This window comes from Tsukamurella sp. USMM236, from assembly GCF_037148755.1.
Classification (GTDB): Bacteria; Actinomycetota; Actinomycetes; order Mycobacteriales; family Mycobacteriaceae; genus Tsukamurella.
The window spans coordinates 168,266-225,936 of record NZ_JBBCSS010000001.1 but is presented as its reverse complement, the minus strand read 5'-3'; the positions used below and the strand labels follow the sequence as shown (position 1 = coordinate 225,936).

48 protein-coding genes (2 of these 48 running past the window's edge) are annotated in these 57,671 nt (G+C 71.6%); 14 read left to right on the top strand and 34 right to left on the bottom strand.

The features are described from left to right. Positions 1-392, bottom strand: the 5' portion of a protein-coding gene (locus tag WFK95_RS01025) for a D-isomer specific 2-hydroxyacid dehydrogenase family protein (RefSeq protein ID WP_224648038.1). Its footprint begins 529 nt before the window's first position; 392 of the gene's 921 nt are visible here — the first part of the coding sequence; the start codon lies at positions 390-392; its stop codon lies off the left edge, out of view. Positions 393-507: 115 nt separating this feature from the next. Here WFK95_RS01025 and WFK95_RS01020 point away from each other — a divergent pair, with 115 nt between their 5' ends. Beyond that, a complete protein-coding gene (locus tag WFK95_RS01020; RefSeq protein WP_224648037.1) occupies positions 508-1,119 on the top strand; it encodes a hypothetical protein in 612 nt (203 codons plus the stop codon). A 63-nt stretch (positions 1,120-1,182) separates the two neighbouring features. Here WFK95_RS01020 and WFK95_RS01015 read toward each other — a convergent pair whose 3' ends face one another. The 4 genes from WFK95_RS01015 to WFK95_RS01000 form a co-directional block, all read right to left on the bottom strand. Continuing rightward, the gene (locus WFK95_RS01015; protein WP_068523395.1) at positions 1,183-1,440 is read right to left on the bottom strand and encodes an HPr family phosphocarrier protein; all 258 of its coding nucleotides are present in this window, start codon (positions 1,438-1,440) and stop codon (positions 1,183-1,185) included. Positions 1,441-1,507: 67 nt separating this feature from the next. Continuing rightward, complete coding sequence (locus tag WFK95_RS01010; RefSeq protein ID WP_224648036.1) at positions 1,508-3,556, bottom strand: PTS fructose transporter subunit IIABC; 2,049 nt, start codon at positions 3,554-3,556, stop codon at positions 1,508-1,510. A 46-nt stretch (positions 3,557-3,602) separates the two neighbouring features. Further along, on the bottom strand, positions 3,603-4,562 hold the full coding sequence (locus tag WFK95_RS01005; protein ID WP_224648035.1) for a 1-phosphofructokinase family hexose kinase: 960 nt from the start codon (positions 4,560-4,562) through the stop codon (positions 3,603-3,605). Next, complete coding sequence (locus WFK95_RS01000; protein ID WP_224648034.1) at positions 4,559-5,332, bottom strand: DeoR/GlpR family DNA-binding transcription regulator; 774 nt, start codon at positions 5,330-5,332, stop codon at positions 4,559-4,561. Before WFK95_RS01000 ends, WFK95_RS01005 begins: the two co-directional genes overlap by 4 nt. Before the next feature lie 102 nt (positions 5,333-5,434). Here WFK95_RS01000 and WFK95_RS00995 point away from each other — a divergent pair, with 102 nt between their 5' ends. From WFK95_RS00995 to WFK95_RS00985, 3 genes are all read left to right on the top strand, one after another. Continuing rightward, positions 5,435-7,117 (top strand): phosphoenolpyruvate--protein phosphotransferase, encoded by a 1,683-nt coding sequence (locus WFK95_RS00995; RefSeq protein ID WP_224648033.1) that lies wholly within the window; start codon positions 5,435-5,437, stop codon positions 7,115-7,117. A gap of 76 nt (positions 7,118-7,193) precedes the next feature. Then, entirely contained in the window at positions 7,194-7,562 is a 369-nt protein-coding gene (locus WFK95_RS00990) for a VOC family protein (RefSeq protein ID WP_224648032.1), read from the top strand. A gap of 113 nt (positions 7,563-7,675) precedes the next feature. After that, a complete protein-coding gene (locus WFK95_RS00985) occupies positions 7,676-8,212 on the top strand; it encodes a YceI family protein (protein ID WP_224648031.1) in 537 nt (178 codons plus the stop codon). Between the two features lie 60 nt (positions 8,213-8,272). Here WFK95_RS00985 and WFK95_RS00980 read toward each other — a convergent pair whose 3' ends face one another. The 3 genes from WFK95_RS00980 to WFK95_RS00970 all read right to left on the bottom strand — a co-directional run bounded on the left by WFK95_RS00980 (position 8,273) and on the right by WFK95_RS00970 (position 11,554). Continuing rightward, positions 8,273-9,202, bottom strand: a complete 930-nt coding sequence (locus WFK95_RS00980; RefSeq protein ID WP_224648030.1) for an HpcH/HpaI aldolase/citrate lyase family protein — start codon at positions 9,200-9,202, stop codon at positions 8,273-8,275. 112 nt (positions 9,203-9,314) lie between these two features. Continuing rightward, positions 9,315-10,277 carry an alpha/beta hydrolase gene (locus WFK95_RS00975; RefSeq protein ID WP_336669622.1) on the bottom strand — a complete coding sequence of 321 codons (963 nt, stop codon included), beginning with the start codon at positions 10,275-10,277 and terminating at the stop codon, positions 9,315-9,317. A 299-nt stretch (positions 10,278-10,576) separates the two neighbouring features. Further along, positions 10,577-11,554, bottom strand: a complete 978-nt coding sequence (locus WFK95_RS00970; protein WP_336669621.1) for an alpha/beta hydrolase — start codon at positions 11,552-11,554, stop codon at positions 10,577-10,579. A gap of 363 nt (positions 11,555-11,917) precedes the next feature. Between WFK95_RS00970 and WFK95_RS00965 the strand changes: the two genes are divergently transcribed. Continuing rightward, complete coding sequence (locus WFK95_RS00965; RefSeq protein WP_336669620.1) at positions 11,918-12,403, top strand: GAF domain-containing protein; 486 nt, start codon at positions 11,918-11,920, stop codon at positions 12,401-12,403. A gap of 123 nt (positions 12,404-12,526) precedes the next feature. Here WFK95_RS00965 and WFK95_RS00960 read toward each other — a convergent pair whose 3' ends face one another. The 5 genes from WFK95_RS00960 to WFK95_RS00940 all read right to left on the bottom strand — a co-directional run bounded on the left by WFK95_RS00960 (position 12,527) and on the right by WFK95_RS00940 (position 23,784). Further along, the gene (locus tag WFK95_RS00960) at positions 12,527-13,876 is read right to left on the bottom strand and encodes an FAD-binding oxidoreductase (protein ID WP_336669619.1); all 1,350 of its coding nucleotides are present in this window, start codon (positions 13,874-13,876) and stop codon (positions 12,527-12,529) included. Continuing rightward, on the bottom strand, positions 13,877-15,451 hold the full coding sequence (locus tag WFK95_RS00955) for an acyl-CoA carboxylase subunit beta (RefSeq protein ID WP_336669618.1): 1,575 nt from the start codon (positions 15,449-15,451) through the stop codon (positions 13,877-13,879). A gap of 19 nt (positions 15,452-15,470) precedes the next feature. Continuing rightward, positions 15,471-20,585: a polyketide synthase Pks13 gene (gene pks13, locus WFK95_RS00950; protein ID WP_336669617.1), complete on the bottom strand. Its 5,115-nt coding sequence runs from the start codon at positions 20,583-20,585 to the stop codon at positions 15,471-15,473. Between the two features lie 81 nt (positions 20,586-20,666). Continuing rightward, positions 20,667-22,577 carry a long-chain-fatty-acid--AMP ligase FadD32 gene (fadD32, locus tag WFK95_RS00945; protein ID WP_224648023.1) on the bottom strand — a complete coding sequence of 637 codons (1,911 nt, stop codon included), beginning with the start codon at positions 22,575-22,577 and terminating at the stop codon, positions 20,667-20,669. 226 nt (positions 22,578-22,803) lie between these two features. Continuing rightward, the gene (locus WFK95_RS00940; protein WP_336669616.1) at positions 22,804-23,784 is read right to left on the bottom strand and encodes a TIGR03621 family F420-dependent LLM class oxidoreductase; all 981 of its coding nucleotides are present in this window, start codon (positions 23,782-23,784) and stop codon (positions 22,804-22,806) included. Positions 23,785-24,281: 497 nt separating this feature from the next. On the opposite strand from WFK95_RS00940, the gene WFK95_RS00935 reads away from it, so the two are divergent. After that, entirely contained in the window at positions 24,282-25,400 is a 1,119-nt protein-coding gene (locus WFK95_RS00935) for an agmatine deiminase family protein (protein WP_336669615.1), read from the top strand. Between the two features lie 42 nt (positions 25,401-25,442). Here WFK95_RS00935 and WFK95_RS00930 read toward each other — a convergent pair whose 3' ends face one another. The 9 genes from WFK95_RS00930 to WFK95_RS00890 form a co-directional block, all read right to left on the bottom strand. Continuing rightward, on the bottom strand, positions 25,443-26,396 hold the full coding sequence (locus tag WFK95_RS00930; protein ID WP_336669614.1) for a cutinase family protein: 954 nt from the start codon (positions 26,394-26,396) through the stop codon (positions 25,443-25,445). A gap of 19 nt (positions 26,397-26,415) precedes the next feature. Next, a complete protein-coding gene (locus tag WFK95_RS00925) occupies positions 26,416-27,426 on the bottom strand; it encodes a cutinase family protein (protein WP_224648019.1) in 1,011 nt (336 codons plus the stop codon). A 4-nt stretch (positions 27,427-27,430) separates the two neighbouring features. After that, positions 27,431-27,871 (bottom strand): DUF732 domain-containing protein, encoded by a 441-nt coding sequence (locus WFK95_RS00920; RefSeq protein ID WP_336669613.1) that lies wholly within the window; start codon positions 27,869-27,871, stop codon positions 27,431-27,433. Between the two features lie 80 nt (positions 27,872-27,951). Further along, positions 27,952-29,583 carry an alpha/beta hydrolase-fold protein gene (locus WFK95_RS00915; protein WP_336669612.1) on the bottom strand — a complete coding sequence of 544 codons (1,632 nt, stop codon included), beginning with the start codon at positions 29,581-29,583 and terminating at the stop codon, positions 27,952-27,954. 21 nt (positions 29,584-29,604) lie between these two features. After that, positions 29,605-30,615: an alcohol dehydrogenase catalytic domain-containing protein gene (locus WFK95_RS00910; RefSeq protein ID WP_336669611.1), complete on the bottom strand. Its 1,011-nt coding sequence runs from the start codon at positions 30,613-30,615 to the stop codon at positions 29,605-29,607. Beyond that, positions 30,616-31,665: a hypothetical protein gene (locus tag WFK95_RS00905; protein WP_336669610.1), complete on the bottom strand. Its 1,050-nt coding sequence runs from the start codon at positions 31,663-31,665 to the stop codon at positions 30,616-30,618. Then, positions 31,662-32,150 carry a GNAT family N-acetyltransferase gene (locus WFK95_RS00900; RefSeq protein WP_336669609.1) on the bottom strand — a complete coding sequence of 163 codons (489 nt, stop codon included), beginning with the start codon at positions 32,148-32,150 and terminating at the stop codon, positions 31,662-31,664. The genes WFK95_RS00905 and WFK95_RS00900 overlap by 4 nt, the downstream gene beginning before the upstream one ends. Next, on the bottom strand, positions 32,147-33,382 hold the full coding sequence (hemA, locus tag WFK95_RS00895) for a 5-aminolevulinate synthase (protein ID WP_336669608.1): 1,236 nt from the start codon (positions 33,380-33,382) through the stop codon (positions 32,147-32,149). The genes WFK95_RS00900 and hemA overlap by 4 nt, the downstream gene beginning before the upstream one ends. 70 nt (positions 33,383-33,452) lie before the next feature. Further along, entirely contained in the window at positions 33,453-34,622 is a 1,170-nt protein-coding gene (locus tag WFK95_RS00890; protein ID WP_336669607.1) for an MFS transporter, read from the bottom strand. Between the two features lie 184 nt (positions 34,623-34,806). Here WFK95_RS00890 and WFK95_RS00885 point away from each other — a divergent pair, with 184 nt between their 5' ends. Continuing rightward, positions 34,807-35,670 (top strand): alpha/beta fold hydrolase, encoded by an 864-nt coding sequence (locus WFK95_RS00885; RefSeq protein ID WP_336669606.1) that lies wholly within the window; start codon positions 34,807-34,809, stop codon positions 35,668-35,670. A gap of 37 nt (positions 35,671-35,707) precedes the next feature. On the opposite strand, the gene WFK95_RS00880 is transcribed toward WFK95_RS00885, so the two are convergent. The 10 genes from WFK95_RS00880 to WFK95_RS00835 form a co-directional block, all read right to left on the bottom strand. Further along, a complete protein-coding gene (locus tag WFK95_RS00880; protein ID WP_336669605.1) occupies positions 35,708-36,673 on the bottom strand; it encodes a GGDEF domain-containing protein in 966 nt (321 codons plus the stop codon). A gap of 100 nt (positions 36,674-36,773) precedes the next feature. Further along, positions 36,774-38,183: an FAD-binding oxidoreductase gene (locus WFK95_RS00875; protein WP_336669604.1), complete on the bottom strand. Its 1,410-nt coding sequence runs from the start codon at positions 38,181-38,183 to the stop codon at positions 36,774-36,776. After that, positions 38,183-40,189 (bottom strand): flagellar motor control protein ZomB, encoded by a 2,007-nt coding sequence (zomB, locus tag WFK95_RS00870; protein ID WP_336669603.1) that lies wholly within the window; start codon positions 40,187-40,189, stop codon positions 38,183-38,185. Before zomB ends, WFK95_RS00875 begins: the two co-directional genes overlap by 1 nt. Then, entirely contained in the window at positions 40,167-41,087 is a 921-nt protein-coding gene (locus WFK95_RS00865) for a decaprenyl-phosphate phosphoribosyltransferase (protein ID WP_224648007.1), read from the bottom strand. The genes zomB and WFK95_RS00865 overlap by 23 nt, the downstream gene beginning before the upstream one ends. Continuing rightward, positions 41,087-41,626 carry a phosphatase PAP2 family protein gene (locus WFK95_RS00860; protein WP_336670127.1) on the bottom strand — a complete coding sequence of 180 codons (540 nt, stop codon included), beginning with the start codon at positions 41,624-41,626 and terminating at the stop codon, positions 41,087-41,089. The genes WFK95_RS00865 and WFK95_RS00860 overlap by 1 nt, the downstream gene beginning before the upstream one ends. A 35-nt stretch (positions 41,627-41,661) precedes the next feature. Beyond that, positions 41,662-43,587, bottom strand: coding sequence for a glycosyltransferase (locus WFK95_RS00855; protein ID WP_336669602.1), 1,926 nt, complete (start codon positions 43,585-43,587; stop codon positions 41,662-41,664). Continuing rightward, positions 43,588-44,790 (bottom strand): UDP-galactopyranose mutase, encoded by a 1,203-nt coding sequence (gene glf / locus WFK95_RS00850; protein ID WP_224648005.1) that lies wholly within the window; start codon positions 44,788-44,790, stop codon positions 43,588-43,590. A 58-nt stretch (positions 44,791-44,848) separates the two neighbouring features. Next, entirely contained in the window at positions 44,849-46,963 is a 2,115-nt protein-coding gene (locus WFK95_RS00845; protein WP_336669601.1) for a SpoIID/LytB domain-containing protein, read from the bottom strand. A 303-nt stretch (positions 46,964-47,266) separates the two neighbouring features. Continuing rightward, positions 47,267-48,124, bottom strand: coding sequence for an HAD family hydrolase (locus tag WFK95_RS00840; protein ID WP_224652138.1), 858 nt, complete (start codon positions 48,122-48,124; stop codon positions 47,267-47,269). Beyond that, positions 48,117-48,881: a lysophospholipid acyltransferase family protein gene (locus tag WFK95_RS00835; protein WP_224652137.1), complete on the bottom strand. Its 765-nt coding sequence runs from the start codon at positions 48,879-48,881 to the stop codon at positions 48,117-48,119. The genes WFK95_RS00840 and WFK95_RS00835 overlap by 8 nt, the downstream gene beginning before the upstream one ends. Before the next feature lie 101 nt (positions 48,882-48,982). Here WFK95_RS00835 and WFK95_RS00830 point away from each other — a divergent pair, with 101 nt between their 5' ends. The 3 genes from WFK95_RS00830 (at position 48,983) to WFK95_RS00820 (ending at position 52,760) form a co-directional block, all read left to right on the top strand. Beyond that, entirely contained in the window at positions 48,983-50,572 is a 1,590-nt protein-coding gene (locus WFK95_RS00830) for a Rieske 2Fe-2S domain-containing protein (protein WP_224652134.1), read from the top strand. Further along, complete coding sequence (locus tag WFK95_RS00825; RefSeq protein WP_336669600.1) at positions 50,569-52,113, top strand: roadblock/LC7 domain-containing protein; 1,545 nt, start codon at positions 50,569-50,571, stop codon at positions 52,111-52,113. The genes WFK95_RS00830 and WFK95_RS00825 overlap by 4 nt, the downstream gene beginning before the upstream one ends. A 62-nt stretch (positions 52,114-52,175) precedes the next feature. Then, a complete protein-coding gene (locus tag WFK95_RS00820; protein ID WP_336669599.1) occupies positions 52,176-52,760 on the top strand; it encodes a hypothetical protein in 585 nt (194 codons plus the stop codon). 191 nt (positions 52,761-52,951) lie between these two features. On the opposite strand, the gene WFK95_RS00815 is transcribed toward WFK95_RS00820, so the two are convergent. Then, positions 52,952-53,812 carry an MBL fold metallo-hydrolase gene (locus tag WFK95_RS00815; protein ID WP_336669598.1) on the bottom strand — a complete coding sequence of 287 codons (861 nt, stop codon included), beginning with the start codon at positions 53,810-53,812 and terminating at the stop codon, positions 52,952-52,954. A gap of 156 nt (positions 53,813-53,968) precedes the next feature. Between WFK95_RS00815 and WFK95_RS00810 the strand changes: the two genes are divergently transcribed. Then, positions 53,969-54,367 (top strand): MerR family transcriptional regulator, encoded by a 399-nt coding sequence (locus WFK95_RS00810; RefSeq protein ID WP_224652128.1) that lies wholly within the window; start codon positions 53,969-53,971, stop codon positions 54,365-54,367. Here WFK95_RS00810 and serS read toward each other — a convergent pair. Next, positions 54,339-55,592: a serine--tRNA ligase gene (gene serS / locus WFK95_RS00805; RefSeq protein WP_224652130.1), complete on the bottom strand. Its 1,254-nt coding sequence runs from the start codon at positions 55,590-55,592 to the stop codon at positions 54,339-54,341. The genes WFK95_RS00810 and serS overlap by 29 nt on opposite strands. Positions 55,593-55,679: 87 nt before the next feature. On the opposite strand from serS, the gene WFK95_RS00800 reads away from it, so the two are divergent. The 3 genes in view from WFK95_RS00800 to deoD are tightly spaced (at most 37 nt apart) and all read left to right on the top strand, a layout consistent with a single transcriptional unit that may run on beyond the window. Further along, positions 55,680-56,687 (top strand): septum formation family protein, encoded by a 1,008-nt coding sequence (locus WFK95_RS00800; RefSeq protein ID WP_336669597.1) that lies wholly within the window; start codon positions 55,680-55,682, stop codon positions 56,685-56,687. A gap of 2 nt (positions 56,688-56,689) precedes the next feature. Beyond that, entirely contained in the window at positions 56,690-57,034 is a 345-nt protein-coding gene (locus WFK95_RS00795; protein ID WP_224651999.1) for a metallopeptidase family protein, read from the top strand. A 37-nt stretch (positions 57,035-57,071) separates the two neighbouring features. Further along, a protein-coding gene (gene deoD, locus WFK95_RS00790) for a purine-nucleoside phosphorylase (protein WP_336669596.1) crosses the window boundary here: on the top strand, positions 57,072-57,671 show its 5' portion. 108 nt of this gene lie beyond the right edge of the window; only the first 600 of its 708 coding nucleotides appear in the window; it begins with the start codon at positions 57,072-57,074; the stop codon falls past the right edge of the window.

Below are 57,671 nucleotides of genomic sequence, written 5' to 3'. Positions count from 1 at the left end.
GTCGTGCCGCCGAGCCGGCCCGTGCGGGCGCCGGCGCCGGCCGCGTCCCAGGACGTCTCTCGACGCCAGAGCCCGCGCACGCCGGCGAGCAGCAGCGCGATCGCCTGCTCGGCGACGGTGCCGGAGTAGGCGCCCGCGGCCGAGGTGAAGACGACCTTCGGGTTGCCCGCGATGACGCCGCTGTCGAGGAAGCCCTCGACACCCGCGAAGGGCAGCTGGACCCAGCGCACGCTCGGCGGGAGCTTCGGCAGGGGCGCGCGGGAATCGGTCCAGATGAGGCCGTCGGCGCGGGCCAGCGGGCCGGGTTCGCCGCCGCCCGCGGTGATCGCGGCGTCGAAATCGGGATCGGGCTTCGGACCCACGGCGATGACGGGCGCGTCGTCGAATGACATGTCGCAAAGCCTAATGAGCCCGCGTCGGTGCCGTGCCCAGCCGCGCCGATTCGATCTGTGAAAACTGAGACTTGTGTTACCTAGTGAGTCTCAAGTTAAGATTGAGACTATGTCGATGTCATTCCTCCACCCCGCGCAGCCGCGTCTCGCCGCGCTCCGGCGTCGCCTCGAGGCGACGCCGGTGGGCCGGCGGATCGACGAGGCGCGGCCGACCACCACCTGGAAGGTGGTCAGCTCGGTGGTCTACTCCGGCGTCATCGCCGCGCTCGTGATGGGGGCGGCGGTCCTGCTCCTGGGGGTCAAGCCGTCGAGCCCGGAGGTCGCGCCGGTGAGTTCGGTCGAGGTCGGCGACTGCGTCACCGTCTCCGGCGGCAACGCCACCCGCACCGGGTGCGACGGCGACGGCCTCAGCTTCGCCGTCGCCGAGAAGGCCGCCGCGAAGACCGCGTGCAGCCAGCCGAGCTACGCGCGCGTCGAGTCCGCGGGCGCCGTGTTGTGCGTCGTCCCCAAGCTCACACTGGGCAACTGCTACCAGGTCAAGCCCGATACGGCCGCCACCACCGACATCCGTTCCGTCGCCTGCCCGTCCGCGACGGGCAGCGCACCGTCGAACGTGATCCGGGTGATCGAGCGGGCGGCGGGCGCCCCGCTGACCTGCCGCGGCTCGTCCGCGCTGAACTACGCCGCGCCGCAGCGCGTGAGCTACTGCATCGCGCCGGTCACCTAGACCGGAACACGAAGGAGGGGCGGCCGGGCATTCCGGCCGCCCCTCCTTCGTGCGCGTGGCGCCTCAGGCGTCGAGATCCTGGGCGACGAGGGCGGCGATCGCGTCGACGGTGCCCTGATCGGCGGATTCGACGGTGACCTCCACGCCCTGCTCGGCGCCGAGGGTCATGATCATCAGCGCCGAACCGGCGTCGACCGGCTCGCCGCCGGCGACGGACAGGGTGACCTCGTGGCCCGACTCGTTGACGGCGTTGGCGATCACGGCGGCGGGGCGGGCGTGCAGGCCGACGGCCGATCCGACGGCGACGGTGGTGCTGGGCATGTCTCTCCTCGTGGGGTGTGTTCGTCTCCGCGCCGCCGGTCGGCCGCGCGAGTGGTCAGGACCAGTATTACGCGGCGACGGCCGCGGGCTGGGCGGATTCGGTCGCTGCATCGCCCGCGCGGCCGACGGACTTGGCCGCGACGACCGCCACGGCGCTCACCACGACGCCGGCGGCGAGGGCGATGAGGAACTTCCACCACGTGCCGTTCATGGCGAACAGGACGAAGACGCCGCCGTGCGGGGCGCGCAGTTGCGCGCCGAGCGCCATGGACAGGCCGCCGGTCACGGCACCGCCGAGCATCATCGACGGGATCACCCGCAGCGGGTCGGCCGCGGCGAAGGGGATGGCGCCCTCGGAGATGAACGACGCGCCGAGGAACCACGCGGCCTTGCCGTTCTCCCGCTCGGGCTCGGTGAACAGGCTCGGGCGCAGGACGGTGGAGGCCAGCGCCAGCGCCAACGGCGGCACCATGCCCGCGGCCATGACGGCGGCCATCATCTCCCACTGCGGCACGCCCGCGGTGGCGAGCCCGATCCCGGCGACGCCGAAGGCGTAGGCCGCCTTGTTGACCGGGCCGCCGAGGTCGAAGCACATCATGAGGCCGAGGACCACGCCGAGCGCGATCTTGCTGCTGCCGCTCATCCCGTTGAGGGCGTCCGTCATGGCCTCGTTCACCCAGCGAAGCGGGCCGGCGAGCACCATGTACATCAGGCCGCCCGTGATGAGCGTGGCGAACAGCGGGATGATCACCACCGGCATCAGGCCGCGGGCCCACTGGGGCAGCTGGAGCTTGCCGATCCACAGCGCGACCACGCCGGCGAGCAGGCCGCCGACGACGCCGCCGATGAAGCCGGCGTTGACGGTCACCGCGAGCACGCCCGCGACGAATCCCGGTGCGAGCCCCGGACGATCGGCGATCGCGTAGGCGATGTAGCCCGCGAGCACCGCGACCATGAGGCTCATCGCCGCCTGGCCCGTCGCGAAGCTGACCGACCCGAGGTACTGCAGCAGCCCGCCGTCGGGGAGGTTCCACAGGGAGTTGTGGAGGGCGATGTACGCGCCGTCGGACATCCCTTCGGACAGCGTCGAGTTGCCGAGCTGGTACCCGCCCAGCAGGAACCCCAGCGCGATGAGCAGGCCGCCCGCGGCGACGAACGGGATCATGTAGCTGACGCCGGTGAGCAGGGCGCGCTTGAGCTGCCCGCCGAGACCCGCCGGCGCGGAGGCGGTTTCGCCGCTCGCGGCGGCGGCACCGTCGACCCTGGTGGCATTCGGATCAGAGGCGGCGGCGACCGCCTCGGCGATCATCGCGTCCGGCTCGTTGATGCCGCGCTTGACGCCGGAAGTGATGACGGGCTTGCCCGCGAAGCGCTCGCGGCCCTTCACGCCCACGTCGGTGGCGAAGACGACGGCGCCCGCGTCGGCGATGGTCTGCGGCGAGAGCGGCGTGGAGCCGGAGGAGCCCTGGGTCTCGACGGTCAGCTCGACGCCGGCGCGCTCGGCGGCCAGCTTGAGGGCGTCCGCCGCCATGTAGGTGTGCGCGATCCCCGTGGGGCAGGCCGTGATCGCCACGAGCGAGGGCTTGCCCGACGGTGCCGTCTCCTCCGCGGGTGCAGCCGGGGCCGCCGGGACGGGAGCGGCGGGCTTCGGCTCCGCGGGCTTCGGGGTGATGACGTCCTCGACGAGGGCGACCACCTCCTCCGGCGTCGCGGCGGCGCGGAGCGACGCGGTGAACTCGGGCCGGACCAGGGCGCGGGCGAGCGCACTGAGCAGCTTCATGTGCTGCGAGCCGCCGGATTCCGGTGCGGCGATGAGGAAGACGAGGTCGGCGCCGCCGTCGGGGGCGCCGAAGTCGACCTTCGGGTCGAGGCGGGCGAAGCCCAGGCTCGCGGCGGTGACGGCCCCGGCGCGGCAGTGCGGGATGGCGATGCCGCCGGGCAGGCCGGTGGCGGACTGGGCCTCACGCGCGAGCGCCGCCTCGACGAGGCCGTCGACGGAGGTGGACCGGCCGGCGTCGGTGATCCGGGCGGCGAGGTAGGCGATCACCTCGTTCTTGTCGGTGCCGGCCGAGACGTCGAGCGCGACCAGCTCGGGCGCGATGATCGATTCGGTCATGGGGGTGTTCTCCGGTTCTGCTGGTGGATCGGGCGGATCGAGGGGGCTACACGGCGGTGACCCGCACGTCGGCGACGGCGAGCTCCTCCGGTCGGGGCGCCTGGGTGCCCGGCAGTGCGGCGGCCGCGGCGCCGTAGGCGACCGCGAGGGAAAGACGCTGCGGCGCATCGGCGCCGCGCGCATGAGCGATGAGGTAGCCGGCGAGGGAACTGTCGCCGGCGCCGACGGTGCTGCGCACCGAGATCGGCGGCGGGGTCGCGGCCCAGGCACCCTCGTGGGTGACCAGGAGCGCGCCGGCGGCGCCGAGCGTGGCGAGAACGGCGGCGCCCGTGTCGCGATGCAACTCCTCGGCGGCCGAGCGGACGGGTCCGAGATCGCCGGAGGCCGCGCGGCTCTCGAACTCCGCGCCGGCCTCGGGGCCGCGGCCCACCAGCTCGGCGAGCTCCTCGGCGTTGGGCTTGAGCAGCGCGACGCCGCGTACCGCCGAGGCCGCGAGCGCCGCGCCGGAGGTGTCGACGGCGATGCGCGGGCCGGCGGGGCCGGCGCCGAGGCGCGCGGCGAGACGGGCGTACCAGTCGTCCGGAAGGCCGGGTGGCAGCGAGCCGCAGAGCGCGAGCCAGGCGGCACCGTCGGCGGCGGAGACGATCGCGTCCTCGAAGGCCCGCACCGTCTCCGGCGCCAGCGGCGCCCCGGGCGCGTTGAGCTTGGTGGTGGTGCCGTCGGGCTCGGTGACGGTGATGTTGCTGCGGACCTCGTGGCCGACGGGCACCGGGATCGCGGGCACGCCGAGGCGGGAGAGCCCGACGAGCAGCGGGTCGCCCTGGTCGGCGGGGAGCACGGCGACGGTGCCCTCCCCCGCCGCGTGCACGACGCGGGAGACGTTGACGCCCTTGCCCCCGGGGTCGGCGGCGGCGCCCTCGGCGCGGTGCACGGCGCCGCGCCGCAGCGGCCCGCCGAGGACGACGAGCCGGTCCAGGCTGGGGTTGGCGGTGACGGTCACGATCATCGGGCGGCGACCTCGACGTCCACGCCGTGGTCGGCGAGCGCCGTCGCGAGTGCGCCGGTGGGCGCCGCATCGGTGACCAGCACGTCGACCGCGCCCAGGCCGGCGAAGGCGACCAGGCTCTCGCGCCCGAACTTGGAGGCGTCGGCGACGAGGACCACGAAGTCGGCGGCGCGGACCATCGCGGTCTTGACCGCGGCCTCGTCGGCGTCGGGCGTGGAGAGGCCGCGCTCGGCGCCGAGGCCGTTGGCGCCGAGGATCGCGACGTCGGCCCGCAGCCCCGCGATCTCGGCGACGGTGCCGGCGCCGACCGCGGCCTGGGTGAGGCCCCGGACGCGGCCGCCGAGCAGCCGCAGCTCGACGGCCTCGCGGGTCGACAGCGCGGCCGCGACGGGCACGGAGTTGGTGATCGCGGTGATGTGCAGGGTGGCCGGGACCTCGCGGGCCGCGGCGATGGTCGTGGTGCCGGCGTCGAAGAGGACGGATCCGCCCGCCGGGGGCAGGAAGCGCCGGGCCGCGGCACCGATCAGGCGCTTCGCCTCGGCGTTGGTGCCCTCGCGCTCCCCCAGGCCCGACTCGGCGCCGGCCAGGACGCCCGCGGCGACGACGCCGCCGTGCACCCGGCGCACGCCGCCGAGCCGCTCGAGCGCGTCCAGGTCGCGGCGCACCGTCTCCGGGGTCACGTCGAACCGCTCGGCCAGTTCCATGACCGACGCGCGGCCGCGGCCACCGACCAGTTCACTGATCGCGCGCTGTCGTTCCTCCGCGTACATGACCCCTCCGAGTTCGTGGGTTTCTGTGGTTATGATTTTGATTTTTCTGTTTTTACGCCTGTTTGTGTTGACAAGTCAAGAGGATTTCGTAATCTGTGTCACATGACTTCGCAGCAGTCGACCGCGTCCGGCCTCGCCACCCTCACCGGCACCCCCGTCGTGCCCGGAGTCGCCTACGCGCCCGTCATGTGGCCCGGCGCGCGCCCCGAGGTGCCGCCGCCCGTCGACCTGCCCGAGGACGACCGGGACGCCGAGGCCGCCCGGTTCTCCACCGCGGCGCAGGCCGTCGCCGACCGGCTGCGGGCCCGCGCCGCACAGGCCCAGGGCGCGGCGGCGGAGGTCCTCGGGGCGAACGCGGGCCTCGCCTCCGACAAGGCGTGGATCGGCACCACGGAGAAGCTGATCCGGGCCGGCACGCCCGCCGCGAACGCCGTAGCCGCCGCCACCGACCAGTTCGCGGACGTGTTCACCAAGCTCGGCGGCCTCATGGCCGAGCGCGTGACCGACCTGCGCGACGTGCGCGACCGCGTCGTCGCCGAGCTGCTCGGCGGCCCCGAGCCCGGCGTGCCGGTGCCGAACGCACCGTCGATCCTGCTGGCCGACGACCTCGCGCCGGCCGACACCGCGGGCCTCGATCCCGCGCTCATCGTGGGCATCGGCACCCGGCTCGGCGGCGCGACCAGCCACACCGCGATCATCGCCCGGCAACTCGGCATCCCCTGCATCGTCGGGCTGACGGGGGCCGGCACCGTCGACGCGGGCACGCCGGTACTGCTCGACGGCGGGGCGGGCACCGTCACCGTCGACCCGGACGAGGGCGAGGCCCGGACGCGGGTCGCGGAGGCGGCCCGGGAGGCGGCCGAGATCGCCCGGTGGCGCGGCCCCGGGCACACGTCCGACGGTGCCGCGGTCGCGATTCTCGCCAACGTGCAGGACGGGGTCACGGCGCGGGGCGCCGCCGAGCGACAGGTGGAGGGCGTCGGCCTGTTCCGGACCGAGCTGGCCTTCCTCGACCGGGCCGACGAGCCTTCGGTCGACGAGCAGGCCGCGCTGTACCGCGAGGTGATCGACGCCTTCCCCGGGCAGAAGGTCGTGATCCGCACGCTGGACGCCGGATCCGACAAGCCACTGAAGTTCGTCGACCACGGCGAGGAGGAAAACCCCGCGCTGGGCGTGCGCGGCATCCGCATCGCGGAGAACGATCCCGGCCTGCTGGACCGGCAGCTGGACGCGATCGCCGCCGCCGCCGAGGGCGCCGCCGCGCAGCCGTGGGTGATGGCGCCGATGATCGCCACCGCCGCGGAGGCCCGCGAGTTCGCCGCCAAGTGCCGGGAGCGCGGGCTGACGGCGGGCGTCATGGTGGAGGTCCCGGCCGTCGCGCTGTGCGCCGACGCCGTGCTGGCGGAGGTGGATTTCGTCTCGCTCGGCACCAACGACCTCACCCAGTACGCCATGGCGGCCGACCGGATGAGCACCGAGCTCGCGGCGCTCACCGACCCCTGGCAACCGGCGGTGCTGAGGCTGATCCAGCTCACCGCCCGCGCCGGCGCCGACGCGGACAAGCCGGTGGGCGTCTGCGGCGAGGCCGCGGCCGACCCGCTGCTGGCCTGCGTGCTCGTGGGCCTCGGCGTGACCTCCCTGTCGTGCGCGGCCGGCGCCGCCGCGGCCGTGGGCGCCCGGGTCGGCTCGGTGACGCTGCAGCAGTGCCGCTGGGCGGCCGAGGCGGCGGTCGCCGCGACGGACCCCCAGGCGGCCAGGGAGGCGGCGCGCGCCGCATTGGCCTGAAACCTGTCGGCCCCCGGTGCTAGACCTGAGGGCGTCACGGGTGCAGCGGGCGCCCGGCATCGGGCGAGGAGCCGTCATGATCGACCACTTCGGGATCAACTGTGCCGACCTGGACGCCGCGAAGCGGTTCTACGACGGGGTGCTGGCGGTGCTCGGTTCGCGCCGCCTCATGGACTTCGAGGTGGCCGTCGGCTACGGCGTCGAGCAGCCCGTCTTCTGGATCTCCGGCGCCGCCGAGGGCGCCTCGAACCGGGAGGCGCACATCGCCTTCGCCGCGCCCGACACCGCCACCGTGGACGAGTTCCACCGGGTCGCCCTCGAGTTGGGCGCGGAGTCGCTGCACGCGCCGCGCCTGTGGCCCGAGTACCACCCCGGCTACTACGGCGCCTTCGTCCGCGACGCGGACGGCAACAACGTGGAGGCCGTTTTCCACGGGGCCGCGTAGAACCGGAATTCCGGGGATGTTCAGGACGGATTCACCAGACCCGGAATACATCGGACCGCAGTCCGGTTATGCTCGATGAGTCTTGAGAGTTCAACCATCGAAGGAGCATCCCCATGAGCAACGTCCTCCCCGCCGGCACCTACGTCGTCGATCCCGTCCACTCGTCCGTCGAGTTCTCCGTGCGCCACCTGATGGTGAGCAAGGTCAAGGGCCGGTTCGACGAGTTCAGCGGCACGATCACGGTCGCCGAGGACGGCACCGCGTCGCTGTCCGCCGAGGTCGACGTGACCTCCGTGAACACCCGCAACGCGCAGCGCGATGCGCACATCCGCACCGCCGACTTCTTCGACGCCGAGAACCACCCGAAGGCCACGTTCCTGTCGACCGGCGTCGCGGCGAAGGGCTCGGACTACGTGCTCACCGGCGAGCTGACCCTGCGCGGCGTCACCAAGCCCGTCGAGTTCGAGCTCGAGTTCCTCGGCACCAACCCCGGCATGGGCCAGGGCGAGGTCGCGGCGTTCGAGGCCAAGACCGTCATCACCCGCCAGGACTTCGGCATCACCATCGACATGCCGCTCGAGACCGGCGGCAAGGTCATCGGCGACAAGATCACCCTGACCCTCGACATCGAGGCCCTGCGCCAGGCCTGATCCACAGCGCGACGAAGCCCCCGACCGCCGGAGCGCGGTGCGGGGGCTTCGTCGTCGGGCTCAGTAGTGGAAGGTGTCCGACGGTGCCGGGGCGTGCTCGCCGTCCAGGCCGTCGGCCACGACGATGCCGTAGGCCCGGGCCAGGTCGAGGATCTTCGTGGCCCGCGCGATGCGGGGCAGGTCCGAGCCGTTGCGGATCTCGCCGCCGTCGCGGTCGAACTCCGCGAAGAACTCTCGCGACCAGCGGATGTCCTCCGGCGAGGGGCTCAGGCCCTCGTTCACCGGGTGGCACTGGTCTGGCGTGAGGCAGATCTTGCCGGTCATGCCGAACTCGGCGGAGACCGCGGTCGCCTCCGTCAGCAGCAGGCCCTTGGAGCCGACGGTCGGCCCGTCGATCGCGCCCGGCAGGTGCGCGGCCTTGGCGGCGATGGTGAACCGCGAGCGGGCGTAGGCCAGCGTCGTCGGATCGCCGCCGAAGCCGGTGTCGCGGCGGAAGTCGCCGATACCGAAGGCCAGGCGGAAGGTGCCCTTCGCGGACGCGATCTCGCTGATCCGCTCCAGGCCGCGCGCGGTCTCCACCAGCGCGACGATGAGCGTGTCCGGCAGCCGCTTAGCGGTCTCGGTGACGTGGTCCATCGACTCGACCATCGCGAGCATGACGCCGCCGAGGTGCTTCGCCTCCCGCAGAGCCTCCAGGTCGTCGGCCCACCACTGCGTGCCGAAGCCGTTGACGCGGACCCACCCGTTGTTCGGCGTCCCGTCGACCTCGCGACTGAGCCAGTCGACCACGTTGTTCCGCGCGACCGTCTTGTCCTTGGGCGCGACGGCGTCCTCGATGTCCAGCACCACGATGTCCGCGCGGGAGCGGGCCGCCGCGTCGAAGCGCTCCGGCTGTGCGGCGTTGACGAGCAGCCAGCTGCGAGCGAGCACGGGATCGATGCGGAAGCCGACGGGCTCGTCGGTCTCGGTCGTGGGGGTGAGCGGGGCCATCGTCTGCAACCTCGGGTTTCTGCTGTGGGTTCGCTGACGAGGGTACCGATACGCGGGAAGGCCCCGGGCAGGTGCCCGGGGCCTTCCTCACGATCGTTCGATCAGCGCGTGATCAGTTGAACCAACCGGTGCGCTGCATCTGCCACACCTGGTCGCTCCAGTAGCCCCACGTGTGGGTGCCCACCGACGAGAAGTCGTAGTGAGCGCTCACGCCGGCCTTGTCAGCGGCGGCCTTGAAGGCCTCCGACTGCGACTTGGCGAGGATCTCGAGCGGCACGCCCTGAACGATGTCGGCGGGCGACGGGTTCGGGGTGTACTTGCCGGGCTCACCGGTCGAGGCGGTGATCCACAGCTTGGTGCCCTTCAGGCGACCGACCTGGACGGTCGGATCGTTCTTCGCCCAGTTGGCGTCGAACGGGCCGCCCCACATGTCGAGGACGTTGTAGCCGCCCGCGTCCAGCATCGCGACGCCCACGGCGACCGGCATGCCGGGGGCCGAGGTGTTCAGGAAGCCCGACAGCGCAGCGGCGCGCTTGTAGACGCCCGGGTTGTTCGCGGCGTTGATGAGGGCGGCGCCGCCACCCATCGAGATGCCGACGAGCGACAGGTTGCTCGAGAAGCCGCGCGACTTGATGTAGGCCGGCAGGCTCGAGGCCAGGAAGTTGCCCCAGGTGGCCTTGTAGGTGCCGTTGCCGTGCTTCGAGGTGTTCGCCCAGTTCGTGTAGAAGCTGGCGGTACCGCCGACGGGCATGACGACGTTGACGCCCTTCTGCGACAGGAAGGCGACGTTGGAGTCACGCTCCCAGCCGGAGACGTCCTGCGTGGCGCGCAGACCGTCGAGCAGAACGACGGTCGGGGCCTTCGCCGGATCGGTCGTGGTGGAGGCCCACGAACGCACCGTGACGGCCGGCATGCCGGCTCCGTCGACCTTCTCGGACTTGAAGCCCTTGGGCGGGTTCTTCGCCGTCCCCGGACCCCAGGCACCGGCGACGCCGGCACCCAGACCGGCGAGGGCGGGCACCATGGCCGCGGTGAGAACCGCTGCACCCGCTCGCTTACCCCAGGCTGCTCGCATTGCTGACCTCTCCTTTTTCACGCGGAGTCTCCGCGCAGTAGCTGGTGGACCGGACGGATGGTCGATGAGACCAGCCTTGTCACAGTCGTCACTCTAACATCGTTCGTCACACATGTCACACGTTTCACATGCGTCACATGGGCGACACTCTCCCTGGATCTCATCGAAATCACAGGGTAAGTCGTTACAGACACTCCCGGTTTCCTCAGGAAAGTCGTCCAGCTCACAATACGACAAGCGACCCCGTTCGTCCGAACGAGGCCGCCTGTCGTGTGATCTGTTCGTGGAATCGCGAAGGATTACTTCGAGAACCAGCCGGTGCGCTGCATCTGCCACACCTGGTCCTGCCAGTAGCCCCACGTGTGGGTGCCGGCCGGCGGGAAGTCGTAGTGCACCTTGTTCAGGCCGGCGCGCTGCGCCGCACCCTGGAAGGACCGCGACTGCGAGAGCGCGAGCCACTCGAGCGGCACGCCCTGGATGACGTCGGCCGGGCCCGGGTTCGGGGTGTACTTGCCGAAGACGCCGTTGCCGGCCGAGATCCACAGCGGGATGTTCTTCAGGCGGTTCACCTGCACGGTCGGGTCGTTCTTGGCCCAGCGCGAGTCGAACGGGCCGCCCCACATGTCGAGGCCGGCGTTGTAGCCGCCCGAATCGAGCGACGCGATGCCGACGGCGATCGGGACGCCCGGCGCCGAGATGTTGTTCAGGCCCGAGAGCGACGCGGCGCGCTTGTAGTAGCCGTTCGACTCGACGGTGTTGATGATCGCGGCGCTACCGGACATCGACAGGCCGACCAGCGAGACGTTGTCGCTGAAGCCGAGGCTGCGGATGTACTGGGGCAGGCTGTTCTTGAGGAACGACGCCCAGGTGTAGCGGTACGCCTGGCGGTTCGTCGACGACGGACCCTGCCAGTCGGTGTACCAGCTCGAGGTGCCGCCGACGGGCGTCACGACGTTGATGCCCTTCTGCGACAGGAAGGCGACGTTGGAGTCGCGCTCCCAGCCGGAGACGTCCCAGGTGGCACGCAGGCCGTCGAGCAGAACGACGGTCGGGGCCTTCTTGGGGTCGGTGGTGGTCGAGGCCCAGCTGCGGACCTTGACGTTCGGCATGCCGGCGCCGTTGACGAAGGCCTGCTTGAAGCCCTTCGGCGGGTTCTTGGCGCTGCCGGGGCCCCAAGCGTTCGCGGCGCCCGTGCCGGCGATCGTCAGGGCCGGAATGGCAGCCACGGTGACCGCGGCGGCGGTGGCCTTCTTGGCCCAGCCGTTACGCATACGCATACGAGACTCTCTTCCTCAGTGTTTCCGCCCGGTGGGCGCGTGCGAACCGCCTGCGCGGTGCCGGCGAGCCGGCCCCGTCAGTACCACAGGGAGGCCCCGTGACAGAGCAACGCGAGCGGTTCAGTGCTCGTCAGGCACTGTATGCGAGATCTCAGTTCCTGACAAACTCTTAGTCGGAGCGTCGCGTCACCCTGTTACAACTACCGGTGAAGATCGATGCGCTCGGGCAGGTCAGCGCAGTACATACGGTGTTTTTCGATCTCGATCACGCCGGGTTCGAACCCCTCGCACTCTCAGCTTCCGCCCAGACTCAGGCCGGATACGAGGGTGTCGGCGCACCGTCGGACCCCGTACCGTCAGGGCGTGTCGTTCTCCCTTCCCGACCTCTCCGAGTCCCCCGCCGAGCGCTACGCCGAGCTCGCGGATTACGCCCGCGCGCTCGTGGCCGGCGAGCCCGACCGGATCGCCAACGCCGCGAACCTCTCGGCCCTCGTCAAGGCGACGGTGCCCGACCTCAACTGGGTCGGCTTCTACTTCTACGACGGTGCCGAGCTCGTCGTCGGGCCCTTCCAGGGCCTGCCGGCCTGCATCCGCATCCCGCTCGACCGGGGCGTCTGCGGCGCCGCCGCCCGCACGCGCGCGACGCAGCGGGTCGACGACGTGCACGCCATCGCGGACCACATCGCCTGCGACGGCGCGACGAACTCCGAGCTCGTGGTGCCGCTGGTCCGCGACGGCGAGCTGATCGGCGTCTTCGACCTCGACAGCGAGCGGACGGCGCGGTTCACCGACGACGACCAGCGCGGCCTCGAAGCCGTCGCCGCGGTCTTCGTCGACTCACTGACGTAGCTCATCGCCTGAGGGCATTTCGGGTGCAGGAAGCCATCCGCACCCGAACCGCGCGAGCGCACCCGGTACGCCGGGTGCGACGGGGCGAAACGGGTGCGGGAGCGCAGTGATCGACAGCGACGGCTAGAAGCCGCGACCGGGGTTGAGGAGGTTCTTGGGGTCCCAGACGGCCTTGATGCCGCGGTGCAGCTCGAGGACGTCCTCGGACAGCTCCTCCCCCACCCAGCGTGCCTTCAACACGCCCACACCGTGCTCACCCGTGAGGGTGCCGCCGAGCGCGAGGGCGGCCTGGAAGACCTCGTCGGCGGCGTCCCAGATGGCCTGCGGCACCTCGCGCTGGTCCTTCGGGTAGATCAGCGTGGGGTGCAGGTTGCCGTCGCCCGCGTGCGCGCACGTGGGGATGTCGACGTCGTACTTCGCGGAGATGGCCTCGATGCGGGCGAACATCTCCGGTAGCTGCGAGCGGGGCACGCCCACGTCCTCGGAGAAGATGTTGCCGGCGTGCTCGTAGGCGTGGAAGGCGGCGCGGCGCACGGCCAGCAGCTCGGCCGCCTCGACGGGATCGTCGGAGACCACGGTGTAGTGCGCCCCGGCGGCCTCGAACTCGCGGGCCAGGACCTCGGCGTCGGCGGGCGTCGAGCCCTGGCCGATGAGCATCGCCCGGGTCTCCTCCTCGAGCCCGAAGGGCCGCAACGCCTCCACGCACTCGAGGGTGCGGCGGTCCATGAGCTCCATGAGCGCGGGCACCACGCCGGTGCCGACCACCGCGGCGACCGCGGCAGCCGCGCTCACCACGTCCGGGAAGGACGCGGCGACGGTCGTCGGCGGGATCACCGGCGCGGGACGGAGTTTGACGGTGACCTCGGTGACGATGCCGAGCGTGCCCTCGCTGCCGACCAGCAGCTGGGTCAGGTCGTAGCCGGTGACGCCCTTGACGGTGCGCCTGCCGGTCGTGATGATCCGCCCGTCGGGCAGCACGACGGTCAGCCCGAGCACGTACTCGCGCGTCACGCCGTACATGACGCAGCGCAGGCCGCCCGCGTTCGTCGCGACGTTGCCGCCGATGGAGCAGATCTCGAACGACGAGGGATCCGGCGGGTAGATCAGCCCGTGCTCGCGGACCGCGCGGTCGAGGTCGGCGTTGATCACGCCCGCCTCGGCGATCGCGTACTGATCCGCGACGCTGATCTCCTTGACCGCGTTCATCTTCGCGAGCGAGATGATCACGCAGCCCTCGATGGCGCTGGCGCCGCCGGCGAGGCCGCTGCCCGCGCCGCGCGGCACGATCACGACGTCGTTGGCGTAGCACCAGGCCGCGGCCGCGGCGACGTCCTCGGTGGTCTCGGCGAGCACCACCGCGAGCGGGACCGCGCCGTGCACCGGCGAGCAGTGGTCGACGGCGTAGGCCGCCATCACGTCCGGGTCGGTGAGAACCGACCCGGTGAGCTGCGGAAAGCCCTCCAGCGACGCCATTTACATCGGCATGAGGTAGGTGCGGCGCGGCACGCGCTGCAGCTCCTTGTCGCGCAGCTGCGCGATCGACTTGCGGATCAGGAGGCGGGTGTCCTTCGGCTCGATCACGCCGTCGATGTAGCCGCGCTCGGCCGCCAGCCACGGCGTCGCCATGAACTGGTTGTAGAAGTCGATGAAGGCCTGCCGGATCGCGGGGCCGTTCTCGCCCGCCTCCTCGATCTCGCGCCGCTTGATGATCGCGGCGGCGCCCTCGGCACCCATCACGGCCAGGCGCGCCGTCGGCCACGCGAAGACGAAGTCGGCACCCAGCTGCTTGGAGCCCATCACGGCCCACGCGCCGCCGTAGGACTTGCGCAGGATGATGGTGACCTTCGGGACGGCCGCCTCGACGTAGCTGAAGATGAACTTGCCCGACCGGCGAATGGTGCCGATCTTCTCCTCCTCGACGCCGGGCAGGATGCCGGGGACGTCCACGAGGAAGACGAGCGGGATGTTGAAGGAGTTGCACAGGCGCACGAACCGCGCCGCCTTCTCCGAGGCCTGCGTGTCGAGGGTGCCGGCCATGTGCATCGGCTGGTTCGCAACGACGCCGACGGACTGGCCGTCGACGCGGGCGAAGCCGGTCACGATGTTCGGCGCCCACAGCTCGGCGTACTCGAGGAAGTCGCCGTCGTCGAAGACGCGCAGGATCACGTCGTGGATGTCGTAACCGGCGGTGTCGGCGTCCGGCATGATCGACTCGAGCTCGAGGTCCGAGTCGGTGAGCTCGGGCTCCAGGCCCGGGTTGATCAGCGGCGGGCGCTGGTGCACCGAGTCCGGCATGAAGGACAGGTAGCGCTTGACCCAGTCGAAGGCCGCCTGCTCGTCGACCGCGATGTGGTGCAGGTTGCCCCACTGGGCCTGCTTGATCGCGCCGCCGAGGTCCTCCGCGGAGGTGGTCTCGCCCGTGGTCGGGCGGATCACCTCGGGGCCGGTGACGAACATGTAGGTGTTGTCCTGCACGCCGACGAGCACGTCGGTGTTGGCGGGCGCGTAGACGGCGCCGCCGACGCAGGTGCCGAGGATCATCGAGATCTGCGGGACCTGGCCGCACAGGCCGTCCTGGTGCCGGCCGAGCTCGGCGTACCAGGCGATCGACGTGGCCGCGTCCTGGATCCGGGCGCCGCCCGAGTCGTTGATGCCGACCACCGGCAGGCCTGCGGAGGCCGCGAAGTCGTAGAGCTTGACCATCTTCCGGCCGAACATCTCGCCGACGGTGCCCGCGCCCACGGTCTGGTCGTGGCTGAAGGCCGCGACCTTGCGGCCGTTGACCAGGCCGTAGCCGATGACGACGCCGTCCTTGATGCGGTCGTCGCCGGGCGACTTCGCGAGCTGGTCCAGCTCGACGAAGGTGCCCTCGTCGAACAGCATCCGCATGCGCGCACGCGCGCTGGGCAGGCCCTTCGCGTCGCGCCGCTCCCGCGCCCGCGGGCTGCCCGGGTCCTTCGCCTCTTCGAGGCGGCGGTACAGATCCTCGAGCTTGCCCGCGGTGGTGCCGAGGTCGACCTGGTCCGATACGTCCGTCACGTCTGTCACCCTATCCCCTGCCCGGAGCTCAGTTGGCGCCGTCGGCCCGGTTGAGCTCGTCCGTCATGTGCGTCGCGATCTTGCCGATGTACGGCTCGTCGATGAGCTGCAGGTGATCGCCGCCGATCTTGACGATCCGCAGGTCCTCGACCACCGGCGCCCAGCCGCCGTCCGGCGCGATGTCCGCGAAGTTCGGCTCCAGCTCGACGGCGCCGTCGTGCATGCGGTCCGCGCGGTACAGCGTGACCGTGCCGCCGAACTTCCCGTAGTCGGCCGGGTTCACCTTGATCAGCATGCGATTGTCCACGAAGGACGTGCGCTGATGCTCGATCATCGACGTCGGGATCTTCTTGTCGGACAGCTGCACCAGCTCCATGATGATCCGGAACTGGCCCTCGTCGTCGGCCGCGTTGAGGCGGTCCATGGGCAGCTCGATCTCGTCGCCGATGTCGTAGTTCTTGCGGGCGAACTTCTCCCAGCGCTCCAGGCGGGCCTTCTTCTCGGCGGGCTCGTCGGTGAGCGGGACCTTCGGTGCGACCACGTCGAGCAGGCCGACGTACTCGACCTCCTGGCCCTCGTCCTCGAGAGCGCGCGCCAGCCCGTAGGCGAAGGCGCCGCCGAGGCTCCAGCCCGCGAGCCGGTACGGCCCCTCCGGCTGGATCTCCTTGAGCTTGGGCAGGTACTCGGCGACCCGCTCCTCGATCTCGCCCTCGACGCGCTCGAAGCCGTAGATCGGCAGGTCCTCCGGCAGCTTGCGCAGCAGGGCCTCGTAGGCGGTGGTGTTGCCGCCCGCGGGGTGGAAGAGGAACAGCGGCTTGCGGTCCGAGTTCTCCGGCTTGCGCAAAGTGCGGACGAAGCCGTCCACCGGGGTCGCCTCGTTCATGACGGCGCCCACGTAGGTCGCCATCTCCTCGATGTTCTTCGAGTCGATGACGTCCTCGATGTCGATCTCGCCGCCGGCGCGCTCCGACAGGCGGGCGGTGAGCTTCTCCGCCACGTCTTCGGAGAGCACGTCGAGCTCGGTGAAGACGCCACCGGGCGACTTGCCCACCACGATCGCGTAGGTCGCGAAGGTGAGGCGCTCCGCCGCGTCGCGCGGGGGCACGCCGTCGCCCACGGCCGCCGCGACGGCCGCGCCGTCGAGCAGGTCGGGGGTCGCGGTCTTCTCGTCCGACGGTGCCGCGGGCGCGGCCTCGGCGGGCGCGGCAGCGGCCGGCGCCTCGGCGGCGGGCGCGGGGGCCTCGGCCTTCGCGGCGGCCTCCGCCTTGGCGGCCTTCATCATCTCGGCCAGCTGGCCGGCGTCGGCGAGTTCGCCGGTGCCGGACTGGTGCTCGGCGAGCGCGTCCACCTGGTCGCGGTGCTCGACCGCGTACTCGACGAACTGCACCACGTCGTTGAAGGAGGCGTCGCGCACCGCCTGGATCTGGATCGGCGGGATGTCGAACTCGTACTCGGTGCGGTTCTTGATGCGCATCGCGATGAGCGAGTCCATGCCGAGATCGATGAGCGGGATCTCCTTGGGCAGGTCCTCGATCTCGAAGCCCATGATCTCCGAGATGATCAGGCCCAGGCGGTGTTCCACCGACTCGCCCGTGTCGGGCGACCAGCGCTCGCCGCTGCCCTCGGGCGCGGGGGCCTCGGTCTCGTCGGAGACGGTGATCTCGGGCTCGGACTCGTCGAGCTCGTCCATCTCCTCCACCGCGGGCGCCGCCCGGGTGATGAGCGGAGCCGCGGCGGTGCCGGAGGCCTCGCCGCCCACGACGACGGCGTCGAGCAGCAGGCGGAAGCCCTTACCGGTGTTCTCGTGCACCTGGATCGACGCGCCGCCGGGGTGTGGGGTCAGCGTCGTGGTGAGGGTCAGCCCGTCGCGCACCTCGCCGTGCTCCACGGCCGCGGTGACCGCGGCACCGTCGAGCACCTGGACGGCGGCGTTCTTCGCCAGGTCGACCAGCGGGATCTTCGTCCCGTCGCCCAGGGTGAGCGCGCCGGCGTCGAGCTGCCAGACGTGCCGGCCGTCGGGCAGGGCGACGTGGCCGCCGGGGACCATGCCCGAGCCACCGTCGGGCAGCTTGGTCTGGATCCAGATGTGCTTGCGCTGGAACTTCGTTCGCGGCACCGGTGCGTAGCGGCCGGGGCCGAACAGCGAGGCGACGTCCACGTGGTGGCCGCGCGCGAAGACCGTGGCGAGGGCGGTCATGATGGTGCCCTGCTCGTCCTCCTTGCGCTTGAGGGTCTGCACCAGCGCGGCGTCCTGGATGCCGGAGCCGAAGGTCACCGCGGCGACCGAGATCAGCGTGATCGGGTTCGGCGAGAACTCGATGAAGGTGCGGTAGCCGGCCTCGACGGCCTTCTCCACGGCCTGGGTGAACCAGACGCTGTGGCGCAGGCCCTTGATCCAGTAGTCCACGTCGTGCACCGGCGCGTGGCCGGCTTTGTAGAATTCGTCCTTGTTCACGGTCGAGTACATCGGGTACTGCAGCGCGTGCGGCTCGATGCCCATGAGCTCGGCCTGCAGCTCGCCGAGCAGCGGATCCATCTGCGAGGTGTGGGAAGCGCCGCGGGTCACGAGCTTGCGCGCCATGAGGCCCTTGGCCTCGGTCTCGGCGACGATCTTGTCGATGACCTTGCCGGGGCCGCCGAGCACGGTGTGGGTGGGGGCCGCGTAGACGCAGATCTCCAGGCCCTCGTACTCGCCGAGCACGGTCTCGATGTCGGCGGCGCTGTACTCGACGAGCGCCATGAAGCGCTCCATCTCCTCCGGCAGCATCTCCTCGCCCTCGCCCATGAGGCGCGAGCGGTTGCAGATGACGCGCACGGCGTCCTCCAGCGAGAGACCGCCGGTGACCCAGGCGGCGGTGGCCTCACCCATCGAATGCGGCAGCACCACACCGGGTTCGATGCCGTGATGGCGGAACAGCCCCACGAGCGCGACCTGGATGGCGAAGATGCCCACCTGGCCGGTCTCGATGTGGAAGGTCTGCTCGTCGTCCGTGATCATGTCGGCGTAGTCGTTGCCCGACTCGTCGATGATGAGCTCGTTGACCTCGTCGAAGTAGTGCTTGAAGATCGGGTTCTCGAGGTAGAGCTGCTTGGCCATCTTGCGGTGGTGGCTGCCGAAGCCGGAGAAGATGAACGCCGGGCCGGCCGCGTCGGGCTGGTTGGCGGAGATGACGTTCGGCGCGTTCTTGCCCTCGGCGATCGCGCGGAAGCCCTTGATCGCCTCGTCGAGGTCCTTCGCCATGACGACGGCGCGGACGCGGCCGTGGTTGCGGCTCGCGAGCGTGCGGCCGATCTCGGCGAGCGTGTACTCCTTCGCCTCGTCGGACTCGAGCCACTCGAGTAGCTCGGCGGCGGCGGCCCGTCGGCGCGAGGGGACGTAGGCCGTGAGCACGAGCGGGACCGCGGCACCGTCGGAGGTGGCGGCGTAGAACGCGGGCACGGCGTTCGCCGGGGCCTCGTCGGACTCGACGGCGCCGTCGACGACCTCGGGCGCGACGTACTCCTTGATCACGACGTGGGCGTTGGTGCCGCCGAAGCCGTTGCCGGTGACGCCGGCGAGCCGGTTGCCGGAGTACTTGGGCCACTCCGTGTTCCGCGCCGCCATGAGGAGGCGGTTGGCCTCGAACTGGATGTACGGGTTGGGGCCGGCGAAGTTGAGCGAGGCGGGGATCTGCCCGTTGCGCATGCCGAGCAGCACCTTGGCGACGCCCGCGATGCCCGCGGCCGCCTCCAGGTGGCCGAAGTTGGTCTTCGCCGAGCCCAGGAGCAGCGGCTTCTCGGCCTCGCGGCCGCGGCCCAGGACGCGGCCGATGGCGTCCGCCTCGAGCGGGTCGCCCAGGATGGTGCCGGTGCCGTGCGCCTCGAGGTAGTCGACGGTGCGCGGGTCGATGCCGGCGTCGATGTAGGCGTCGCGCAGGTTGATGACCTGCGCCTCGGGGTTCGGCGCGAAGATGCCGTTCGACTTGCCGTCGGAGGTGACCGCGGAACCCGCGATGACGCCGAGGATGTCGTCGCCGTCGCGCTCGGCGTCGGCGAGGCGCTTGAGGAGAACGACGCCGCCGCCCTCGGCGCGGATCATGCCGTTGGCGTCGGAGCTGAAGGCCTTGATCTTGCCGTCGGGCGCCTGCGCGCCGAGGCTGTCGAAGCCCAGCGTCGCGGCGGGCACGATGAGCATGTTCACGCCGCCGGCGACCGCCATGTCGGTCTCGCCGTCGCGCAGGCTCCGGACGGCCTGGTGGATCGCGACCAGCGACGAGGAGCACGCCGTGTCGACGGTCACCGACGGGCCGTGGAAGTCGTAGAAGTAGGAGACGCGGTTCGCGACGATCGACGTCGACGTGCCGGTCAGCGCGTACGGGTTGGCCTTCGTCGGATCCGCGACGGCCAGCATCTGGTAGTCGTTCGCCGAGCTGCCCATCCACACGCCCGTGCGGGTGCCCTTGACGGAGCTGGGCGGGATGTTGGCCTGCTCCAGCGCCTCCCAGGTCAGCTCGAGCGCGAGCCGCTGCTGCGGGTCGACCATCTCGACCTCGCGCGGGGTCATCTGGAAGAACTCGGCGTCGAAGGAGGCCACGTCGTCGAGGTAGCCGCCGAAGGTGTTGGCCTCGTCGAGCACGGCCTTCAGGCGCGGGTCCTGCTTGAACTCGAGCCAGCGGTCCTCGGGCAGGTCCGTGGTGGCGTCGCCGTTCCCGATGAGGAACTCCCACGTCGACTCCGGCGTCTCGCCGGCCTTGGGAAAGCGGGTCGCGAGGCCGACGACGGCCACGTCGTGCGTGCCGCGGTTCGCCTCGAACTCCTCGCCGCGGTCGTACCGCGCCGCCTCGGCCGCGAGGTCGTCGTCGGAGACCACCGGGTCACCGTCGATGATGCGCTGGCTGAGCAGCGCGATCGTCGGGTGCTGGAAGGCGACGGTGGCCGTCAGCTGCACGCCGGTGAAGTCCTCGATGTCGCTGGCCATCGAGACGGCGTCGCGCGAGCCCAGGCCGAACTCGTCGAGCGACTTGTCGTCGGTGATGTTCTCCAGCGGCTGCTTGGTCGCGTCGGCGATCCACTGCCGCATCCACGCGCGCAGTTCCTCGAGGCTCAGATCCTCGCGGGCCTTGCCGGTCGGGCCTTCATGGGGGGTGTACTCGTTCTCAGCCATGTGTATCTACCCTTCGCGTCGAGACCGTGGGTTACGCAGTCGCGTGTGATGAAGTTGTGGTTGTGCGAGCGCCGGTGGGCGCTACTGGACGTCGTTCGCCTCGGCGTCGGGGAACGCCGTCTGGGTGTAGCCGCCGCGGAGCGTGCCGTCGATGTAGGCGGCGCGGCCCGCGCGCCGGGCGATCTTGCCCGAGCTGGTGCGGGGCAGCGAGCCACCGGGGACGAGCAGGATGTCGCGCGCCAGCACGCCGTGCGCGGCGCCCACGGCCGAACGGATGCCGTCCGCCAGGGCCTGCTGGTCCTGCTTGGCGCCACCGGCACCGAGCTCGGCCACGATGACCAGCTGCTCGCTCTGATCGTTCGGGTCGAAGGTGAGGCCCGAGGTGTTGCTCTCGAAGACCGCCGCCGGCAGCTCGTTGGCCGGCACCGAGAACGCCGCGACGTAGCCGGTGCGGATGTACTTGGTGTCGGACTCCTGGGCCGTGAACTCCAGGTCCTGCGGGTAGTGGTTGCGGCCGTCGACGATCACGAGGTCCTTGACGCGACCGGTGATGTACAGCTCGCCGCCGTGGTAGACGCCGAAGTCGCCCGTGCGCATCCACTTGGCCTTCTCGAGGTTCTTCACGCCCTCGGAGTGGCTGCCGTCGGAGAGGGGGGTCAGGTAGTTCTGGAAGGTCTCGCGGGACTCCTCGTCGCGCTCCCAGTAGCCCGAGCCGATGTTCATGCCGTGGAGCCAGATCTCGCCCACGGAATCGTCGGGCACCTCCTTGCCGGTCTCGGGGTCGACGATGCAGGCCCACTGGCTCAGCGCGATGTCGCCGCAGGAGACCTGCGGGACGGCGCCCTCGGCACCCTCCTCGGAGACGACGAAGGTGCCGGCGGCCAGCTGGTCGCGGTCGACGTAGACCACGCGCGCCTCGTTCTCGACGGGGGTCGAGCTGACGAACAGCGTCGCCTCGGCCATGCCGAAGCAGGGCTTGATCGCCTTCGGCGAGAGGCCGTAGGGGGCGAAGGCCTCGTTGAACTTCTTCATCGACGAGACGGTGACGGGCTCGGAGCCGTTGATCAGGCCCTTGACGTTCGACAGGTCGAGGGTCTCGCCCTCCTTGGGCAGGCCGCGGGCGGCGGCGTGCTCGTAGGCGAAGTTCGGGGCGGCGGCGAAGGTCTCCGCGCCGTCCTCGACGGCGGCCAGCTCGTTGATCCAGCGGCCGGGGCGGCGGACGAACGCCGACGGGCTCATGATGGTGATGAACTTGCCGCCGAGCGCGGGCAGGATCACCGTGAGCAGGCCCATGTCGTGGAACATCGGCAGCCAGGTGACGCCGCGGGAGTTCTCGTTGAGGTCCAGCGCATGGATCATCTGGATCACGTTCGTGCCGACGGCCTCGTACGTGATCTGCACGCCGGCCGGGTTCCGCGTGGAGCCCGAGGTGTACTGCAGGTACGCGATGGTGTCGCGGTAGATCGGGAAGGGCTTGAGCGTCGAGCCCACCGAGTCCGGGATGGCGTCGACGGCGATGATCCGCGGCCGCTCCTTGGCGGGCAGGTGGCGGAAGAAGTTGCGGCACGCCTCGGCGGAGCCCGAGGAGGTCAGGATCGCCGTCGGCTTGCAGTCCTCGAGGACGATGCGCAGGCGGTCCGTGTGGCCGGGCTCGTCCGGGCTGAACAGCGGCACCGCGATGTTGCCGGCGTACAGGGCGCCGAAGAACGCGGTCACGTAGTCGAGGCCCTGCGGGGCCAGGATCGCGACGCGGTCCTCGCGCTTGGTGATGTGCTGCAGGCGGGCGCCGATGGCGCGCAGCCGGGCGCCGAACTGCGACCAGGTCAGCTCGTGGACGACGCCGTCGCGCTCGCGGCTGTAGTCGATGAAACGGTAGGCGAGGGTGTCGGCACGTTCCCGTGCGTTGCGCTCGACGAAGTCGACCAGCGTGGTTCCGGGGCGGAAGAAGATGTTGCCGTCTTCGTCCAGAAACTGGTCAAACTCGTTGTTCATGCATTGCTCCTCGTCACCGACGCCGGGCGGCTGACGGTCATACAGTGGTACATCGCGTGGCGGCGACGGCCCGTTGCGGGCCTGTGCGCCACCTCATAGTGCTTGATATCCGCAACATGTTTCACCCGTTCGGGGCGTAACCACGCTGTGAAAATCCGCAAACCCGACTATCGTACCGCGCGGTAACGGCGGGGACGAAAACCGAGAGGTTGGGCAGTGGACTCGATCACTCGCCCTTGAGCTGCTCCAGGACGGGCGCGAAGGCCTCCATCTGGGTGGGGATCACGCCGACGTAGGACATGCCCGTCGCGGCGCGGGTGGCGCGCACCTGGTCGGCGATCTCGTCGAAGGTGCCGATCGCGAGGTAGGGCGAGCCCAGGACATCGTCGATCGTCACCTCCTTGTCGATCTCGATGCTGGCCGAGAGGCCGCGCTCGATGGCCTTGAGCGCGAAGTCGGCGACCTGCTCGCGGTCGTCGGTGATCACGATGGTGGCGATGGACCAGGAGAGCTCGATGTCCGCGAAGCGCTCGCCCGCGGCGGCCTTCACGATCTCGACCTTGTTCTTCACGGCGTCCATCGACATGTCCGAGATCCGGAGCTTGCCCTCGGCCGAGCTGCGCGGGTTGATCGAGACGACGTCGGCGCGCCGGGCCGCCAGCTCCAGCGTGCGGCGGGCGCCGGCGCCGATGGCGATCGGCGGGCGCGGGCCCTGCCGCGGCCGCGGGTAGCCCTTGAGCTCCTTGACCCGGAAGACCTCGCCCTCGAACTCCGCCTCCTGGCCGCGGAGCAGCGCGTCGAGCACCGTCAGTCCCTCGTCGAGGCGCTGGAACCGGCGATCGGGCGACTCGAACTCGATGCCCGACTGGTCGAAGTCCTCCTTGAAGGCGCCGAGGCCCAGGCCCACCTCGAGGCGGCCCTTGGACAGCACGTCGATGGTGGTGAGCTCCTTGGCCAGCACCGCCGGATGCCGGAAGGGCATCGCCAGCATCGACGTCGCCAGGCGGATCTTGTCGGTGCTCACGGCCAGCGCGCCCAGCGCGGCCAGCGGTCCCACCTGCGCGTCCAGCCGGTCCGGGATGGCGAAGGTGTCGAACCCCAGCTCCTCGGCCTCCTGCGCGAGCTTGACGAACTTGCGCGCGCCGCCCTCGTCGGCGTTGCCGGCGCCGCCGGCCGCGAACCGGAACTTGCGGGGCTCAGTGGTCACGTGTGGGTACTCCTGGTCGACTGGGGTGCGGTCGTGAAACGTTGCGGACAGCCTAACGGTTGCCCGACGGTGCCTCGGTCGCCCTGTGATTCCCGGTGCCCGTGACCAGCACATGACCGGGCCGGGTGGGCCCTTCGCCGCTCGCTCAGACGTCGCTCACTCGGCGCTCGGTCGCTCCGCTCGACGGCGTCGCTCTGCCCGTCCGTCGCTCGGATCCCCCGTTCGGGCCTTGGCACCGTCGTCCCCCACGCGGCGTCGACGGGGCGTGGGGGACGGCGCCTCCCCCATCGGGCGCCGGTCGCCTCGTGGGGGGACCAGATGTCCCCAACGCGGCGTCGACGTCCCCCGCGCGGCGTTCGGTCCCCCATGAGACGGCGTTCCTCCGGTGGGGGACCGGCCGTCCCCCGCGCGGCGCCGAATCCCCCGCGGAACGCCGCGACCGGCGACAATGGGCGGGCGGGTCTGGAGAGGCCGGCACCGTCGGAAGAGGTGACGCGATGCGACGACGGAACTTCCTGCTCGCGGCGGCAGCGGCCGTGCTGGCGGCGTGCGGCGCACCGTCGAACACGCCGGCGGAGAGGTCACCCGTGGACCGGGGCGGGCGACGGTGGCGCATGCCCGACGAGGGCGATCGGCACGAACGCACGTGGATGGCGCTGGCCGCCCGCGACGACGTGTGGGGCGAGAAGCTGCTGCCCGACGTGCAGCGGACGCTCATTCTCATCGCGACGACGATCGGCCGGTTCGAGCCCGTCTCGATGCTCGTCCGCCCCGACCAACTGGACGCCGCCCGCGGTCTGCTCGGCACGGCGCCGGGCGTGACGCTCGTGCCGGCGGACCTCGACGACCTGTGGATCCGCGACACCGGCCCGACGTTCGTCACCGGCGACAAGGGGCTCGCGGGCGTCGACTTCAACTTCAACGGGTGGGGCAACAAGCAGACCCACGACGCCGACGCGAAGGTCGCCGGCGTCGTCACCGCGCAGGCGAAGGCCGAGGCGGTGCGGACCGACCTGGTGATCGAGGGCGGGGCGCTGGAGGTCGACGGCGAGGGCACCGCGATCATCACCGAGAGCTGCGTGCTCAACGACAACCGGAACCCCGGCTGGACGAAGCAGCAGGTCGAGGCGGAACTGAGCGAGCTGCTGGGGATCGAGAAGGTGATCTGGCTGCCCGGCATCAAGGGCAAGGACATCACCGACGGGCACACGGACTTCTACGCGCGGTTCGCCTCGCCCGGGGTGGTGGTGGCCGCGCAGGACGACGACCCCGACTCCTTCGACCACGAGGTGACGAAGCGCCACCTGGAGATCCTCCGCGGAGCGACCGACGCGAAGGGACGGAAGCTGCAGGTGGAGGCGTTGCGGGCGCCCTCGACGGTCCGTGAGCGGTACGCACAGGACGACGACTTCGCCGCCGGGTACATCAACTTCTACCTGTGCAACGGCGCGGTGATCTGCCCGCAGTTCGGCGACGCCGAGACCGACGGCGAGGCGCGCGCGACGCTGCAGCGGCTGTTCCCCGGCCGCGAGGTGGTGCAGCTCGACATCGACCCGGTCGCCGCGGGCGGCGGCGGTATCCACTGCGCCACCCAACAGCAGCCGGCTCGCCCCTGACGTGTACCGCTGACCACCGCACAGGTGGTCAGCGGTGCACGACTACTTCGTCTTCGGCGCCTTGTCGATGACGCCGACGGTCCAGCCGGTGAGCCACTGCGTGGCGGTCTTGCCGTCGAGCGACCAGTTCGCGGTCGTGCCGTAGGCCGCGTGCGAGTTCTGCGTGATGGTGGAGATCACCTGCGGCAGGCCGGTGGCCAGGCCCAGCAGCCCGCCCTTCGGCTGGTTGCAGATGGGGTCGTTGGAGCCGCAGATCGTGACGACCTTGTCGTTCACCGAGCCGAAGCCGCCGTCGCGCTTGCCCTGCAGGTCGACGCCCGAGAAGCTGAAGCCGGCGAAGGTGACCTCGACGCCCTCGCCCGCGGGATCGAGGCCGATGGCCCTGCCCTGCCCCTGGACGCGGCGGCTGTCGGAGATCAGCCCCACGCCGAGCAGCCGGTCCGCGGTGATCGGGCCGTTCCCGGCTCCGATCCGCGCGGCGATGTTGCCCGCGATCGTCGCGCCCTGCGAGAAGCCGATCAGCACGAAGCCCGTGCGGGGGCACGTGTCCTTGACCGCGGTGATCTTGGCGATCGCCCGGTCGGTGCCCTGCTGCCGCGACGCCTGGTAGGTCATCTGGCCGTCCGGCGGCACCGCGATCGGGTTGTGGAACTGGGCGGCGTAGTTGACGGTCCAGATGTCGGCGCGGGCGTCGGCGTACCGCTTGTCCAGCGGGTTCGTCACCTGCAGCATGAGCGAGCGCGGGTTGAACGTCGGCGCCTCCGGCGAGTCCGTCGCCGAGGACTCCCAGGTGCCGGGGAAGGAGATCACCTGCACGTCCGGGCAGCCCGCGGCCTGCGGCCCCGTGGGCTCGCCGGGTGGGGTGGGCTCCGGCTTGCGGATCATCGTGATGATGAGCGTGATCACGACGATGATCGCGATGATCGCCGCGATGATGACGGCGATGCCGAACACGCGCCCGGCCTTCCGCGCTCCCTGACTCTTCGTGCCTGCCATTCCTATGTGGATACCAGGGCTAGCTGTGGGGAGGCTTAGGCGCCTTGTCGATCACGCCGCGCGCCCAGGCCTGCAGCCACTGCGTGGCGGTCTGCCCGTTCGACGACCAGTCCGTGGTCGTGGCGTACAGCGCGTGCGAGTTGCCGGCGAGCACCTTCTGCAGCTCGGGCAGCGTGGTCGCGATGTTGCCGGCCTGGAAGATGTCCTTGGGCTGGTTGCAGATCGGGTCCTTGTTGCCGCAGAGGGAGACGGTGCGGTCCTTGACCGCGCCGAAGCCGCCCTCGCGCTTACCGCGCAGCGACAGGCTGCCGAAGCTGAAGCCGCCGTAGGCGACCTCGACGCCCACGCCGGGCGGGTTCGGGCCCGCGGTGCGGGCGTCGCCGGGCTCGCGCCGACCGTCCGAGATGAGGCCCACGCCGAGGATGTTCTCCGCCGGGACGACACCCTTGCCCGCACCGACCTCGGCGGCGATGTCCCCCGCGATCACGGCGCCCTGCGAGAAGCCCATCAGCACGAAGCCTGTGAGCTTGCACTTGTCGTAGACCTTCTTCATCTGCGCGACCGACTTGTCGTAGCCCTCGGTGCGGGACTTCTCGTACGAGGCCTGCCCGTCCGGCGGGATGGCGACGGGGTTCGACAGCTGCGCGACGTACGGGGTGGTCCACACGTCGGCGCGGCTGTCCGGCAGCGCCGCCGCGAGCGGCGCCGTCACCTTGAGCATCAGCGAGTTGGGGTTGAACGTCGGCCGGTAGGGATCGTCCTTCGACGACGACTCCAGCGTGCCGGGCACCGAGATCACCTGCACGTCCGGGCAGTCCGCGGGCTGCGAGGTGGGGCGCGCCGCGGTCGCGGACGGGCTCGACGAGGAGCCGTCCGGCGAGACCGGCGGCAGCTCCGGGCCGGGCCGCAGCCAGGTGCCCACGAGGATCGCCAGCAGGACGAGCGCGATGATGACGACCACGCCGACGATGATCGTCACCGGCGAGAACCTGCGTCCGCCGCTCGGCTTTCCGGGCTCCTGGTGCGTCACGGGATCACTTCTTGCAGTACGAGGCCCGCGCCTCGGTGATGAACTTCTTCGCGTTCCCGGAGGCGGCGTCGCCGTCGTACGGGCCGAGAATGCCGACCACGAAGGGCTCGAGGTTCTTGGCGTCGCGGCCCGACTTGTCGTACTCGCACGCGAACTGCGCGGCGTTGATCACGACGTCGTCGGGGGCCTTCACGCCGTCCTCGCGGACCTTCTTGATGAAGTCCTTGTCCTTCTGCGTCAGCGCCGGGTTCGCGGCCGAGCTCGCGCCCGGGTAGCCCGACGGTGCCGTGGCCGATCCGGGGGCGGTCGCGGGCAGCGACGTGGGCTCGCCCTCCACCGGCGTGGTGGGCGCCTCGACCGTCGAACTGCCGCCGCACGCGACGGCACCGAGCAGCAGGCCGCCCGTCATCACTGCGGCCGCGAGGGCTCCCCGAAGTCCAGCCATGTCTTCTCTCCTTGAAGTACGTCCGGAACGCAACGCTGCCAGGCTACCGGCAGCGCCGAAGCGCAACCCTCGGCCGGGCGTCAGCGTGCGGTCGCAACCCCGTTGACCAGGGCGATCACGCCGCGCTCGAAGCGCTGCTCGAAGCCGCCCGGGATGGGCGTGGAGTCGGCGACGGGGTAGCCGAGGCGTCCGCCCTCGTACCCCTGGCGGCCCCATTCGGCGAAGATCGGCCCGTTGTTCACCACGGTCGCGGGCGTCTTCGGCGACCAGTAGACCTGCCCGCCCTGGAAGCGCTGGAAGGCGCCGGCGGGGAGCTTCGTCTCGTCGCCCAGCGGCAGACCGAGCGCCGAGCGCTCGTAGTTCAGGGCGGCGTACTTGTCGCGGATCGCGCCGCGCACTGCGCGGGCGCCGGTCTGCGGGCTCCAGTAGACGGTGCCGTGCTGGAACTGCTGGTAGCGGCCCTTCTTGTCGGCCAGGGCGCGCTCGCCGCCGGTCGGGTACCCGAGCGGGCCGCCGGGGCCGCCCGTCCCCAGGTAGGCGCCGCCGATCGCGCCGCCCACGACCTGCGCGCCGGTGTCGGCCGACCAGAAGACCTGGCCGCCGCGGAAGTCCTGTGCGCGGCCCCCGGGCACGGCGTACTCGACGGTGACGCACGACCCCAGGGTCGGGGTCTTGGGCGCGGCCTCGCCGATGGCTCCGGCGATGCCGCAGGGCTTCGGGTTGGCGACGCCAAGGGCCGCCTGCACCTGCGGCCAGGCCTGGCCGTTCTCGAACTGCCAGTACGGCCAGCTGTGGTTGCCCGACGGGCGGTAGAGCGCGTTCGCGGGGATCCCGAGCCGGTTGAGCTCGATCGCGAAGGCCTGGTTGGACGAGCGGGCGAGCACCTCGAGCGCCATCGCCTGCAGATCGGTGGGCGCGCCGGTCCCGCCCGAGCCGTTGCCGGAGCTGAAGTACAGGCTGATGCCGCGCAACTTCTCCGCCAGCTTGAGCGGATCGTGCTGCGCCCAGGCGGGATCCGTGGGCGGGCCGTACATGGCGTCGGCGTTGAAGCCGCCCGCGTCGCGCATGGCGATCGCGATCGACTCGGGGGTGCCGGGGGTGCTCGTGGAGAGGATGCCCGAGTAGGAGCCGGCGAACCGGTACAGGCCCTTGTTGCGGGCGGCCAGGGTGAAGGCGGCGGTGCCGCCCATGGAGACGCCGGCGGCGGCGCGCGCGTCGGTGGCGCGCCAGCCCTGCTGCAGCAGCGGCGGCAGCTCCTTCGCGAGGAAGGTCTCCCACTGGTAATTCTTGCCGTTGTCGGGGCGCTTCCAGTCGGTGTACCAGCTGGACTGGCCGCCGACCGGCAGCACGACGGTGACGTTCTTGTCGCGGTAGAAGTCCGCGACGTTCGTCTCCAGCAGCCACCCGTTGCGGTCCTCGCGCGCCCGCATCCCGTCGAGCAGGTACAGCGTGGGGAACTTCGCCTTGGGGTCGGCGTACCAGTCGCGGGCGAGCAGCAGCTGGATCTTGATCGAATCGTTCATCGCCGCGGAGTAGACGGTGAGGTCCACCTGGTGATCGCCCTGCCACTGCGCGTCCGTGATCCGGGACTTCGCGGGGGCCGGGTCCGCGTGCGCGGGCGCGGGGTTCAGGGCCGACGGTGCCGCCACGACGGTGCCCGCCGCCACGGCCCCGGCGACGAGCAGCGTTCCGATTCGGCCCAGCGATGACATGGGACCAGTGTTACACGCGTGTCATTCGCCGTCCCGGTGCCGCGCCAGGGCGAGCTGTGACGAGCGCGACGGCGCGGGAACCGGCGCTCCGACCGGTCCGCACTCCCACCAGCGCAGCACGACCCTGCCGCGCCGGTGCCGGGTCGCGAGCCGCTCCTGCGCCGCCGCCACCTCGTTCGGGACGAACCTTTCGATGGGGCCCACGATCTCGGGCCGCCGCAGCACCCGCCGGTTCCACCACGCGAGGCGGTCCGCGACGCGGGTCGCCCGCCGGACGTTGGCGTCGACGCGCCGACGGTGCGCGAGCGTGTGGACGGTGTCGGCGCGCACCGCGACGATCGTGTCGACCGGGGAGAACCACGCGGTCAGCGCCGGGCCGAGGCCCGCGGCGTCGACGATCGCGTCCACCGGCGGCGCACCGTCGGACTCGAGGGCCGCGCCGTCGAGCACCAGGTCGGCCCCGATCCGCCGCAGCAGGGGCCCGTCGGCGGGGCGGGCGATCGCGATCGTGGTGAGCCCGGCCGCGCTCGCGGCGGAGACGAGGAACCGGCCGAGCGCGCCCGCGGCGCCGGTGATGGCCACTGCGGTTCCGGGGCCGAGCTCGTCCACGATGGACGAGGCGGTGACCCCGTTGAGGGGGATCGCGGCGGCGGCGTCGGCGGCGAGGCCGAAGGGCAGCGGCGCCGCGCGGTCCGCGTCGACCGCGACGTACTCGGCGTAGCTGCCCGCGTGCGCGCCGGCGCCGGGGAGGGTGAGGGCGTTGACCACGGCCCCGACGGGCAGCCGCGGGCTCCGCGAGGCGACCACCTCGCCCGCGCACTCCATGCCGAGGACCAGCCCCGGCCCCAGATCGCCCGCGTACGCGCGCATGCGCCCGGTCCGGAAGCTGACGTCGACGGGGTTGACGCCGCAGTACCGGTTGCGCAGGATGACGCGGTCGGGGCCGTCGAGGGCCTTGACGTCGTCGAACGCGGTGAGGACCTCGGGGCCGCCGAAGTCGTGGACGCCGATGCAGCGGCCGGCGAAGTCCACCTACCCCAGCCTCTCGGGATCGAGCCGGTCGAGCACGGATCGCCCCGGGCCGCCGCCGTACTCGGCCGCGGACCGCGGCGCGGCCGAGATCTCGACCAGGAGCCGCTGCAGCGCGACGGCCTCGGGGTAGCGGGTGTACCGGCGGCCGAACCTGCCGTCGAGCAGGTCGAGCCAGAACCGCACGAGCTTCGCCGTGCCCGCGGGGCTCCCGTCGGCCGGCGGCGTGAAGTCCAGGGCGACCGGGGGGACTGTGCCGGCGGTGGACCAGTGCCGGACGCGGTCGAAGTCCCACGCCGGGTCGTCGAAGCGGATCTCGAAGTACTCCCGCTCCCCGCCGCGCCCGACCGCCGTGATGTCGAAGACCCGGGAGCGGCTCGGGTGGCCGAATCCGGCGTACCCGGTGACCACGGCGCCGCCCAGCTCGAAGGCCAGCTGCACCGTCTCGGGCAGCACGGTGGCCGCCGCGGCGTAGTCGGACTCCACGACGGCCGTGGACCGGAGGCGGACGTCGCGGGCGCTGCCGCCGAGGAGGTGGATCGCGAGGTCGAGCGGGTGGATCACCTCGGAGACGACGCCGACGGTGGGACGCGGGTCGTCGAATCTGTTCTTGGCCCAGGCGAAGTCGATCCGGGCGATCCGCAGGCCCGCCGCGGCGACGCGGTTCCGCACATGGTCGACGGCCGCGGAGTAGCGCTCGATCGTGTTGAGCGCGAACCGGTCCCGCTCCGCCCACGCGGCCGCCCAGCCGGCCCCGACGTCCTGGTGCGGGGCGACGAGCGGCTTCTCGCTGACGACGAATCCCGGCGCGGCGCTGAGCAGATCCAGGATCGCGTCGTGCTGGTCGTCGTTGACGGCGTTGATGAGGAAGTCCGCGTCGCGCAGCGCGTCGGCCAGGTCGGTGGGGGCGAGCGCGGCGAGCCGGGCGGTGTCGCCGCGGCCGTGCTCGCGGACCTCGACCTCGGGCGCGCCGGCGAGCCGCGTGGCCGCGTGCAGCGCCTCACGCAACCGGGTGCCCTCGTAGCCGGTGCCGAACAGGTCCGCCCGGGTCATCGCAGGTCCTTCCGGAAGTGGGTCTCGCCGTCCTCGGCGTAACCCCTTCCCCGGTACAGCGCCTCCGCGGCCGGGGTCGACGCCAGCACGACGGTGCGCGCGCCCCGTCCCCGCAGCCATTCCTCCCCCGCCGCGGTCAGCCGCGCGGCGAGACCCCGGCCCCGCGCCGGCGGCGCGACGAACACGCCCTGGATCCAGCCCGTTCGACCGGTCGGGGCCGCGGGGCCCGCGAGGTGCCGGTCGACGATCGCCGTCAGCGTCCCCACCACGGCGCCGTCGACGACGGCCACCAGTGTGCGGGCGTCCGGGGTCGCACCCCGGAGCTCCTCGTCGAGCTGCGCCCGGTAGTGCGGGCGCCAGTCGTCGGCCCCCGTCGCCCAGGGCGCGCCCGGGTCCGAGGCGAACAGCTGCTCCCGCAACCGGACCACGGCGTCCACGTCGCCCGCGGCGAGCGCGCGGACGGCGAGGAGGGTCGCGGCGGTCACTCGATCCCCAGGTCACGGAAGACCGTTCCCAGCGCGGTCGCGAGGTGCTCGATGTGGTCGTACGTGTGCGCCGGGGTGACGTTGATCCGGAAGCGGCTGGTGCCCGCGGGCACGGTGGGCGGGTTGATCGGCTGGACGTAGATTCCGTACTCGTCGAACAGCTTTCGCGCGGCGCGGGTGCACAGGAGCGCATCGCCGATCCGCACCGGGAGGATGTGCGTGGAGGAGGCGGGCATCACCGTGATGCCGTGCGCCCGGAACCGCTGTCGCAGCAGCTCGGTCTTCGCCTGCAGATCGGCCCGCAGGTCCTCCGCCCCGCGGACGATCTCGACGCTGCGCCGCGCGGCCACGCAGGTCGCCGGCGGGAGCGCCGTGGTGAAGATGAAACCCGGTGCGAAGGAGCGGATCGCGTCGATCAGCCAGTCCCGGCCCGCGATGAATCCGCCGATGACGCCGATCGACTTGGCGAGAGTGCCCTGCACGATGTCGATCTCGTCCAGCAGCCCGAGCGAGGCCGCGATGCCCCTGCCCTGCGGTCCGTACATCCCGATCGCGTGCACCTCGTCCAGGAACACGAGGGCGCCGTGCTCCTTGGCGGCGGCGACGAGCTCGGCGATCGGCGCGACGTCGCCGTCCATCGAGTACACGGACTCGAAGACGACCAGCTTCGGCACCCCCGGGTCGGCGGCGCGCAGCTGCTCGCGCAGGTGGTCGACGTCGTTGTGGCGGAAGACGTGCCGCGCGTTCCGGTTCCGCCGGACCCCGGCGATGATCGACGCGTGGTTGAGCTCGTCGCTGAAGATCTGCAGCTCCGGGTAGACCAGGCTGAGCGCCTCGATGGTGGCGTCGTTCGAGCCGTAGCCGGTGGGGAACACCAGCGCTCGCTCCGTGCCGAACCACTCCGCCAACACCGCCTCCAGTGCGATGGTCTCGCGGTTCGTTCCGCCGATGTTCCGGGATCCGCCGGCGCCCACGCCGTACTCGGCGAGCGCGGCCTGCGCCGCCGCGATGACCTCCGGATGCTGCGCCATCGCGAGGTAGTCGTTGCTGCACCAGACCACCACATCGGGATCGCCCGACCCGTCGGCGCCGACCGCGGCGGCGGGGAAGGCACCCGCCCGGCGGTTGATGTTCGCGAAGGTGCGGTACTCGCCGACGGCGCGCAGCCGGTCGAGCCTGCCGCGCGCGACGGATTCGTAGTGGTTCTGGGTCGCGAGGAGGGAAGAAGACACGCCGGTACTCACTTTCGTCGAAGTGGTGGAGCGAGGAGGGTGGCCGAGAGGGTGCTGCGGATCGCGACCGTCAGGCGACGGTGGCGGTCTGATCGACGCCGGCGCCGCGGGCGATGCGGAGCCGGACGAGTTGGAGGAGGAGGGCGAGGAGGAGCGGACAGGCCGCGAGGAGCGCGAGGGAGCCGCCGACGGTGCCGCCGGCCACGAGGGCGGCGCCCGCGGCGGACCCGATGGCCGATCCGAGGTAGTTCGCGGACGCGTTCGCGGCGACGGCCGTCGGCCCGTTCTCGCGGGCGGCCGCGAGCAGCGTGTGCTGCTGCGGCGCCAGCGAGGACCATCCCAGCGCGCCCCAGAGGAAGAGCCCGGCGGCGAGGACGACCGCGGCGGGCTCGAGGCCGATCACGAGGAGGACGAGCGCGAGCGTGGCGGTGATCGCGGCCGTGATCGCGAGGGTGTTCTTCAGCGCGTCGACGATCCGCCCGATGGCGAAGACGCCCACCGCGCCGCCGATCCCCCAGATCCAGATGGAGAGCGTGAGGTGCTCCGACAGCGACGAGGTGGAGAGCAGCGGGCTGATGTAGGTGTACAGGCCGAGCGAGCCGATCCCCGTGACCAGGGTGACCAGCACCGTGAGCAGCGTGGGCGTCGCGGTCAGGGAGCGCAGGCGCGCGGTCAGGCCCGGCGCCTCGATGCGCGGCAGGGGCTCACCGCCGCGGAACCGCACGCCCAGGAGCGCGAGAACGCCGAGCGCGGTGATGATCCCGATCGTCGCGCGCCAGTCGATGCGCTGCGCCACGAGCAGGCCCAGCGGTACGCCGAAGACGCTGCCCGTCGCCATCCCGGCCAGCACCAGGCTCAGGGCCCGGCCCCGCCGCTCGGGCGCGACGAGGTGCGCCGCGACCGCGGAGGACAGCGGCGAGTACACGCCGGCGGCGGCACCGGCGATGACCCGCGCGACGATGAACACCGCGATCGTGGGCGCGAGGACGGTCAGCAGGTTGCCGGCGGCGAACACCGCCAGCGCGATGGTGAGGTTGCGGCCCGAGTCACGCCCGGCGTGCCCCGCGAGCAGCGGGCCCGAGACGGCGTACGCCCCGGTGAAGGCGGTGACGCCGAGGCCGACCAGAGACTGCGTGGTGTGCAGGTCGTCCGCGATCGTGGGCAGCAGGCCCGCGATCACGTAGGCGTCGAGTCCCAGCGCAACGCTGCCGATGATGAACGGCCACAAAGCTCGTACCACGGGCTATCACTCCCCACGTCGTCGCCGATCCGGCGAATTCCCATTCCTGCGCTAACTACATAGGAGCCCGTCCCCTCCGGCAACCGGTGGCGGCGGTTCGAGTCATCACTGCCCGCAACCTTGACGAGCCGACGTGATACGACTTCATGATCGGAAGACGGACGAAAACGGATGAGGTGATGGCATGGCGGACGCCGTGGGAACGCCGTTCACGCTGGACGTGAACGGGCTGACGATCGCGGGCGACCGCTGGGCCGCGTCCGGGGACGCGGGGACGACCCTCGTGCTGCTGCACGGCGGCGGCCAGACCCGACACTCGTGGGATCGCACGGCCGCGGCGCTCGCGCAGCGCGGGCACACCGTCATCACGCTCGACGCCCGCGGCCACGGCGACACCGCGTGGGCCGCGGACGGCGCGTACGCGCTGGGCGACTTCGTCGGGGACCTCCTGGGCGTGCTGCGCACGCTCGACGGTCCGCCGCCCGTGCTGATCGGGGCCTCCCTCGGCGGGATCACCAGCCTGTGCGCCGTCGGCGAGAACCCCGGGATCGCGTCCGCGCTGGTGCTGGTGGACGTCGTGGTGGACGCGGAGAAGAAGGGGATCGACCGGGTCACCGACTTCCTCGGGGCGCACACCGACGGATTCGCCACGCTCGACGAGGTCGCCGACGCCGTGGCCGCGTACAATCCGGCCCGCAAGCGCGGCCGCAACCTCGAGGGCCTGAAGAAGAACGTGCGGCAGCGCCCGGACGGCCGGTGGTACTGGCACTGGGACCCCGCCTTCATCCGCGGCGAGGACCGCAACGAGGCCCGCATCCAGGACAAGGGGCGGCTCGGCGCCGCGGCCGTGCACGTCACCGTCCCCACGCTCGTCGTGCGCGGCGGCAAGTCCGACGTGGTGAGCGACGAGGGCGTGGCGAAGATGCTGGAGCGGGTCCCGCACGCCGAGGTCGCCGACGTCAGCGGCGCCGGGCACATGGTGGCGGGCGACGACAATCAGGTCTTCGCCGCCGCGATCGAGGACTTCCTCGACCGTCACGACCTCTGAGACCGCGCCGTACCGTCTCCTGGGGGCCTTCGGCCCGTCAGGCGCGCGAGGCGGGCTTCGACCGGAGCATCGCGGCATCTGCCGCGGCGATGGCGGCGCCGGTGTCCGAGTGCTCGGACACACGGACGGCGCCGACCGTCGTGCTCACCTCGACCTCGGTGCCGCCGACCGCGATCGGCGCCCGCCCGACGGACTCCCGCAAGCGCTCGACGAACTCGTCCGGATCGGCGTCCGCCGCGCGGGAGACGATCACGAACTCGTCGCCGCCGACCCGGTAGACCGCGTCGTCCGGCCCCATCGCCGAATCGATGCGACGGGCGACGCCGCGCAGCAGTTCATCGCCCGCGCCGTGCCCGAGCCCGTCGTTGAACCGTTTGAACCGATCCAGGTCGGCGTACGCCACCACGGTGACGGTCGCGGCCTGGTCCTCGTCCGCGAGCATCAGCTCGAGGGCGTGCCGGTTCGGCAGCCGGGTGATCGCGTCGGTGGTCGCAGTGCTGTGCAGGGTCCTGGCCGCCGACCGCAGCTCGAGGACGCTCATCGCGAGGTCCGCCAGGTCGGCGAGTCCCTGGATCTGGCGATCGCTGAGTTCCCGCGGCTCGGGGCCGTAGATGCGGACCGTCCCCACCGGCAGCCGGTCCGAGGTGCAGATCGGGGCCGCCGCGAACAGGTGGATCGTGGGCTTGGCCAGATGCAGGAAGCGCTTCGCCTGGAAGCGCTCGTCCACCTGTGCATCCGGCGCGTACAGGACCTTGTCGTCCTCGATGGCGAGCGCGCAGAGGCTGTCCTCGCGCGAGGCGTGCACGGGCGGCGTGCCGTACGACGCGACCGTGTAGTGCCGGTCGAAGTCGAGGATGTTCACGGACCCGAACGGCACACCGCACAGCACCGCGGACAGTTCGGCGATCCGCTCCAAGTCGGGGACCGGCGGCGAGTCCATGATGCGCAGCGACTTCACCGCCGCGACGCGGTCGTGTTCCCGGGGGTGCAACAGGACGGTCACGGTTGCATCTCCTACTGAAGCTCGGTTCGTCTTGCTATTCGAAACAGGGTACGCCGTCCAGCACGGGGAAGAGCCGCATTGCGCCATGCGAAGGTTCGGTCTATCGGGTGGCCGTGCCGGCGTCGCCCGACGTCCGCGAGTGGACCGCCGGCTCGAGGACGGCGCCCGGGTTCAGCAGCCCGGCCGGGTCCCACGCGTGTTTGAGGCGACGCATCAGGGCCACCTGTTCCGGGCCGCGCTGCCGCTCGAGCCAGGCGCGCTTCGCCCGGCCGACACCGTGTTCCGCGCTGACGGTGCCGCCGAGGGCCAGCACCTGCTCCAGCACCGCCGCCTCCAGCCGCTCGGCGAACTCCTCCGAGAATCCGCGCTCCGGCGCCGACGGGCCGGGCAGCAGGTTGACGTGCAGGTTGCCCTCGGCGAGGTGCCCGAACAGCACCGGCTCCACCTCGATGCCGGCGCTGTCGGCGACCTCGCGGACGGTGCGGACCACGGCCTCCCGCGCGGCGGCGAAGGCGGCGAGCGACACGCCCACGTCGAGCTTCACCGGCACCCCGGCGGCGCCCACCGCTTCGGTGGTGCGGGAACGGTAGCGCCACAGCCTGGTTCGATTTTCCGGCCCGGCGACGGCGATCCGGTCGTCCGGGAGGAGCCCGGCGACGACTCCCGCCGCCTCGGGCGCACCGTCGAACTCCGCGAGCACCCAGCAGCCGTCCGTCGGGAGCGGCGCGGGCGCGTCGAGGTGGGCGGCGACGCGGGCGACGGCGGCACCATCGGACCACTCCAGCGCGAGGAGCCCGGGCAGGCCCCGCAGCACGGGCACCGCCGCGACGGCCTCCTCCGGCGACGGGAAGGCGAGCGCGAGCACCGTCCGCGCGCGGGGCGCGGGATCGAGGCGCCAGGTGACGTCGGTGATGACGGCGAGGGTGCCCTCGGACCCGACGAGCTGGCCGACGAGGTCGTAGCCGGTGTTGTCCTTGACGGGCGGACGGCGGCGGTCGAGGACGGCACCGTCGGGCAGGACGGCCCGCAGCCCGGCGATGCGGGCCCGCGCCGAGCCGTAGCGGAGCACTTCCGCTCCCCCGGCGTTGGTGGCGGCCGCGCCGCCGACGGTCGCCGACTCTCCCGACGCGAGCGAGAGGCCGCAGGTCAGGCCGCGCGCGGCGGCGAAGGACTCCAACGCCGCGAGGGTGACGCCCGCGCCGGCGACGACGGCACCGTCGGACACCTCGCCGATCGCGTCGAGCCCGCGCAGCGACAGCACGACGGCGCCGGCGGGCGGCACCGCCCCGGCGACGAGCCCGGTGTTGCCGCCCTGCGGGACCACCGGCACGCCCGCGGCGGCGCACTCCCGGACGACGGCGGAGACCGCCTCGACAGTCCGCGGGCGCGCGACGATCGCGGGCCCGCCGCGCCACCGGCCGGTCCAGTCGGCGACGTACCCGGCGACGGCGTCCGCGTCGGCGAGCACGGAGCAGTCCGCGATCGCCCGCAACGCCCCGCTGATCGCCATCAGGGCTTCGGCATCGACTTCTGATCGTCGGTGAGCGGCGGCGGGACGTCCATGCGGCACATCCGCAGCGTGTACTCCGGCACCCGGTCGATGCGCAGCTTCATGTTCGCGAGCGAGAGCTTGAAGTTCCGCTTGAACAGGTCGAAGGTGAGCGGCGCGGAGTACGAGTCCTGCAGCTGCTGGATCTGCGGGCAGGTCAGCGCGACGCGCGACTGATTCACCCAGTCCGGGTCGATGAACGGCGGCAGCGCCGGCTTCTTCGGGTAGGCCTTCGCCTCGGCGACGGCCCAGTCCGGGAACATCTCCTTGTCGTGCCCGATGCGCCCGTCCTCGAGCCGCGCGGTGTGCGAGGCCATCGGCCAGGCGAGGCCGATCTGGTCCCAGACGCGCACGTCGAGCGGCAGGTTCATACCGGTCATGCCGAGGTTGGTGAAGAAGACGGTCTGCCGCAGCGGCACGTCGTCGGGTCGCGGGTAGGGCAGCGGATCGATGAACCACCAGTCGTAGTCGAACGACGGCAGGTAGACGCCGCCGCGCGGGGTCGCGCGCAGGATCTCCTGCAGCGACGTCATGCGCGGGTAGTCGAGGTAGTCGTCCGCGGTGAGCGGGTGCGCGTGGCCCGTCTGCAGCGAGTAGAAGGCCCGCTCGTCGACGATGCCGCTGGTCCCGATCGCGGTGCCGTCGGGCTGGCCGCGGAAAGTCGTCGCGTGCAGCGCCCAGCCGAGGACCAGCACCCACAGGACGGCCGCGACCGCGGCGCCGGCGGTGCCGGTGGCGAGGCGGGCGATGCCGCGGACCGTCGAATCCTCGGGGCGGCGGGACGGTATCCGTAGCGGGATCACCATGACCGGCAGGAGCAGCAGGAACAGCGGCGCGAGCAGCACGCGGCCCGACATGAAGTCGCCGCCCTGGCGCAGCCAGTACAGCGTCTCGATGAGGCCGCCGAGGAACATCACGGCGACGATCACCGCGGGTCGCTGCAGGTGATCGCGCAGGCCGCGGACGCCGCCGCGCGGCAGCCGGAAGCGGCCGGTCAGCGGGGTGCGGGCGCCGCGCGCGGGCAGCAGGATGATCGGCATCGCGACCGCCAGCGCCAGCACCGGCAGCCACAGGGAGTACGGCTCGACCAGGTTCATCAGGTAGGCGAAGCCCTGGCCCCACTTCGAGCCGCTGGCGTCCTTGGCGACGGCCGTGTTGGGCACGGGCAGGCCGTAGTAGCCCATCCGGAAGATCTGGTACCCGACGGGCAGCAGGCCGGCGGCGGCGGTCAGCGCGAGCCGCAGCTTCAGCCCGACGGGCGCGAGGAACATGACGATGAGGACGAGGCCGCCGACGACCGCCATCTCGGGCCGCACCAGCCAGGACAGGCCGGCGACGAAGGCCGTCGCGCACGTGAGGATCCAGTAGCGGACCTGATCGCGCCGCTCGACGGGCGCGCGGTCGGCCTGCGACCAGCAGATCGCGAGGTACCACAGCAGCGCCACCCAGAAGATGGTCAGCGAGACCTCGAGGCCGGAGGTCGCGAAGTCGCGGGCCGGGGGCAGCGCCATGTAGACGAGGCCGCCGGCGGGCAGGAGCAGCAGGCCGGAGCCGCGCAGCCGCGCCCAGCCCGGGCCGCCGCGGTACAGGCGGGCCGTGCCGAGCATGGCCAGGGGGATCGCGGCGACGGACAGCACCAGCGCGACGGTGAGCACCACGTACTCGGTCTGCACGCCGCTGATCCAGGAGAAGAACCAGATGAGGTACGTCCAGGCGGCGGAGGTGTTGACCTCGACGCGCTCGCCCGCGTTGAAGACGGGGCCGTTGCCGGCCAGCAGGTTCCGGACGGTGCGCAGCACGATGAGGCCGTCGTCGGCGATCCACCGGCGCTGCCAGGCGCCGAAGCCGAACAGGACCGCGCACGCCGCCACCCCGAGCCAGAAGCTGACTCGGGGTGCGGAGAAGGTCGACGGGGCCGTGCCGGCGGACTCGCCGGCCTCGGCGTCAGGCGAAGTAGACCGCGGCAACGACTGTTCCGATCCACGCGATCGCGAGCACCTGCAGCACGCGATCACCCAGGGCGATCTCCTCCGGCTCGCCCGCCTCGCCGCCGTCGACGTCGACGGCGTAGCGCAGGATCGCGACGGTGAAGGGCACCATCGACAGGGCGTACCAGATGTTGTCCGGGTGCTTCGTCGTGTCGAAGGCCCACATGCCGTAGCAGAGGACGACGGCCGTGGCCGCCAGCGTCCAGACGAACCGCAGGTACGAGGTGGTGTAGTACTCCAGCGACTTGCGGATCTTCGCGCCGGTGCGCTCGGCGAGCTGCAGCTCCGCGTACCGCTTGCCCGCGGCCATGAACAGCGAGCCGAAGGCCATCACCAGCAGGAACCACTGCGACAGGCCCTTGGGCAGCTCCGCGGCCACGCCACCGGCGACGGCGCGCAGCAGGAAGCCCGAGCTCACGATGCAGATGTCGATCACGGCCTGGTGCTTGAGGCCGAAGCAGTAGCCCAGCTGGATCACGATGTAGGCGGCGATCACGATCGCCAGTTCCTTGTTCGCGAGCAGCGAGACCGCGATGGCCGCGGCGCCGAACAGGAACGACAGCACGTAGGCCAGGTTCACCGGCACCACGCCGGCGGCGATCGGGCGGTAGCGCTTGGTGGGGTGCTGGCGGTCGGCCTCGACGTCAAGGGCGTCGTTGATCAGGTAGATCGACGACGCGGCCAGGCAGAACGCGACGAACGCGATGCCGACGTTCCCGAAGTTGACGAACTCCAGCTGGTCGCGCCCGGCGGCCAGCGGGGCCACCACGACGAGGACGTTCTTGACCCACTGCCGGGGCCGGATCGCCTTGATCAGTCCGGCGGCGAGGTTCGACGGTGCCTTCGGCTCGCCGTGCTCGATCGGCTCCTCGCTCATCAACCCTGCTTCCCGTTGTTCCGGCACGCCGCGCGGCGCGTCCACAGTCTCTCACCCTCGATCGCGGCCAACGCGGTCGCCGCTCCGATCGCGGCGCCGGCGGCGACGTCCGTCGGGTAGTGCACGCCCAGCACCATGCGGGAGGTGAGCATCGGCGGCACCACCGCGGCGGGCGCCAGCACGGCGCCGCCCGGGACGCCGGACGCGCGGCCCAGCAGGATCGCACCGGCCGTCGAGCTGGTGGCGTGCGACGACGGGAAGCTGAGCTTGCTCGGGGTGCCGACGCCGACCGTGATGTACGGATGGTCGGGGCGCTTGCGGCGCACGATCCGCTTGATCACGACGGACGCCGCGTGCGCGACGAACGCGCCGACCCCCGCGGTGACGTACTCCTTGCGGCGCTTCGGCTGCAGCACCGCGCCGAGCGCGGCGAGGCCGAGCCAGCCGAGGGAGTGCTCGCCGAAGTGGCTGAGGCCGCGGGCCGCGGGCAGCACGCCGGGGCGGCCGGCCAGCTGCGCCTGGACGCCGACGAGGATCATCTCCTCGGGGCTCAGGGCCTGCTCCGGGGCGTTGCTCACTTGCTCTCCTCGATCTCGTTCCGCTCCGCTTCCCGCGCCGCGGGCTCGAAGATCTCGGACCACGCCTCGCGGCTGGTCAGGTCGGCGTACGCGGCGCGGTAGCGCTGCTGCATCTCGGCGAACCGGCGGTCCACCTCGCGGTGCACGGCCAGGCTCTCGCGCATGAGCGCGAACATCTTCTCCCGGTCGCGCTGGCGGTAGACCACGCCGCGGCCGTCGGCCGTGGTCACGGTGACCCCGTCGACCCGGCCCAGGCTGAACCAGCGCGCCTCGAGCGGCGGGTAGTTGGCCTGCGGCACCTCGTGATTGTGCGGATCGGCGGGGCGCAGGTTGTTGCGCACGGCCTTGACCAGCGTCGACACCTTGGTGACGGGGTTCAGCGGGATCCGCGTGCCGAACGCCGTGGCCTGCCCGCTGGTGCGCGGCAGCTCGGTGGCACTGGGCAGCACGACGGCGTCCGGGTACTCCTTGCGCATCGCGGCGATCTTCGGCAGCGCGGTGGGCAGCAGCTCGTAGAGCGCCTCGGGACCGCGGAGGAAGTCGCGCATGGCCTCGATCTGGATCGCGACCGTCGAGTACTCGAGGCACAGCAGGTGCTTCATGAGCGCCTTGATCGAGCTCTTGATGATGCCGCGGTGATCGCCCTCATGGTGGATCGACGCGACGACGAGCCGGTTGCGCAGGTGGAAGTAGGCCTGCCAGTCGATGGCGTCGTCCTTGTCGGACCAGGCCATGTGCCAGATCGCGATGCCGGGCACCGTCGCCGTCGGGTAGCCGGCGCGGGCGGCGCGCAGGCCGTAGTCCCAGTCGTCCCACTTGATGAACAGCGGCAGCGGCAGCCCGATCTCCTCGGCGGCGACGCGAGGGATGAGGCACATCCACCAGCCGTTGCCGTCGACGTCGATGCGCCGGTGCAGGTTCTTGCTGTTCTCCTTGTCGGAGAGCGGGTACTCGGCGAAGTCGTGGTCGTACTCGACGAACGGCGCCGCGGTCCACATGAAGGCGTTGCGGTCGATGACCTCGCCCATGCAGTGCAGGTGGCTGCGGTCCTGCAGGTTGAGCATCTGCCCGCCGACCAGCATCGGGGTCTTCGCGAACCGGGCGAACTGCAGCGCGCGCAGGATCGAGTCGGGCTCGATCGCGATGTCGTCGTCCATGTACAGCACGTACGGGCTGTCGGTGAGGCGCAGCGCCTCGTACATGATCCGGCCGTAGCCGCCGGAGCCGCCGAGGTTGCCCTGCTCGAAGCGGCGGTAGCGCTCGCCCAGCGGGGCGATCGCGGCCGCGTAGTCCGGGTGGTCGATGACCTTCTTGTTGCCCTGGTCGGGCATGAGCACGGCGTCGATCACGCCGTCGACCAGCGGATCGCTGGTCAGCGCGGCGATCGCGGCGACGGCGTCGTCGGGCCGGTTGAAGGTGGGGATGCCGACGGTGACGCGCTTGTCCGGCAGGCCCTCCTCGCCGATCGTCGCGTACCAGCCGGCGGAGATGATCTCGGTGTCGCTGTCCGCGGTCACGTCGAACCAGATCCAGCCGCCGTCCTCGAACGGGCCGAGGTCGGTGGCGAACTCGGCGACGCCGTAGCCGGTGGCGTCGGTCTGGACCAGGTCGCCGCCCAGGGCGATGCGCGCACCGTCGACCTTGGAGCGGTAGAGGTCGACGCGGGCCGTGCCCTTGAGCTCGATCCGCAGCACCACGTCCTTCAGGACGGTCCAGCGGCGCCAGTACGACGCCGGGAAGGCGTTGAAGTAGGTGGCGAAGCTGACCTCGGACTCGCCCGCGACGTTGAGCGACGTGCGGGTGGGGGCGTGCGAGCGGCGCGAGTTGGTCTCGGCCTCCTCGAGGTACAGCGAGCGCACGTCGAGCGGCTCACCCGGGCGCGGCAGGATGACGCGCTGCAGAAGGGTCTTGGCGCTGGTCACTCAGGCCTCCTCGGTGAGCGCGGCACCGGTTTCGAGATGCGGGCGCAGGGTGTTGTCGAACATCGACAACGCGCTGGCGATCGCCATGTGCATGTCGAGGTACTGGTAGGTGCCGAGCCGGCCGCCGAACAGGACCTTCCGCTCCGCGGCCTCGGTCTTGGCGAGCGCCCGGTAGGCCGCGAGCATCTCGCGGTCCGACGGGGTGTTGATCGGGTAGTAGGGCTCGTCGTCGTCGTTGGCGAAGCGGCCGAACTCGCGCATGATGACCGTCTTGTCGGACGGGTACGTCGTGCGCTCGGGGTGGAAGTGGCGGAACTCGTGGATGCGCGTGTACTGCACGTCGGCGTCGTTGTAGTTCATCACCGGGGTGCCCTGGAAGTCGCCGACCGGGAGGACCTCGGTCTCGAAGTCCAGGGTGCGCCAGCCGAGGCGGCCGGCGGAGTAGTCGAAGTAGCGGTCCAGCGGGCCGGTGTAGACGATCGGCGCGTCCGGGGAGGCGGCGACGACGGCGTCGCGCACGTCGAACCAGTCGGTGTCGAGCCGCACGTCGATGAGGTCCGAGGCGGCCATGTTCTCGAGCCAGGCGGTGTACCCGTCGACGGGCAGGCCCTCGTGGGTGTCGCTGAAGTACCGGTTGTCGAAGTTGTAGCGCACCGGCAGGCGGGTGATGTTGCCGGCGGGCAGGTTCTTCGGGTCGGTCTCCCACTGCTTGGCCGTGTAGTGCTTGATGAACGCCTCGTAGAGGGGGCGGCCGACCAGGGAGATCGCCTTCTCCTCGAAGTTCGCGGCGTCCTTGGAGTCGAACTCGGCGGCCTGCTCCTGGATCAGCGCCTTCGCCTCGTCGGGCGTGAAGTAGCGGCCGAAGAACTGGCTGACGAGGCCGAGGCCCATCGGGAACTGGTAGGCCTGGCCCTTGTGCATCGCGAAGACGCGGTGCTGGTAGCCGGTGAAGTCGGTGAACTTGTTGACGTACTCCCACACCCGCTCGTTGGAGGTGTGGAAGAGGTGCGCACCGTACTTGTGGATCTCGATGCCGGTCTCCGGCTCGGCCTCCGAGTAGGCGTTGCCGCCCAGGTGCGGGCGGCGCTCGATGATCAGCACCCGCTTTCCCAGCTCAGCGGCCGTGCGCTCGGCGACGGTCAGGCCGAAGAAGCCGGAGCCGACCACGATCAGGTCATAGGACTGGGGGGAAGAGGTTGCCACGGACGTTCAGGGTACCGGCCGGGCGGCGTGGATGACGCCACCCGGCCCGGGCCTGTGACTAAGCCGCCGCGCCCGGCACCGTCGGGACGGCCAGCGGGGTCGATCCCGCCGGCGCCGCGGGTGCCGCCGGAGCGGCGGGTGCGGTGGTCGCGGCGGCCGCGGGAGCGGACGGGACGGCCGGTGCCGCCGGGGCGGCGGGCGCCGACGGCGTGGTCGCGCCCGGGGTCGCGGCGGCGGCCGTGTCGCCCGGGGTGACGGGGACCGCGGGGACTCCCGTCGGGGTGTCGCCCGGGGTCGGGTTGATGCCGACCACGTCGCCCCAGCCCGGGATCAGGTTGAGCAGCGGGAGCGGCGGCAGGCTCGGCGCGCCGCCCGCGGCGAAGGCCGTGGCCCAGTTGAGGAGGGTCGCGGGCGCGGAGACGCCCGACGGGACCACCTGGGCGCCGTTCGCCTTCGAGTAGTAGATGGTGCCGTTCTGGTACGACTGCAGCATCGAGCCGTCGGGGAAGGCGATCGGGTTCGCGACGACGCGGCCGAGCGTGCCCTTCTCGCCGCCCGCGGCGGCGTACGCGGCCTCGACCGCGGCCTTGCCGGTCACGGCCTGCACCACGGGCGCCACTGCGGAGGCGGCGGGCGGCGCGGGGATGCCCGGGATCGCCGGCGCGGCCGGCGCGGTGGGCGCAGCGGCGACCGTCGGGACCGCGGGGGCGGCGGGGGCGGCGGCTGCCGGGGCGGCGCCGGGCACCGTCGGGACCGCGGGGGCGGCCGGGGCAGCCGGGGCCGCGGCGACGGCACCCGCCGAGGCGGTGGGCGTGGTCGCGCCCACCGGGGCGGACTGCGCCGCGTTGGGGGCGGTCGGGACCGGGTTGAACGGGTCGACGGGGGCCGCCACGATCGGCTGGTCCACCACGCGCCCGGGGACCGGGGCCTGGTTCGCCGTCGACGGTGCGGTGGCCGCGCCGGGCGTGCTCGGGGCGCCGGGCGCGGGGGCCGCGGCCGGGGCCTGGCCGTCGATGGTGAACCAGTCCGAGCGCAGGCCCAGCTTCTTACGGACCTCGTCGCCCTTCGCGGTGACGGTACGGTTCGCGCCGACGATCTCGACGGCCTCGACGCGGCCGGCCTGCGCCGACTGCGTCTTGACCACGCGGATGGACTTGAACGCGCCGACGCCGAACTCCTGCGCGATCTTCGCGGTGGGGACCTTCTGGGTCCAGTTCTTGAACGGGGAGACGACGTCGCCGTCGTCCTTGACCGCCGTGAAGTCGCCGCCCGCGGTGAAGCCGCCGGTGGAGCTGGAGAACTCCGTCGAGACGGCGTAGCCGTTCTTGGCCATGACGAGGCCGGCGGTGCTCGCGACGGCCTTGTCGGTGCGCGGGTCCTCCTTGCCGGCGCCGCCGTAGACCTGCGAGTCCTGGGTATCGTTGTAGCGGTCGCCGCGCTTGGCGCCCTCGGCCAGCGCGTACGAGCGGGCCGCGATCGCCTGGGCGCGCAGGGCCTCGTAGCCGCCCTGGTCCGCCCACTCGACCTTGCTCTCGACGGGGACCACGCCGCGGACGTAGTCCTCGATGGTGACCACGTTGAAGACCTTGCCGTCCTTGGCCGCGATCGCGCCGCGGTAGGTGGCGTTCGTGCCGCAGAACTTCAGCAGCTCGCCGACGGGGCGGTTCGCCTCGGCGTTGAGCGGGGCGATGGTGGCGTCGTCGCCCGCGGGGATCGTCTTGACGACGGGGCCGCCGCAGCCGGTGGTGATGACGGCGTTGCCGCCCTCGAGCCGCACGGCCTGGCCGGGCGCGACGGGCTGGTCGCCGATCTTCGCGCCCGCCGGGGCCAGCACGTTCGCGGCCTTCTGGGTGGTGAGCTGCACGCGGACGGGCAGATTGGTATCGGCACGGGAGAGCTGCGAGCCGCCGTAGTAGTGGGCGACGATCTGCTCGGCCATCCAGCCTGACTTCGCGTAGCCGAACGCGCCCCACTGGCCGAGGCCGCGGCCGTGACCGTTGCCCTGTCCGGTGAAGGTCACGTCGCTGCCGGCGGCCAGCGCGGGATCGCCGACGATGTTGGTGGTGCTGAGCAGCGCGGCGGCGCCGCCCACGGCCAGGGCCGGGAGCAGTGCGAGCGCGACGGTACGCCGTCCGCGGCGGCGACGAGGTCCGCCGTCGATCCACACGGGCATGGCTTCTCCTTAGCTCGACGCAGGTGAGCCGTGCCCGGGAACGGCAAAGCTCAACGTGAGGTCGAGACTAACACCATCTGCAACATTCGTCACGTGAGCAACATTTGTCACATCGGTCACAGGAGGGGTCTGCGTGGCGCGGAGTAGCCCGCGGGGGGCGATGCGTCGCGCGCATCGACCGATCGAGCAATCAGGTCATCTACCTGCGCAAACGGAGGGTATGCGCGGCGCGCATACCCTCCGCGAACGACTACAGGGCTCCACCCGGCCAGGGCACGCGCCCACGCCGCACGGTCGCACGAGCTAGAACCAGCGCTCCAGCACCCGCGCGACGCCGTCGTCGAGGTTCGTCGCGGTCACGGTGTTCGCGGCGCCGCGGGCCAGCGGGTGGGCGTTGCCCATGGCGACGCCCATGCTCGCCCAGCGCAGCATGGCGGCGTCGTTGGGCATGTCGCCGAACGCGGCGGTGCGGAGCTCGCCGGTGAGGCCGAGGTGCTCGATCGCCAGCTGGATCCCGGTGGCCTTGGTGACGCCGGGGACGTGGAACTCGATGAGCCCGTTGTTGGTGGCGTAGGTGACGTCGGCGAGGCCCTCCAGGTGCGGGGCGACGCGGGCGTGCATCTCGTCGGAGGTCATACCCGGCTGGCGGACCAGCAGCTTCACCGCGGGGTGCGCGAGCACCTCGGCGTCGGCGGCGGTCACGGTGTCGGGCTCGAGCCAGGCGTGCTGGTAGCCGGTCGACGCGGCGAACCGAGGCGTCGCGGAGTCGTGCTCGCCCTGCGCCACCCGCTCGGCGGCGAAGCCGGCGCCCGGCAGATGCCGGTAGACCAGCTCGGCGACGGTCTCCAGCAGCTCCGGCGACATCAGCGCCGCCGAGACCACCCGGCCCGAGCCGGTGTCGTAGAGCACCGCGCCGTTCGCGCACACCGCGAGCGGCGCGAAGTCGAGCTGCTCGGCGATGGGGTCGACGGCCCGCGGCGGGCGCCCGGTGGCCAGCACGAAGTGGCCGCCGGCGTCGCGGACCGCGTTCACGGCGACGTGGGTGCGCAGCGTCAGGCGCTCGTGATCATCGACGAGCGTGCCGTCGACGTCGCTCGCGACCAGGATCGGCGCGGCGCCGAGCGTGTCGAGACCCGGCGCAGTCGATGGCGCCTCAGGCACCGTCGGCCTGACGTTCCTCCCGGGCGCGACGGCGCTCGTCGAGGTCGGCGGCGTCCATGGCGTCCGCCTCCTCCAGCGTGGGCGCGGTGCCGCCGAGGCGCGCGGGCACCCAGGGCTCGCCCTGCGGGTGCGGGCCGTAGAGGTCCTGCAGCTGCAGCAGCATGGCCTGCATCGACTCCTTGAGTCGCGCGGTCAGCTCGTCGGGCGGCCCGACGGGGTCGAGCGGGTCGCAGACGCCGATGACGACGCGGAACTTGTTCCGGCCGAGCTGCTTGGGCAGGCCCTTGGTCCAGACCTGTTGCGCGCCCCACACCACGACGGGGACGATCGGCACGTTCGCCTCGATCGCCATGCGCGCGGCGCCGGATTTGAAGCCCTTGAGCTCGAAGCTGCGGCTGTGCGTCGCCTCCGGATAGACGCCGACGAGCTCGCCGCTCTTCAGCGCGTCCACCGCGGCCTGGTAGGCGGTCGCCCCGGCCTCGCGGTCGACGGGGATGTGCCGCAGCGCGCGCATGATGGGGCCGGTCTTGGAGTTGTCGAAGACCTCCTGCTTCGCCATGAACCGCACCTTGCGGTGGCCGGCCTCGTCGGCGGGCTTCCCGGCGAACGGGAAGTCCAGGTAGCCGGTGTGATTGATGGCGACCACGGCACCGCCCGTGCGGGGGAACTTATGGAAGTCCACCTCGGTGAACTTGATGCCCTGATAGGCCCACATGCCGCGGGCCACCTTGATGATCGTTCCGTAGACGGGTTCCACACCGTCAGCGTAGCCGCGCGGTCGTCTCCACGGTGTGTCAGCCGGTACGCCGAGCGCCCATTACGCTGTAGCGGTAACGAACACAGGCGAAAGGCTCCACAGTGCAGGTCACCAGCGTCGGGCACGCGGGTTTCCACGTCTCCACCGCCGCAGGCACCATCCTGTGCGATCCGTGGGTCAACCCCGCGTACTTCGGGTCGTGGTTCCCCTTCCCGGACAACACGCAGCTGGACTGGAAGGCCCTGGGTGACGTCGACTACCTCTACGTCTCCCACCTGCACCGCGATCACTTCGATGCGCGCAACCTCGCCGAGAACGTGAGCAAGGACGCCACCGTCCTGCTGCCCGACTACCCCGTGCCGGACCTGCGGCGTGAGCTGGAGAAGCTGGGCTTCACGAAGTTCTTCGAGACGCAGGACTCGGTGAAGCACACGCTCAGCGGCCCCAAGGGCGAGCTCGACGTGATGATCATCGCCCTGCGCGCCCCCGCGGACGGCCCCATCGGCGACTCGGGCCTCGTCGTCTCCGACGGCGAGACGGTGCTGTTCAACATGAACGACGCCCGCCCCGTCGACATGGAGGTGCTCGACGAGTTCGGCGGCATCGACGTGCACCTGCTGCAGTACTCGGGCGCCATCTGGTACCCGATGGTCTACGACATGCCGAAGGGCTCCAAGCGCCGCTTCGCCGAGCAGAAGCGCCAGCGCGGCATGGATCGCGCCCGCAGCTACGTCGACCAGGTCGCCGGCACCTGGGTCGTGCCGTCGGCGGGCCCGCCCGCCTTCCTCGATCCCGAGCTGCGCTACCTCAACGACGAGGGCCGCGTGGACCGCGAGACGATCGGCGGCGACCCGTCGAACATCTTCCCGGACCAGATCACCTTCCTGGAGCAGATGCGGGAGAACGGGAACGACGGGGGCCTGCTGTTCATCCCCGGCACTGTCGGCGACTTCCGGGGCAAGGAACTCGTTTCGCTCACGCACCCGGTCTCCGAGGCCGAGGTGATGGACATCTTCGAGAACAAGACCGCGTACCTGGACGCCTTCGCGGCGCGCCAGGCGCCGGTGCTCGAGGCCGAGAAGGCCACCTGGGCGGCCGACGACGGGGTGCCGCTCCTCGGCGCCCTCAAGGCCAAGTTCGAGCCGATCATGCAGGCGTCCGCGCTGATCAGCGACGGGATCGGCTACGCGGTCGGGCTGGAGATGGCCTCGCCCGACGGTGCCGTCGAGACCGTGGTGCTGGACTTCCCGAACCGCACGGTCCGCAGCCCGGAGGAGGGCGACGGCAAGTACCGGTACGGCTTCCGCATCGCCGCCGAGCTCGTCCGCACCGTGCTGCGCGACGACGAGCCCGACTGGGTGAACACGATCTTCCTGTCGACTCGGTTCACCACGTGGCGCATCGGCGGCTACAACGAGTTCCTCTACACCTTCTTCAAGTGCCTCACCGACGAGCGGATCGCGTACGCGGACGGCTGGTTCTCCGAGGCGCACGACGACACCGCGTCGACGGAGCTCGACGGCTGGGAGGTGCAGCGCCGCTGCCCGCACCTCAAGGCCGACCTGTCGAAGTTCGGCGTCGTCGACGGCGGCAAGCTGACCTGCAACCTGCACGGCTGGCAGTGGGACCTGGAGTCCGGCCGCTGCCTGACCTCCAGCGGGCACGAGCTGCGCGCGAAGAAGCTGACATGAGCGGGCCGCGGCGTCCGCGCAACAACCGGCAGCGCGTCGAGGACTACTACGGCGTGCACGACACGGGCATGGGCTCGCGCCCGGCGCCCGCCGCACCGCCCGCTCCCCCGACGGTGCCGCCCGCCGGTCCCCCGCCGCAGGGCCCGCCCCAGGGGCAGGCTGCCCCGGGCCAGCCGCCGCAGGCGCCCCGCCGGCCGCGTGTGATCCCGCCGCCCGAGGTGCAGGTCGCCGCGAAGGAGGCGGCCCGCGCGGCCGCGGGCGCGCCGCCGTCCGCACCGGGCACGCCGGGCGCCGGTCCGGCACCGTCGGATCCGCTGGCCGGCCTCGCGTCGCCGTCGTTCTCGCAGGCCGACAGCCCGGCGCCCGAGGCGCCGCGCACCAAGCCCGACCCCCTGACGGACCCGCTGACCTCGGAGACCTTCCAGGGCGTGCAGCCCGCGTCGGACACCTACGAGGCGGGCGTGGTCGGCGGCTTCGGCTACAGCGCGTCGACGGGGCCGCAGACGGCGTCGAACACGTCCGCGACCGCCTTCGACGGCAGCTTCGACCAGTTCGCGCCGCCGCGCTTCGAGCCCCGCGCCGAGGGACGCACGGAGGACCTCTGGGCCGATCCCGCGCCGCAGTCCGCGCACGAGGACGGCGAGACCCTCGAGGCGACGTTCGAGGCGCACCCCGAGTCCGAGACCCTCGACGAGCCCGACGAGTCGTACATCGACGTCGAGGTGGTGGACGTCGAGGTGGACGCGGCGCACACCGCCGAGTCCGAGCCGGAGCCGGAGACCGAGGAGTCCGCCGAGACCGAGGCGGCCGAGGCGGCCGCCGCTGCGACCGAGACCGCCGATCCGGTGGCGAACTCCGCCGACGACGAAGCGCAGGCGGTCGACGACGGTGCTGCCGACGACGAGGCAGCGGCGGTCGCGGACCCGGTGGAGACCGAGGTATCCGAGGTATTCGAGGACGCCGGCGAGCCCGGCGATGCGGCGGACGCCGACGACTCCGCGGAGCCCGACGACGCCGCGCCCGCGGAGGAGCCGGCACGCCCGACGTTCGCGGAGCCGCTCGCGATCGATCCGTACCCGTACACGCAGATCGATGAGACCTACGTCGACTCCGAGACCCTGCAGAATCTGCAGAACCGCCAGGCACCGCACGAGCCGAAGGACCCCGGTGACATGACCGAATTCAACGAGTCCCTGAACGAAGCCATGACCATCGACGGCGCGCTGGGCGTCGCGCTGGTCGATGCGAGCAGCGGCATGGCGCTCGCGACCGCCGGCGATCCCGCGGAGTTCAACCTCGAGGTCGCGGCCGCGGGCAATTCGGCGCTGGTGCAGGCGATGAGCCGCACGCTGGGCGATCTGGACCTGGACGACCACATCGAGGACATCCTCATCACGCTCGGCACGCAGTACCAGATCGTGCGCCCGATCAACCAGGGCACCGACGACCTGTTCCTCTACCTTGTGCTGGACCGCTCGCGCGCCAACCTCGCCATGGCCCGCTTCCGCCTCACCAAGCTCGCGGAGCAGATCGAGGTCTGACGGCCCCGGCGGCCGATTCCTCGCAGCACCGCCGCCGCTGCATGCGCGGTAACGTAGCTCCAATGCACGATGGTTCAGTCGAGGTGCCGACACCACGCTGGCGACGGCCACCGGGATGGGCGCTCGCCGCGTTCACCGCGCTCGTCGGCGGCGTCTGGATCTACGCCGAGAGCAAGCTGGGCGGCGACATGTTCCTCGGGTTCGCGGTGCTCCTCGGCATCGCGATCGCCGGCCTGACGTGGTTCGTCCGCACGGTCGTCGCGCTGTCACACCGCCGGGCATGGAGTCCGATGTTCCTCGTCGCGCCGCTGATCGGCGCGGTGACGGTCGCGACGGTCTGGCTCGGCATCCCGTTCCAGGCGCGCTGGGCCCTCGCGCGACCGGCCTTCGAACGCGCGGCCCAGGCGACCCTGTCGGGCGAGCTCCCCCTGCACGAGAACAGGACGATCGGCGGCTACGAAGTCAGCCCGTCGATCACCGACGGGACGGTGCGCTTCATGATGTGGGGCTCCGGCGGACTCATGGACATCCACTACCTCGTGTACGCGCCAGAGGGGACGACGGTCCGCGCCTACGGCGAGCACGCGGACCGCAACACCGTTGAACACATCGACGGGCCGTGGTGGCACGTGATGGAGATCTTCTAGCACCGCGATCGGGGACACCCTTCGCGTCGTACCCTGCGTCGGCCATGATCTTCGGCAACCAGGTGTTGAGACCGTAGGTCTGCAGCAGCCCGGCGAAGCTCGTGAGCCCAGTAGCGCGCGACTCTCGGATTCTGTCCATCACGGACAGCGTGTCCGTAGCGGACAGGATCCGAGAGTCGGGCCCGGAGCATCTACGCCCAGCGGCCCGCGAGGTCGTGGTCGTGGCACGGAACGACTGTGACGTCGCCGGGCAACGCCATGAGGCGCATCATCGTCTCGAAGGTCGCGTCGCGGTCGACATCGACGAGCAGCCCCGGAAAGGCCGCCTTCTGCGCGCCGTGCGCCAGTTGCTCGGAGTGCCAGACCGCGTCGCCGGCCATGAGCACCCGCCCGCGTTCGGTGTTCAGCAGCACGCCGACGCTTCCCGGCGTGTGCCCCGCGAGGTCGACGAGTACGACCGATCCGTCGCCGAAGACATCGTGGCTCGCCGGGAACGCCAGAACGGGCGGACCGTCGAGGTCCCGCAGGTCCATCGTGCGACCGGCGAGCGCGGGGCGGACCCCCGCGGCCGGTGCCAGTTCTCCGGCGACCGCCCACTCGTACTCCCGACGGTGCGCCGTCAACTGCAGGCCCGGTAGGTCGAGCAGCCCGCTGACGTGATCCCAGTGCAGGTGCGTCGACAGCGCGAGGTCGACGCTCGCCGGATCCACTCCGCCGCGGTGCAGCGCCTCGACGGTGCTGAGGACGTCAGGAGACGGCATCACTGCGGCGCGGAGCATCGGCTGCATGGCGCCGAGGACCCGCTCGCGCACCTGGGAGGCGACGGACGGGTCGAGCAGGATCCGGGCGGACGGGTGGTCGATCACGTAGGTGCGCATGCCCATCCGGATCGTCGCCGGACCACGCACCCCTTCGAGCACGGTCATCGTGCGGACGTCGCGCGGGACCTGCGGCAGGGCCCGCAGGCGCACCGCCACCGACGACGCCGGCGGCGCGGCGAGCGTCTCGCGCAGACGCGCGATACGGGCGGGATCGGGTCGGCGCGGGCGCACCGCACCGGCTATCGACTGCCCGACCGCCCGGCAGCACGTGCTCAGCGCCGTCGGTACGACGCGGTCGACGATGTGGTCGGGGCCTGATCTGCTCGGTGGTGTCCGTCATGGCGCTACGGTAGAACTTCAGGTCGACCTGAAGTAAAGGCGGAACGCATGCGCATCGGATATGCGGCGGCGGAGGTGGGCGTCGCGACGCACGTCCTCCGTCATTGGGAGGACGTCGGCGTACTCGTGCCACCACGCGAGCCCGGCGGACAGCGCAGCTACTCCGACGAGCACGTCGCCCGGGCGCGCCTCATCCTGCTGTGCCAGCGGGCGGGCCTGTCGCTCGACCAGATCAAGCAGCTGATCGTCGCCGACACGGCCGGTCGCGCCGAACGACTCCGGGGGCACCGGGAGACGATCGCCGGACGCATCGACGAGTTGCGGCGCGCAGACGCCTTCCTCGAGCACACGCTCACCTGCGCGCATCCCGTCGTCACCCAGTGTCCGGAGTGCTCCGGCTTCGCCTCGGGCCGGGACCTTACGGGCGCAGCACGTCCGTTCCGATGAACGGCTGCAGCGCGACGGGCACGCGGACGGAACCGTCTGGCTGCTGGTGGTTCTCCCAGATCGCGACGAGCCAGCGCGTGGTGGCCAGCGTTCCGTTCAACGTGGCCGCGACCTGCGGCCTACCGTCGGCATCCCGGTACCGGATGCCCAGGCGCCGCGCCTGGAAGGTGGTGCAGTTCGAGGTCGACGTGAGCTCGCGGTAGCGGCCCTGCGACGGCACCCAAGCCTCGCTGTCGAACTTGCGCGCCGCCGACGAGCCGAGGTCGCCCGCCGCCACGTCGATCACCCGGTAGGGCACCTCGACGGCCGCGAGCATCTCCTTCTCCCAGTTCAGCAGCCGCTGGTGCTCGGCCTCCGCGTCCTCCGGCTTGCAGTAGACGAACATCTCGATCTTGTCGAACTGGTGCACGCGGATGATGCCGCGCGTGTCCTTGCCGTACGAGCCGGCCTCGCGCCGGAAGCAGCTCGACTGCGCGGCGTAGCGCACGGGACCGTCGGAGAGGTCGAGGATCTCGTCCATGTGGTAGCCGGCCAGCGGCACCTCCGAGGTGCCCACGAGGTACAGGTCGTCGGCCTCGAGGCGGTAGATCTCGTCGGCGTGCGCACCCAGGAAGCCGGTGCCGGCCATGACCTCGGGCTTGACCAGCACGGGCGGGATCATCAGCGTGAAGCCGTTGGCCACGGCCTTCTGCACCGCGAGCTGCAGCAGCGCCATCTGGAACAGCGCGCCGTAGCCCTTCATGAAGTAGAACCGCGAGCCCGAGACCTTGGCGCCGCGCTCCATGTCGAGCAGGCCCAGGCCCTCGGCGAGCTCCAGGTGGTCCTTGGGGTCGGCGATCTCGGGGATCTCGCCCACGTGCTCGAGCACCACGAAGTCGTCCTCGCCGCCGGCGGGCACGCCGTCGATGATGACGTTGCCGATCTTCCGCGCGACCTCGTCGAACACCTCGTCGGCGCGGCTCTGCGCGGCCTCGGCCTCCTTCACCCGCGCGGCCAGCTCGCCCGCCGCGGCCACGAGGGCCTTGCGGTCCTCGGGCGCCGCCTTGCCGATCGACTTCGACGAGGCCTTGTGCTCGGCCCGCAGGTTGTCGGCCGCCAGCACCGCCGCCCGACGGTCCGCGTCCGCGGACAGCAGGGCGTCGACCAGCGACGGGTCCTCTCCACGGGCGCGCTGCGAGGCGCGCACACGGTCCGGGTTCTCGCGTACCAGCTTGACGTCGATCACCCGACCAGCCTATTACGGCACCGTCGACCCGCCCCGACCGACGTACCGCGCACCCGTCCGCGCCCGGACCGGGCATGATGGAAGGCGATGGCCGACGACACCGAAACCCAGCCCGCACCCGCCGCGAAGACCGGGCGCGCCGGCGCCCTCACCGTGCGCGCCGTCCTGGCCGCGGTGGTCGTGGGCGCGCTCGCCATCGGCGGGATCCTGTTCGCCACCGGCGCCTTCGAGCCGAAGAACGAGGAGAAGGCCCCGCGGCTCGCCGCCGCCGGGACCACCCTCGCCCGCTCCAAGCCCGGCACGTGCCTGACCTGGGACAAGGACCCGTCGACGATGGCCCCCGTGGACTGCGTGCAGCCCCACAAGTTCGAGGTCGCGGGCGAGCCCGCCCGCACCCTGCCGGAGAACGCGCCCTACCCGTCGGCGACGGCCCTGGCCGCGCAGCGCGACCAGCTGTGCCCGCCCGTGGTGACCGAATACCTCGGCACGCGCCTCGACCCGATGGGCCGGTTCCAGATGGGGCTGCTCACCGCCGGCGAGAAGGCGTGGGAGTCCGGGGACCGGACGATGCGCTGCGGCGTGCAGGTGGTCGACGGTGCTGGCAACGCCCTGGAGAACCAGGGCAAGATCGTGAACCAGGACAAGTCGCTGACCTGGCCGCCGGGCACCTGCATCGGCATCGACGACCGCGGCCAGCGCACCGCGCCCGTGGCCTGCACGCAGCCGCACGCCTTCGAGGTGACCGCCGTGATCGACATGCGGCAGGCCTTCCCCGACGCCTCGTGGCCCACCGAGCGGCAGCAGGAGGACTACCTGAGCCGCATCTGCCCGTCGCGCACGACGGGCTGGTTCGGCTCGCAGGACGGGCTGCGGAAGTCCGGCCTGCAGCTCGCGTGGAACAAGCTCTCGCAGCCCTCGTGGACCGCGGGCTCGCGCTCGGTGATCTGCTTCCTGGCCTCGTCGAAGGACGCGCGCACCTTCACCCCGATCACGGGCTCCGCGAAGTCGCCCGACCTGCTCATCGACGGCAAGAAGCCCGTGATGCCGACCTTCCCCGGCGCCGGGCCCGCCCCGACGCCCGCCCCCGGCCGGTAGCCGTGCACGTCTCCCGCCGCGCCTTCCAGGAGTGGGTGTCGGACGCGCTCGACGACGTCCCGCCCGAGCTCGCGAAGGCGATGGACAACGTGGTGGTGCTGGTCCGCGACCGCAACGAGGACGAGCCCACACTGTTGGGCCTGTACGAGGGCATCGCGCTCACCGAGCGGGACTGGAACTACGTGGGCACCCTGCCCGACACCATCACCATCTACCGCGAAGCGCTCATGGACATCTGCGACACCGAGGAGCAGCTGCGCCACGAGATCCGAGTGACCGTGCTGCACGAGATCGGCCATCACTTCGGAATCGACGACCACCGATTGCACGACCTGGGTTGGGCCTGACCGAACCTGGGCTGGGCTGGGCCTGAAAGGAATCCGCATGCCGACCCCGCACAATTCCGCCGCCCCCGGCGACTACGCACCCGCCGTGCTCATGCCGGGCGACCCGCGTCGGGCGCGCCGCATCGCGGAGACGCTGTTCGACGACGCCCGCCTCGTCAACGAGGTGCGCGGCATGGAGGCGTACACGGGCACCGTCGGCGGCCGGCCGATCTCGGTGATGGGCTCCGGCATGGGCATGCCGACGATGACGATCTACGCCACCGAGTTCTACCGCGAGTACGGCGTGCAGCGGATCATCCGGGTCGGCACGTCGGGCGGCTTCCAGGACGACCTGGCCCTGGGCGACGTGATCGTCGCGACCGCCGCGCACATCGACTCGGCGATCAACGACCCGCGCATCCCGGGCGTGAAGTTCGCGCCCGCGGCCTCGTACCCGTTGCTCCGCGCCGCGGTGGACGCCGCCGAGCGCGCCGGGACGCCCGTGCGGGTGGGCCCGGTGTACTCCTCGGACCACTTCTACCTGGCGCGCCCTGGCCTGCACGAGGGGCTGCGCGATCACGGCGTCCTCGGCGTCGACATGGAGACCGCCGCGCTCTACGCCGTCGCCGCGGCGGAGGGCCGGGAGGCGCTGACGGTG

What these genes read in the sequence shown, in the direction of transcription:
- WFK95_RS01020 (WP_224648037.1), top strand. Translation starts at nt 508, where the DNA reads ATGTCATTCCTCCACCCCGCGCAGCCGCGTCTCGCCGCGCTCCGGCGT.
- WFK95_RS01015 (WP_068523395.1), bottom strand. Translation starts at nt 1,440, where the DNA reads ATGCCCAGCACCACCGTCGCCGTCGGATCGGCCGTCGGCCTGCACGCC.
- WFK95_RS01010 (WP_224648036.1), bottom strand. Translation starts at nt 3,556, where the DNA reads ATGACCGAATCGATCATCGCGCCCGAGCTGGTCGCGCTCGACGTCTCG.
- WFK95_RS01005 (WP_224648035.1), bottom strand. Translation starts at nt 4,562, where the DNA reads ATGATCGTGACCGTCACCGCCAACCCCAGCCTGGACCGGCTCGTCGTC.
- WFK95_RS01000 (WP_224648034.1), bottom strand. Translation starts at nt 5,332, where the DNA reads ATGTACGCGGAGGAACGACAGCGCGCGATCAGTGAACTGGTCGGTGGC.
- WFK95_RS00995 (WP_224648033.1), top strand. Translation starts at nt 5,435, where the DNA reads ATGACTTCGCAGCAGTCGACCGCGTCCGGCCTCGCCACCCTCACCGGC.
- WFK95_RS00990 (WP_224648032.1), top strand. Translation starts at nt 7,194, where the DNA reads ATGATCGACCACTTCGGGATCAACTGTGCCGACCTGGACGCCGCGAAG.
- WFK95_RS00985 (WP_224648031.1), top strand. Translation starts at nt 7,676, where the DNA reads ATGAGCAACGTCCTCCCCGCCGGCACCTACGTCGTCGATCCCGTCCAC.
- WFK95_RS00980 (WP_224648030.1), bottom strand. Translation starts at nt 9,202, where the DNA reads ATGGCCCCGCTCACCCCCACGACCGAGACCGACGAGCCCGTCGGCTTC.
- WFK95_RS00975 (WP_336669622.1), bottom strand. Translation starts at nt 10,277, where the DNA reads ATGCGAGCAGCCTGGGGTAAGCGAGCGGGTGCAGCGGTTCTCACCGCG.
- WFK95_RS00970 (WP_336669621.1), bottom strand. Translation starts at nt 11,554, where the DNA reads ATGCGTATGCGTAACGGCTGGGCCAAGAAGGCCACCGCCGCCGCGGTC.
- WFK95_RS00960 (WP_336669619.1), bottom strand. Translation starts at nt 13,876, where the DNA reads ATGGCGTCGCTGGAGGGCTTTCCGCAGCTCACCGGGTCGGTTCTCACC.
- pks13 (WP_336669617.1), bottom strand. Translation starts at nt 20,585, where the DNA reads ATGGCTGAGAACGAGTACACCCCCCATGAAGGCCCGACCGGCAAGGCC.
- fadD32 (WP_224648023.1), bottom strand. Translation starts at nt 22,577, where the DNA reads ATGAACAACGAGTTTGACCAGTTTCTGGACGAAGACGGCAACATCTTC.
- WFK95_RS00935 (WP_336669615.1), top strand. Translation starts at nt 24,282, where the DNA reads ATGCGACGACGGAACTTCCTGCTCGCGGCGGCAGCGGCCGTGCTGGCG.
- WFK95_RS00930 (WP_336669614.1), bottom strand. Translation starts at nt 26,396, where the DNA reads ATGGCAGGCACGAAGAGTCAGGGAGCGCGGAAGGCCGGGCGCGTGTTC.
- WFK95_RS00920 (WP_336669613.1), bottom strand. Translation starts at nt 27,871, where the DNA reads ATGGCTGGACTTCGGGGAGCCCTCGCGGCCGCAGTGATGACGGGCGGC.
- WFK95_RS00915 (WP_336669612.1), bottom strand. Translation starts at nt 29,583, where the DNA reads ATGTCATCGCTGGGCCGAATCGGAACGCTGCTCGTCGCCGGGGCCGTG.
- WFK95_RS00905 (WP_336669610.1), bottom strand. Translation starts at nt 31,665, where the DNA reads ATGACCCGGGCGGACCTGTTCGGCACCGGCTACGAGGGCACCCGGTTG.
- WFK95_RS00885 (WP_336669606.1), top strand. Translation starts at nt 34,807, where the DNA reads ATGGCGGACGCCGTGGGAACGCCGTTCACGCTGGACGTGAACGGGCTG.
- WFK95_RS00875 (WP_336669604.1), bottom strand. Translation starts at nt 38,183, where the DNA reads ATGGCGATCAGCGGGGCGTTGCGGGCGATCGCGGACTGCTCCGTGCTC.
- WFK95_RS00865 (WP_224648007.1), bottom strand. Translation starts at nt 41,087, where the DNA reads ATGAGCGAGGAGCCGATCGAGCACGGCGAGCCGAAGGCACCGTCGAAC.
- WFK95_RS00860 (WP_336670127.1), bottom strand. Translation starts at nt 41,626, where the DNA reads ATGATCCTCGTCGGCGTCCAGGCGCAGCTGGCCGGCCGCCCCGGCGTG.
- WFK95_RS00845 (WP_336669601.1), bottom strand. Translation starts at nt 46,963, where the DNA reads ATGCCCGTGTGGATCGACGGCGGACCTCGTCGCCGCCGCGGACGGCGT.
- WFK95_RS00825 (WP_336669600.1), top strand. Translation starts at nt 50,569, where the DNA reads ATGAGCGGGCCGCGGCGTCCGCGCAACAACCGGCAGCGCGTCGAGGAC.
- WFK95_RS00820 (WP_336669599.1), top strand. Translation starts at nt 52,176, where the DNA reads ATGCACGATGGTTCAGTCGAGGTGCCGACACCACGCTGGCGACGGCCA.
- WFK95_RS00810 (WP_224652128.1), top strand. Translation starts at nt 53,969, where the DNA reads ATGCGCATCGGATATGCGGCGGCGGAGGTGGGCGTCGCGACGCACGTC.
- WFK95_RS00800 (WP_336669597.1), top strand. Translation starts at nt 55,680, where the DNA reads ATGGCCGACGACACCGAAACCCAGCCCGCACCCGCCGCGAAGACCGGG.